Raw genomic sequence first — 56,588 nt, 5'->3', positions numbered from 1 at the left:
TCGTGGGAGAGTAGGTCGCCGCCTTCCTTTAAAACCCTTCATTATTTATAATGAAGGGTTTTTTTATGATTATTGTTTGGGCGTATATAAATCTTTTTTTAGCAGGTTTATAATGAGAAGTTCTCAAGAAAGGCTTTTAATTAATATTAAAGTCCTAATAATGTTAAAAACTAATCTAAATATATGGTTTCTTTAGAATTAAGAAATAACTTTATATTGTTAGATTAGTATTATTTTGATATTAATCAGATTAAAATAAGTTTATGGCATTAAAAGTTACAATTTCTCATAAAACAGTTTACAAGTATGATCGCAATGTAAATCTGTCCCCACATATTTTTAGATTACGTCCGGCTCCACACACGAGAACACCGATAGAATCATATTCTCTTAAGATTAAGCCAGAAAATCATTTTTTAAATTGGCAACAAGATCCTTTTGGTAATTATTTGGCACGTTTAGTTTTTCCGGATAAAACAAAACAGTTATCAATAGCTGTAGAAATTATAGCTGATTTAAAAACCATTAATCCATTTGATTTTTTTATTGAGGAATCTGCTGAAGAGTTTCCGTTTTCATATAATGAAACGATTAAAAAAGAATTACTTCCATATTTAGAAATTACCGATAAAGGGCCTTTATTAAATGATTTTCTTAATACGGTAGATATGACACCTCGTAAAACGATTTATTTTTTGATTGATATGAATCGAAAGATATATGAGTATCTAAACTATCATATAAGAATGGAGCCGGGAGTTCAAACCTGTGAATATACGTTAAGTAAAAAAAGTGGATCTTGTAGAGATTTTGCCTGGTTATTTGTTCAAGTACTTCGACATTTGGGGTTTGGTGCCCGTTTTGTCTCTGGATATCTGGTGCAATTAGCTTCAGATGAAAAATCATTAGATGGACCATCGGGTCCGGATGAAGATTTTACAGATTTACATGCTTGGGCAGAAGTATATCTTCCTGGAGCTGGTTGGATAGGGTTTGATGCAACTTCAGGATTATTGGCAGGAGAAGGGCATATACCATTAGCTTGTACTCCTTCTTTTGAAAGTGCTGCTCCGGTTTCTGGACTAACAGACGTATGTGAAACTGAATTTGAATTTGAAAACGCTGTACATAGAATTTTAGAATCACCAAGAGTTACCAAACCTTATACCGAACAACAATGGAAAGAAATTTATAAATTAGGTTTTAAGGTAGAAAAAGAACTGGAAAAGAATGATGTACGATTGACAATGGGAGGGGAGCCTACATTCGTTTCTATAGATGACATGGAATCTCCTGAATGGAATACTGCGGCAGATGGTCCACTAAAAAGAGAACTTGCAGAAGATCTTTCTAAAAGATTAATGAATGAGTTTGGCAAAGGTGGAGTATTACATCATGCACAAGGAAAATGGTACCCTGGTGAACCATTACCAAGATGGCAAATTGAAATATGCTGGCGTAAGGACGGAAGGAAGATATGGCACGATGCATCTTTGTTATCATCTTTTTCCACAAACACAATAATCCCAGAAAAAACTGATTTATTTTTTTTAAAAAAACTCACAACATATTTAGCAATATCTTCTAATACAATCATGTCAGCTTATGAAGATGCTTTTCATGCTTTATGGGAAGAAGGTAAGCTTCCTGTAGATTTTAATCCAGCCGAAGATGAGGACGGATCATTGGCAGTCAAAAAGTTACAAGAAATATTAGAAAAAGGTACTGCTACACCAGCTGGTTATGTTTTACCAATCAACAACACAGAGAATACATGGTTTACGAGTGAATGGAATTTTAGAAGAAAACATTTATTTCTTACACCAGGAAATTCACCCGTAGGTTTGAGGTTACCTTTAAATTCATTAATGGTTAATCCAGAAAATGAATTTTTTCCGATTTATGAACCAGATTTGTTTTCAAAAAAGAAAAATTTACCTAGCTTCAAAAGGTTAGTATCAAAAAGACACAAGGAGTTTTTGAAAAGAGGGGTGGATTCTAATCAACCAAAATATTTTGTTCGTACTGCACTGTGTTCAGAAATTAGAGAGGGGAAGTTATATCTTTTTTTACCTCCACTAGATACGGCTGAAGCCTTTCTGGATCTTATGGCGGCTATTGAAGCGACTACAAAAGAATTGAATATTCCCGTAATTTTAGAAGGTTATGAGCCGCCAAAAGATAATAGGTTAGAGTCACTGAAAGTAACACCTGACCCTGGAGTGATTGAGGTTAATGTCCATCCGGTTCATAATTGGAAAGATCTAGTTGATAATACTTTCACTATTTATGAACAAGCAAAACAAGCACGTTTAGGAACTGAGAAGTTTATGCTTGATGGAAAGCATACGGGAACTGGAGGTGGTAATCACGTTACATTAGGAGGCACCAAACCTGCTGATAGTCCACTGTTGCGTAAACCAGAATTGTTACGTAGTTTATTGACTTTCTGGCAGCATCATCCTGGTCTTTCTTATCTGTTTTCAGGGGCTTTTGTGGGGCCAACAAGTCAAGCTCCAAGAATTGATGAAGCAAGATTAGAAAATTTGTATGAATTAGAAATTGCATTTAGTCAAATCCCAAAAGATGGTGAAGTTCCTTTTTGGCTTACCGATCGTTTATTTAGACATTTACTTACTGATTTAACTGGTAATACGCACCGTGCAGAATTTTGTATCGATAAATTATATTCTCCAGATTCCTCTTCAGGTAGATTAGGAATTTTAGAGCTAAGAGGGTTTGATATGCCTCCACACCCACAGATGAGTCTTGTTCAAAATTTATTGGTAAGAACCTTGGTTTCTTGGTTTTGGAAAAAACCATATAAACATAATTTAGTGCGTTGGGGGACAGAGTTACACGATAAATTTTTGATAGAGCACTACGTAAGAGAAGATATTAAGGATATTGTTTTACAATTAAATAAAGCTGGCTATAAGTTTAAAGAAAATTGGTTTGACCCGTTTTTTGAATTTAGATTTCCTTTATATGGTATGGTTACTATTAATAATATTCGTATCGAATTACGTTCTGGGATTGAACCTTGGAATGTACTAGGAGAAGAGATGACTGGAGGAGGAACTGCTCGTTATGTAGATTCATCTTTAGAACGTATTCAAATCAAAGTTTTTGATTTTATAGAAGAAAGATATATACTAACTTGCAATGGTGTAAAGGTACAATTGAAAAGTACTTCTACAAAAGGAGAGTTTGTTGCTGGAATTCGATATAAAGCTTGGGATCCGTATTCTGCTTTACATCCCACAATAGGTGTGGATACACCTCTGATTTTTGATATTGTAGATACGTGGAACCGTCGTTCCATAGGCGGTTGTACTTATTTTGTTGCACATCCAGGTGGTAGATCGTATGATACATATCCCGTAAATAGTTATGAAGCAGAATCAAGAAGAATTAATCGTTTTTGGGAGTTTGGGCATACACAAGGCGAGATTGAAACTATAGAGGGGAGTATGCAGGAAGGTGCTTCGGATATGGAAAGAAGTGTTAAAGAAAAAGGAAGTTCCAAAAGATTTAGATACAAAGAGATGCCAATTGACCCAGAATTTCCACATACATTAGATTTACGTAAAAAATGATTTGATAAAGTATATCTTACATGAATTTTAAAACAGAGATATTAACCAAAGACTATTTCAAAGAACATAGTTATGACGAAATGTTTTCATCTACGATGGATATAAAACCAGCTTGGAAAAATATTTCGGACAGTCTAATTGGTATGGGACATAATGAGTTAATATCTAGACAGAAAGATATAGATTGGAGACTTTCTGAAAATGGTGTTACTTATAATGTTTATAATGATCCTAAAGGATTGAACAGGCCTTGGAATCTTAATATTATTCCATTTGTACTAAAGGAATCTGAATGGAAAACGATAGAAAAAGGATTAAAGCAGCGCGTACATCTTCTGGATTTAGTAGTTAAGGATATCTACGGAAAACGAGAACTTATCAAAAAAGGAATTATTCCTTCAGAAATAATCTATGGGCATAGAGGTTTTTTACGACAGTGCGATCATATACAATATAACACACCAAAATATATATCAATATTTGCATCTGACCTTTCCAGAGGTCCAGATGGCAGAATGTGGGTGGTTAATGATCGTACTCAGGCACCTTCTGGGATGGGGTATTCTTTAGAAAATAGATTTACTACAGGAGCGGTTCTTTCTGAAGTTTATAAAAAAAATCGTGTAAAGAAAATAGATCATTTTTTCCAGGATTTTGATCAATTATTGATCAACGCAGCACCTGATAGAAAATCAAACCCTTCTATAGTTATTATTACTCCAGGACCTCATAATGAGACGTATTTTGAGCATGCTTATTTATCTTCATATTTTGGATACCCTCTGGTAAGAGGGAATGATCTGGTGGTAAGAGATGGTTTTCTTTGGATGAAATCTTTAAATGGACTAAAAAAAGTAGATGTTGTACTGCGTAGGGTAGATGATGTTTTTATGGATCCTTTAGAATTGAGGGAAGATTCATACCTCGGTGTTGCTGGTTTATTAGATGTTGTTCGGAGACAGAATGTTACTGTTATTAATCCAATAGGAAGTGGCGTGATAGAAAACTCGGGCCTCATACCTTTTATGCCTGCGATTGCAAACTATTTTTTAGGAGAAGAATTACTGCTCCCACAAATTGCTACATGGTGGTGTGGACAAGAGAAGGAAAGAAAACATGTACTGGATAACCTTTCTAAATTTGTTATTAAACGGATTGATCGTTCTCATAGAGAAGATATTGTTTTTGGAGAATTATTAAGCGAGCAACAACAAATTGATTTGAGGATTAAAATATCCAAGAATCCTTATCTATACGTAGCTCAGGAAAAAATTACTTTTTCTACAGTTCCAAATTTTATAGAAGGTAAACTAGAACCTCGGAATATGGTATGTAGAACCTTTGCTATAGCAAAGGGAGACGATTATCAAGTGATGCCAGGCGGGTTGGTAAGGGTATCACCAGAAAGTAAAACGCTTAGAGTAAGTAATCAACGTGGTGGAACTAGTAAAGACTTTTGTGTATTATCTGAATTTGAAGAAACTAATAGTATTGCCCCTATATGGGAAAATGCTGATAAAATTACAGCTTCAAAATTAGAGGATCTACCAAGTTTGACAGCAGAAAACCTATATTGGGCAGGTAGATATCTCGGTAGAACTTTGGTTACTGGTAGATACCTTCGTATGGTGTTAAAGCAGCTTACTAATATAGAATTAGGTGTCGAAACTACTCATGATGAAAAGTTACAAATTTTATTAAAAGGGGTTACAGAATTAACGAATACTTTTCCTGGTTTTGTTGGTACAGATAAAGAAAGTCCCGTATCAGATATAAGAAAGGAATTATTTGCCGTGGTTCTGGACAAAAACAAGACCGGTAGCTTAGCATATACGCTTTCAATGTTCACCAATTCATACTTCGCTATTCGTAATTTATGGTCAACCGATATGTGGCGGGTTTTTGATGGTATCCAAAAGCTATGTACAACAATGGAAGATAAAAAGGATGACCAGGATACCTCCATTAAAAGTGTATTAAAGGTACTGGATCAGTTGATTACCAAAATTATAGCGATAATGGGATTGATAGAAGAAAGTATATTGGTTGATCAGGGATTGCTTTTGTATTTTATTGGATTAAATTTAGAAGCAAGTATCTTTAATATAAAAAAACTTGACTTATTGATAACTCCTGTGGTTTCTAGTAGTTACACCGAATATGAGTTATTAGAATGTTTGTTAAATAGCCAGGAAAGTTTAAATATTTATAGATATAGTTACCGATCGTATATTACGACAGAAAACACATTGTCATTAGTGTTATTGAATTCAGAATATGGACGATCTCTATTGTTTTTGGTATCTCGCTTAAAAAAAGACCTAAGCAGGTTACCAAAGAATGCTGGTCAAATTAATTTAGCCGAAAAAAATATTTTGGAAGCATATTCAAAACTAAAAGATGTATCGGTAAAAAATTTAATAATGACCGATCAATATCAAACAGGTCTGCGTGAAAATTTGAAGCGATTATTATTAGAACTCGACCTTTTACTAACGGGGGCATCAATAGAAATAACCAATACATATTTTAATCATATATCAAGGCAAAATCAATTATCTTCTCAAAGCTTTCCAATATAAGAAAACATGAAATTTAAGATCATTCATAGTACTCAATATAGTTATGATGCTGATGTAAGTTTTTGTCATAATATAGCTACATTAATTCCTAGGAAAAGTCTTGGGCAAGAATTAGTTGATTTTAATATACAGATAACACCAGCTCCCTCATCTACAGATTTTTCTGAACGTATAGATTTTTTTGGAAACCATATTACCAGATTTTCCTTACAGCAGTTACACCGAAAACTTGAAGTAACTTCGACAAGTATAGTTAAAAGAGATTATACAGCGGTGTTTGATAGCTTTCATTCTGAAAATTGTAAAAAAGTAACACTTTCTGAAGCGCTATTACTATTGAAAGCAAATAGTAAGGAAATATTAGACGCAAAGCAATACATACTAGAGTCTATATTAATCAGGAATATTGAAGATAGTATTAAGAAATACGCACTAGTTTCCTTTAAACCAAATCGTTCTATTTTTGAAGCTACGTATGAATTGATGCAACGGATTTATACTGATTTTGATTTTGTTTCTGGTTTTACAAATGTTTCTACTCCTCTTAAAGATGTGATGGAGGAGAAAAAAGGGGTGTGTCAGGATTTTGCACAAATAGCAATCGCTTGTATTCGTTCTATTGGTTTACCGGCAAGATATATAAGCGGTTATATAGAGACAGTACCACCACCAGGTAAAATTAAATTGGTTGGAACTGATGCATCCCATGCTTGGTTTGCAGTTTTTATACCAGGTTTTGGGTGGGTTGATTTTGATCCCACTAATAATCAAATCCCTAAAAATCAACACGTAGTTGTAGGATGGGGAAGAGACTACTACGATGTACCTCCTTTAAAAGGGGTTGTTTATAGTTCCGGAAAAAGTAAGCTAAAAGTATCCGTAGATATTCGTCCGTTTCAGGAGGTATATCAAAGCCAGCAGAGTCAAACTCAGCAGTAATAAAACGTATGTATTACTGCTGTTGTTGTTGTGATTGTTTTACCTTATCCGTAATCTCTGTTTTTTTAGGTTGATTTATTGCTTCTTCCATACAAGTTACTGCTAATAGTCAAAATATTCTTTTTCCATCTTTTTACTAATGGCAACCAAATCATTTAGTATTTTTTCAATAAATGTCTGAAAATCTACTTCGATTTCTTCAATATATTTGTATTTATATTCGGTGTAAATTTTATTCACTAAAAAAATAGTAGAGTCTTTTGAAGGATTTTTTTCTGTAGATAACACTTGAATATGTTCAGAAACTCCATAAAGGCTGTTAATTACTGATCGGGGACAGTTTGGGTTTAATATCAGGAAATCTAAGGTATTGATGCTATTGGGAATCTTTTTCTGAAAACGATTCATCATATCATACGATTCAACACATTTTAATAAGGTGGACCATTCTAATATACTACCCCTACTGGATTCTTCCTGGCTTCCAATTATGAGAATGTCATTATACTTGGCATTAATAATACGAATTACCTGAGTTGCACGGTCGAGTTTAAGCCCAAGTTTTATGATCGAATATACTTCGTCATATAAAAGAGTAGTTCTTATTTTTGCTTTTAGTATAGCAGTGAATTCCATAATATTGCTTGTAAAATCATAGAGTCCTTTTTTTACATAATCATCTACAGAATAGTTTAAGACAAAATGATAAAACTTATTAATTGCCTCATACAATTCTGTAGAGATAAGATCTCTTGCACTATTGGCATTTTCACGAGCTAATTTGACACAATTGATGATGGAGTACGATTTTTCTGGATTGAGCCCTATATCATACAATACATTCGAGTCATATAATGGTTCTTCTGATTGATGAGGGTCTCCAACCATAAACAGCATCGATTTTAATACAAATTGTCTTGATTGTGAATATTCATTTGGAGCATCTAATGAAGAAAAATAGTTGACACATAGATATCGTGCTACATGTTCTGAACGTTCAATATAACGCCCCATCCAAAATAGATTGTTTGCAACTCTTGCTAGCATATTTTTTTATTTTTTTAAAACCCAGGTATCTTTGGAACCACCTCCCTGAGAAGAGTTTACTATAAGATTTCCTTTTTGAAGAGCTACTCGGGTTAATCCTCCTTTTAATGTGAAATTTTTATCTTTTCCTAATAATGTATACGTTCTCAAATCCACATGACGTGGCTCAAAAGAGTTTTCTCCTTCTATATACGTGGCATGAACGGATAAAGACATAATAGGTTGCGCAATATATTTTCTTGGATTCTCTTTGATTACATCTTTTACCTTTTTAATTTCTTCTGATGTAAGCTTATTCCCAATAGAAATACCATAACCACCTGCTTCGTCTACTGGTTTTATCACTAGTTTATGAATATTTTCTAATACAAATTTAAGATCATCAGGTCTACTACAATGGTAGGTGTGTACATTATTTAAAATAGGCTCTTCATCGAGATAATATTTAATAATCTGAGGCATATAGGTATACACCGCCTTATCATCAGCAACGCCAGTTCCTGGCGCATTTACCAAACATACGTTTCCTTTTAGGTATGATTTAAATAGCCCAGGCACTCCTAAGACAGAGTTTTTATTAAATGATTTTGGATCTATAAAGGCGTCGTCAATTCTCTTATAAATGATATCAACTCTTTTAGGACCATTAATAGTTTTCATGTAAACAAAACCTTTTTCTACAAAAAGGTCTCTTCCTTCTACAAGTTCGACTCCCATTCCTTTTGCTAGGTATGAATGTTCATAATAGGCAGAGTTAAACACACCTGGAGTTAATACAACTGATGTAGGATTATCTACCCCTTTAGGCTTTACAGTTTCAAGTATTTCTAAAAGATTTTGGCTATAATCGGTTACAGATTGTATTTGATATTTGTCAAAAACACCAAATAGAGCTCTTTTTAAAGCAGTTCTATTACATATTACATAGCTAACACCAGATGGACATCTTATGTTATCTTCTAATACATAATATTTACCATCAGAATGTTTAATAAGGTCTGTTCCCGAAATATGATTATAAATTCCTCCTGGAGGATTAAACCCTTGCATTTCTTTGAGATAATTAACAGAGGAATCTATTAGGCCTTCTGGTACAATACCTTGTTTAATGATTTTCCTATCGTGATACAAATCCCACAAAAATAAATTTAAAGCGGTACTACGTTGTAACACTCCTTTTTCTATATGTTCCCATTCTTGAGGATCTATAATCCTTGGAAATAAATCAAAAGGAAAAATTTTTTCTTTTGTTTGATTATTTCCATAGACCTGAAAAGTAATCCCCTGATTAAAAAAGGAAGTTTTTGCTTTTTCATTAAGAATAGAGAAATCATTCACGGAGTGCGATCCATAAATATCAAACAATGTTTGGTAAACAGGCTTCACTTTATTGTCCTCTCCAAAAACTTCGTCAAGCATTTCTTGCTTGAACGAATATGAAGAAAAAATAGGGTGATCTTTGTGTGATCTCATAATTAGTATTTATGTAAGGAATATATTAATCTTTATCATTTTTTTATGTGATAATATTATAATAATTATAGAAAGATGGTGTTTTTTTTTCAAAAAAAAAGATTAATTCATGTGGTTTGTGTAATGATACTTAATAAAAACTAGATTTTTGTTAACGATATATTACCTCTCTTTTTTTGTAAAAATTTGATTTATAATATCTTATGTACTTGGTTGTACTATTATATGAAGTTTATGTTGCCTAAATAAAATCCCTAATTTTTTTATTGTAACAGTTTGTTTATGAGTTTTTTATGTGGGCTATAGTGTACTATTTTATACGATTAGAGGTGTCTAAAATAATTTGATGCTTCATTAATTAGATCAAGTATTATCAGAAACTTAATGAATGCCGAGGATTAAAAAAATAGTTTACATGGGAGAAGCACAATGTTTATTTAAAAGCTTCTTGTTTATAAAAGGAAATCTACACCTTTACCTAAACAATATTTTGGGTTATTATTAAAAGGACTCAGTATCAACATAGACTGATTTAATCAAAGTTACATTTATATTTAAAAAAGTCAGGCTTATATATATCTAGGATCCTGAATATAATCTTGTTTTATGATTTTGATTATTTCGATACTTAAAAAACCAAACTCTTCTACAACTTTACCATACATCCGATATACTCCTTTATGTCTAAGTTTGTATTTTTCTTGTACAGAAGGAAACAAGACAGTATCAAATACATCACCAAATTGGTCAAGAAACGTACCAAATGCCATACGTTCACCTTTTGATGTACTGGTATTTTTCATGGCGATTAGATACCCATAAATATCTATTTTTTTATTTAAATAATTTCTTAATTGACTAGCCCTATTTTGGTTAACAGGTTTAGACGCCATAATTTCATAATATCCACATAAAGGAAACCCAAAAGATTCTATTTGTTCAAAAGCATTTTCGAGTTTAGATGTTTCAAATTTGGGTAATTGATATTCCGTTCGTTTTTCACGAAATAAAAGCGGTTGATTATGGTCTGGCAAAATGCTATTTAACCTAAAGTATGCTTCCCATAATAATTCGTGTTTGTTTTTTCTGGTAAAAGCAAAAGCATCAATTTTAATGAGGATGCTAATTTGTTCTATTCCTATTGATACTCTATCGATAAAATCGTTTAGAGATGCATATATTCCGTGTTGTTCTCGTTCTACTAAAATAAGTTCTGATGTTTTGTGGTCTAGATTGCGTAGTATACTTAATCCAAGAAATATGGTTTTATTTTGTAAAATGTGTTCATATTTGCTGGTGTTTATGCACGGAGTTACAATTTTTGCCCCAAATAATTTTGCTTCATGTAAATAGATTTCTGGCCGATAAAATCCGCCACCATTATTTAATGTAGCGACCAGATATTCTATAGGGAAATAAGCTTTGAGAAATAAACTTTGAAAACTTTCTACCGCATAGGATGCAGAATGTCCTTTTGGAAATGCATATCCGGCAAAGCTTGCTACCTGATCCCATATTTCAAAAATTAATGTTGAGTCATACCCTTCAGCACGACAATTCTGAATAAATTTATTTTGTACGTCTTTAAATTCTTTTCTGGATCTGAATTTACCACTCATTCCTCTGCGCAACACATCTGCTTCATCCAACGTGAGCTTTGCAAATATGTGGGCTACTTTGATGACATCTTCCTGATATACCATAATACCGTAAGTTTCACTCATCAATTCTTGCATGATAGGGTGTGAGTGGCTTTTTCTTTTAGGATCATGCACTCTAAGAATATACTCACGCATCATTCCACTTTTAGCAACTCCAGGTCTTATAATAGAACTTGCAGCGACTAACCCCAAATACGTGTCGGTTTTAAGTTTACTTAATAACATGCGCATAGCAGGGGATTCTACATAGAAGCAGGCAAGACATTTAGCTTCTCTGATTAGTGATTTGATATTGGAATCCTTTTTGAGGGTATCTATATCATGAATATCGAAATTGGCTTGTTCTGGTTGATTGTATTGAATAATTTTTATGGCTTCTTTAATTTTGGCCAAACCACGTTGCCCCAAAATATCAAACTTATATAAACCTAAATCTTCTGCAATGATCATATCAAATTGTACCGTAGGGAAGCCTTTTGGAGGTATATCTGTAGCAGCATAATAATGGAGCGGTTTTTCGCTGATTAATATTCCACTAGCATGAATACTAATGTAATTAGGGATTCCCTGAATGAGCTCACTATAAATCAGCACTAATTTATGGAGGTGATCTAAAGAATTGTAATCATAATTACCTTCACTAAGTGTATCGATTTCAAACTTTGGTAACCCAAACACTTTTCCTAATTCCCTAACAGCACCTTTGTAATGAAAAGTGACGTATGTTCCTAAAAGCGCCACATTATCAAACTCGTCAAAAATAAAGCGTGTCATATCTTGCCGATCCCTCCACGAGAAATCAATATCAAAATCAGGAGGGCTAGTACGATGCGAGTTTATAAACCTTTCAAAATATAAGTCTAATTCGATTGGATCTACATCTGTAATCTTTAATAAGTATGCTACAATACTATTGGCTCCACTACCGCGTCCTACATAATAATACCCTTTCTCCTGAGCATAAGAAATAATCTTCCAATTAATTAAGAAGTAGGATACAAAATTCATTTTAATAATTAGAGCAAGCTCTTTTTCTAATCGATCATATACTTTTTTATCGGGCTTTTTATATCTGTAAGGAAGTCCTTCTTCACATAGTTTTTTCAATAATTTGCTATCCTTTTCAATACAGCCTGTATATGTTTTTTTATTTAAAGAGGGTTTGTTTTTAGAAAAGTCAAAATTGACAGCGCATTCATTTATAATGTTTCTAGTATTCTCAATAATAAAATCAAACACACGAAACTGGTTCATTATTTTATTTTTTGAGGTCATTTGTTCTGAAAAGCAAGCCTGTTGACTTTCTGGCAGTCTACTTAGTAGAATATTATTATCAATAGCACGTAATAAGCGATGTGTATTAAAATCTTTTTTATCCCTAAAGGTAACAGGCTGTAGTATTACAAGTCTGTCTTTTAGCTTTCTGTAAGAAGAAATTTGAAGGTTAGGAATTTCTTTTAAAGAGATGCCTATAAATTCATTGGATGAGAACTCGGTTTTTTGTAGTTTTTGTATTTGTCTGAAGGGGTATATAATAAATGCATTTTTAAATTGTGGAGCATTTTCTGAAAACTTAATTTTATTGTGAGAATGATAGGATAAAAAATCATTCAATTCTTTATATCCTTCATTATTTTTGGCGAGCCCTACGTATAATTGATGGTGATTATTTCTAAAATCGATACCTATAATAGGTTTGATTTGATAATCGTTAGCTTTTCGGATAAAATTGAGACAAGCGGATGTGTTATTAATATCTGTTAGTGCCAGACTATCGAGTTGATTTTTTTTTGCTAGCTCTAATAGGTCTATTTCAGAGAAAGTTCCAAACCGTAAGCTATAGTATGAATGACAATTTAGATACATATTAGGTAATGATGAATTATATAGACTACTTCCAGTTACTTATTGTTTTAAAGCATCAGGGATAGCAACGACATCCTTTTTTATACATCCTGAGCGTAGCCTCGAAGGATGTATAAAAAAGATATAGTGTATAGCCCGCCCGGATGCCATCATTCTTATGTGTATTATTGTTTCCTATGAGCAAGTACAATAGGAGGCTGCCCGTTAAAAGGGTTTTGCATTCTACCAATAGTTTTGGACCCCATCGCTACCGCTCTGATGACACTACGATCTCCGTATCGTTCTCGGATATGATCCAAAGCTTTATATAAATTGAGTTGTTTTTCATTGTCTTCAAAAAGATTAATCTGATAATTTCCACTCACCAGATGACTAAACCTGATGCCGATTAGCCGTACTAATAATCTTTTTTGATATAATTTTTCGAATAGTTCCAAAATTTTGGGGATTAGAATGTGATCAGCACTGGTATATGGGATTTTAAGTTGTTTGGAGTAGGTGTTAAAATCGGAATATCTAATTTTAACAGTAATACAAGCAGAAAGTTTATTCCCTCTGCGTAGTTGATAGGATAGATTTTCTGTCATAGCAACTAGTATGTTGCGAAGTTTGTAAACATCTATAGTATCTTTATCAAATGTTCTTTCTGTAGAGATAGATTTACGTTCAGAAAATGCTATAACAGGTGTGGTATCGATTCCATTAGCTCTTTTCCAAATTGTTAATCCGTTTACTCCCAGCACTCCTTTCATGACGTCTATAGGCATTTCTTGTATGGTTTTTACTTGTCTTATCCCCAAGCTCCGTAGTGTTTGAAAGGTTTTGTCTCCAATCATTGGTATTTTTTTGATGGATAAGGGAGCTAGAAAGGGTTTTTCTGTACCAAAATCAATTTTTAATTGATTATTAGGCTTTGCTTCATTGGTTGCAACTTTTGATACTACTTTGTTTTGAGCAAATCCCAGAGAAATAGGTAATCCGGTTTCGGATATGATGTTTTGTCTGAGTTCTGATGCATACTTATAGGCACCAAAAAACTTATCCATTCCAGAGAGATCAGCATAAAATTCATCAATACTAGACTTTTCGAATAACGGGACCTTTTCTTTAATAATTTCTGTTACTAAATCCGAGTATCTGCTATAGGTTCCGGCATTGCCTTTTATGATAGTAGCTTCTGGGCATAGTTCTTTGGCTATTTTCATAGACATCCCGGAGTGGACACCAAATTTCCTGGTTTCGTAGCTGCATGCTGCAACGACACCACGATCACTTATACCGCCTACCAAAAGAGGTTTGTCTTGCAATGAGCTATCAATAAGACGCTCTACAGATACATAGAATGTATCCAGATCAAGGTGTAATATGGTTCTCAATAGTTATGTATTTTTGGAATAATTCCAAATTTATGGAATTATTCCAAAATATAAATTATTTAACCACACTATTTATTCACAATAAATAAAAAAAACGGCATCTCATATGAGATGCCGTTTCTGAAAAATTTTATTTTGGGGCTACAAAATAAAATTCAATTGTATTAATTTTCTGTATATCCAGCAAACTGTTGCATAGCACTTTTAGTAAGTTCTTTGGCTCTATTTACATAGAAATTTTTTGTATCGTTCAGTGTTTCATTTTGTAAGTCATTTTCACTTCTCAAGTAATCTTTTTGAGATTCGAATATTGAATCATCGTCAAAAACAATACTTAGTTCTTGTAGGGCACTTTCTAATTTCTGTAATGCCTGTTCTGCTTTTACTTTTACTTGTGTCTGTTCTTTTAATTCTGCTGCGCGTTGTGCGTCAAATTCTGCTTGTGCTTTTTTTTGCTCAGCTATTTGCTGCTGTAATTTTTGTTGTTCGATTTCTAATTGACGTTTTTGTTCTTCTAACTCTTTTTGTTTTTGAGCGACTTCTTCTGATGCAATTGCAATTTCTTCTTCTTCAGCACTGGCTACATCTCCAATGTAAGAATCGTTATTGTTTCCATTAACCCGGCAATCTGTCAATTGTTTTAATAATTTAGAACCAAGATCTTTAGCTTGCTTTGCATAATACCTACTACGCTCATATGTATCCTGATCTAAAGAGCTAACCATATTTGTTTTAGCTTGATAAGCAGTCTCATTAGCTTCTGTACAGCCACATTCGTTAGTAAGAGTTTCTACTTTTTCTAAAGCTTCTATGGCTTTATCAGCGTATTCTTGAGTATGAAACACATTATTTGCTCCGTGCGCTTTTTTAGAATGTGAATAAGCATAACTTGCAGCTGTTAGGGCATCTTCATAAATATTTTGGGCATTAGCCTGTATAACAAGACAAAACAAAGTTACGATTGGTGCAATTCTTTTCATTTTAAGGGGGGCTTTTTAATGAACAGTACAAGTATACAATATTTTATAAGTAACATCCAAAAATAAATGTCATTAATCGATGAAATACGCATTTTATCCTAATTTTTATGGCTAAGCCATAAACAAAGTGATCGATGTCCTACTGTTATGTACGGTGGTTCATCATAATGATTTATCGATAACGGAGTTCAATGTTTCGTATTGTATTCTTATTTGTCTAATTATAAATTTAACGTTTGACCAAAGTCGTTATGTAAGTTTATTGTGTATATTACGTCCATATTATCTATGAAAGAACTCATTATATCCTCCATCAACCATAATCTTAATAATGCTATTGCTTTATTAGACGTAATCGATTCGAAAACTTACTGTGACCCTTCTGTAGGGCCATATTATTCTAGCATTGGTTCTCATATCAGACATACATTAGACTTTTTTGATTGTATCATTGACGGTTTAGATACCAATAATATTGATCTGACTGCACGTAAAAGAGATGAAATTTTATCGACTAATATAGAAGCTGCAAAAAGCCACATACAGACACTTCAGGAAACGTTACTTTCTTATATAGATGTAAACACAGATTATTTAATTCACGTGACAGATAATATGGGTCAAGGAAAAGTCACTGTGAATTACACCTTAGAAAGTATTCTGGCACACGCTAATAGCCACGCGATACACCATTATGCAACAATAGGTTATGTACTTAATCAATTGAACATAGAAATAAAAATTCCAGGATTTGGTTATAATCCTACTACACCTGTAAATAAGCGAGAGGGAATCTAATATAAAATACCTTCTATCTAATTTATTTAGATACCATATTTTTTATAAACCCTGTATTTCTTGTGTTATCGTATTTTAAATAGCAATTCAATTGACACTGTTTCTTGTATAAAGTATTCCTATTTATGTATAGTATACGATGTGGTATGTATTCTTTATTTAGGACAGATTTATCCGAATTGAATTTAATGTATATATTTGAGTATATTTTAATTGAAAATATGTTCTCTAAAGCTTGTGAATACGATATTAAAGCTTCTATATATATTGCACAACAATCATTACAAAGTAAGCGTACTAATCTAAAAGCTATAGCGAAGGCGGTCGATTCTCCAGAAGCTTTTACTGCCAAAATACTTCAGAAATTAGTAAAAGATAAGATTTTAGATTCTGTAAGAGGCACTAAAAGAGAGTTTTTAATTGAAAAAACAAAAATAGATCAGATAAAGTTAGGAGATATTGTATATATAATTCACTGAGATGCTGTTTACATAGGTTGTGGGCTAGGGTTGAAAGGATGTAACGCAAATAAACCCTGTCCGGTACACAATAAAATCTTACTTGTTCAAAAGGAATTGAAGGAGCTGCTTTCCGCTACAAATCTATATGAATTGGCTGATGGTTTGGAAACAGGCATGACATATTTGAATAGATAATAGAATATATAAATGTTAAATAACCAATCATGACCATACACAAATCATTATTTATAGTTTTTATCTTTTTCGTGAGTATTAATATTTACTCTCAAAGCGAAAAAGAGTATTGCAAACAGTGGCGTAAAGAAATAGATACTATCTCAAGTTTGAATAAACAATTTGAGTTTGGTAAGAAAATAGTTTCGTCAATAGAGGATCCGTTATGTAAAACGGAAATTTACATTTATCTAGGAGAAACTATTTTTACTATTGAACAAAAAATAGATTCTGCACTTTACTTTTACGATAAAGCAATAATTATTGGTAAAAAAAATAATGCAGAAAACCTTCTCTCAGTCGCATATTCTCAAAAAGCACATTTATTGATTGAGGATAATAGATATAGCGAAGCTTTGGAGTTACTGCAAAAGTCTCGAAATATTTTAGTGAAATTTGCTAAGAGCGAGCATTGGAAATCCTATTATCAAAGTCATGCCAGATTGGCACAGAAAAAATCTGATTTTCAACGAGCATTGCTCTATAAGGACTCCACAATAGCTATATTGAAAATTCACAATGACAGTGTCAATTTGCCTAATATAATAGCAGAAAAAGGTAATTATTATTTACAGCTTTCAGATTATGAGAACGCTACAAATAATTTACTTTTGGCTATCGAGTTAAAAGAAAAACAGGAAAATTCTGAACAACTAGAGTCTTTATATCATGCTTTAGGAGTGAGTTATCTCTGGTGGGGACAATATGAAAAGGCAAAAAAAAATCTAGAAATTAGTATTTCAAAAGCGAACGAAAGCAATTATTATTATGTTTCTATGATTGGTTATTTAAGATTGGCAAAAGCTTATAGGAAATTAAATCAGTTTGAAAAAGGGATTAATGCTATTGATTCTTCGTTAACTATGGCAGAAAACTTTAAGTATAATAGTGTAATTGCCGAGGGGTTAAATGAAAAAGGATTTATATATGTAGATAATTTGAAACAATATAATAAGGCCGAAAATAGTTTTATAAAAGCATATGAAATTCTTAAAAAATCAAATAATAATGGAGCTCTATATTCAAGCCTTCAAGGATTAGTTGTGGTTTATCACGATACAAATAGACGAACTCAAGAAAAACAAACACTTGACGAGCTAAATACAGTAACAGAAAAAATTAATTCTTTACCTTATTCTCAACAATTACATAAGCATTACAGTGAATATTATGAGAAAGTGAATGATTATTCTTCTTCATTAAATCACTTAAAAAAATATTACTCGATAAAAGACTCTATATCCAATAAAGAAATTAAAGCTAAAGTAGCCGATCTAGAAGCAAAATATGATACCAAAAATAAAGAATTAGAGATAGTAAACCTTAACCAAGAAAAGAAAGAACAACAACAAATAGCAAAACAAGCCGAAGCTAAACAATATTTATATTTATTGGTAGCTGGTTTTTTGTTGTTTTTGTTAGGAATAGGAGCTTGGGCTTTTAGAAAATTAAGGAAGCAACAAAAGGAACTCACTTCTACAAATCAGATTAAAAACCACCTTTTTTCTATCATTGCTCATGATCTAAGAGGAATGATTGTTCCGTTTCAGCGATCAGGTAAAATATTGAAATACCATATTGATAAAGGCAATCATGAAAAAACAATAGAACTTTCACAAGCATTGGAGCAAAACTCTGAAAGCCTTTCTAATATGTTAGATAATTTATTGAATTGGTCACTAGAACAAATGAATGGCTACAAAATGAATCCTGAAAAGATATCAGTAGAAGCACAGTTAAGTGAAATCATAACCGGATACAAAGAACAAGCTACTTATAAGAAAACAACGATTACTTTAAAACATAAAGAAGATTTATGCATTGACTTTGATAAAGGAGCTTTTCATGTTATTTTTAGAAATCTAATTGGTAATGCTCTAAAATATACTGAGAAAGGAAGCATCTGTATAGAATTTGCAAGTAAAAATGATTTATTTTTATGTTCTGTAACGGATACAGGCGTTGGAATGTCTCAGGATCAGTTGGAGCATCTTTTTACTTTGGAAGAAAAAGAGTCTGCTGTAGGCACGCAAGGTGAAAAAGGAACAGGGCTTGGGCTTAATCTGGTATATCGATTTATTAAAATGCATCATGGTACAATCGAAGTTTCTTCAGAAAAAAGAATTGGCACGCGTTTTGACCTAAGAATCCCTGTAAAGATTTCACTGACCAAAGATAAAGGAGCAATTTCTAAACCTTTATCAGCGTAAACAAAATACACAAATCATGAATATTTATATAGTAGAAGATGACTTGTTTCATTTAGAAGATATTAAGATCACTCTGGAACAATTAGGATATTCTTATTTAGGCAATTCTGCTAATCCTCTAGAAGCATATGAACAAATAGGAACTTTACGACCAGATGCAGTTATATTGGATATTCATCTTAACGGTAAAGAATCTGGTATTGAATTAGGGGATAGAATTAAGAAGTTATATGGAATACCCGTGTTTTTTGCTACTTCTGATAAAAATAAAGAAACGATAAGTAGAGCAGCAGATATAAGTCCAGCAGCCTATTTAACAAAACCGATCAGTAAAGGTGATTTACAGGCAGCACTAATTCTTGCCGGTAAACAAGAGATCACTTCTGTAGTGGCAACTACAGATGAATCCGGAGACATATTTATCAAAAGCGGTAATAAATTGGTGAAAGTAAATATGAAAACCATACTTTTTGCTCATACTGACTCAAAAAACTATTGTTCTATAGTGACGATGGATAATAAAAAATTATCGGTAAGATATTCGATCTTAAAATTATGTGAGAAACTAAAAGGTTTAGAATTTGTTCAAACACATCGATCATATATCATTAATTGGAACAAAATAGATTCATTGCATGAATATGATCAAACCATAGAAATACAAGGGCATCATATTCCTATTGGTAGGACTTTTAAAGATAGTATATATAAGCGTCTCAAGATAATCTGATGTTTTGGGATTTAATAAATCAGCAGTAATCTACTATTATTATTATAAACAAACTGCAGAAGCACCAACAGGAATAGTTTTCGTTGAAACACCACAATCCCAAGTGGTTTCGCAGACTAGCGATTTGGTAAAACAAACGTACTCATTAGTTTGGTACTCTGTAGTGTCTTGCGATCCTCCCCTAAACCTATCTAGATGATCTATCTTAGCGATCTTAATTTTATCTAAGCTTAATTTTTTTCTTGAACCTTTTTTCATTTTTCAGCTTTTTTTATTATGTACTTTTTATAATTATATCTATACTAGCGGTGTTTTGTACTTTAATACATTTAAAACTGTTATTCAGAATCTCCTGAAGGTAAATTACCACTTCCTATAGGAATTGTTTTTGTAGAAGTTGTTGGTTGATCTGTTATGTTTGATGTACAAGGGTTAATAATATTAGTTTCTGTGTCTATTTCTGCCATCGAGAAAAAACCTCCAGAAATTTCTTTCATATTGTTTAATCTGGCAATCTTAATTTTATCTAGACTTAGCCTCTTTCTGTTATTCTTTTTCATCATAATATATTTCGAATAGTACCATTTACTTAATCTCAAAAACAATTTCCGGTGTTTGCTATTGGAATTGTTTTTGCGGATGTATGTGTATTAGGACAAATTTTAGTCTGGCGGCCAATAGTAAAAAGATCTGTAATGGTTGGATTGTCTGTTGATTTAGGAAGATCAGACCCTCCGATAATTCCTTGCGGATTATTTAATTTGGCTACTTTAATTTTATCCAGGCGTAATTGATGTATACTCTTTTTTTTACTTAATTTTTTTTAATCCGTGTGTACGACGAATCTACAATTTTAGTACTAATTGTGCACGAAAAGATGCTTTAAATTTATAAATTTAAAGAAGTTGAAAGCGTGTTTTTGTTGGTGTATCAAGGCTTTATACGTTTTATAAAATAAGAAGGATGTATGCCTGTTCTTTTTTTGAAAGCAGCAGAAAATGACTGAGCGTTTTTAAAACCTACCTCCTCTGCAATGGCTTGTATTGTATAAGATCTCAGAGATTTGTTAGTACTGAGTTGATCCACAACAAAATTAATTCTTAGATTATTAAGGTAATTCGCAAAATTTACATTTTTGTAAACATTAATAATTTTAGATAAATAAGCACTATTGGTGTTTAGTTCTTTAGCCAGAGAATTAAGTGTATAATGTTTTTTAGCAAATTGATTTTTATCTTCAAAATTGTGAAGCTTTTTTAAGATTGTTTCTATTACATCTACGGGGATATCAATATCAGGTTTTTTTGTTGGATTTTGATTTACATTTTTACTAAGTTCCAATTGATGGGTTTTAGGTCTCTTTTGTTGCTCCAATAATTTTTGAAATCGTATTTGGTTTGCATAATTTTTTCTAAAACTGTAGATTGCAACGAGCACCAAAATAATAGACAATATGATTAACAGGTTAATGGTGTTATCCTTTAAAAATGTATCTTTTTCAAACTGCTTAATCAGCCTTTCCTTTTCGGACTTTAATTCTGCTGCATCGTATTTTTTGGTGATGTTTCTAGTTAAATATACTTGATTGGCGTGGCGAATACTATCCAATTCTAATTGTGTATTAAGGTAATCTAGTTGTAGTTGATAATCATTTTTTGATTCTGCATAAGCTTTTAAATAATCATATACATTTATAATTTCTGGAATTACATCTTTTGTTTTTCTTAGAATAGTATCTGTTTTTTTAAAATATAGTATACTCTTTTCTTCCTCGCCCAGATCTTTATAACTTCGTCCGATGTAAAAATCACAAGTTGCTATTCTTGTTTCTAAAGGATCAAATTTTGCAATCAATTTTTTCCCTTTTTGTAAGCTGTCAATTGCTTTTTCATACTTATTTAGTAAGTATTGATGTATTCCTGAAGTTACCAATATATAAGAATATATCACAGAATCACGTGTCTTTAAGGTCTCTTTAATTCCTTTATCAATCGTTATCTCTGCAAGTTTTAAGTCTTTGATATGAATATAAGAATCGGCAAGTGCAAATAACCCTGGATTGTAATTGCTTTTATTCTTATATTGAGGGTTTTGTTCTAAGAACTCTATATAGTTAGCAAAAATGGTGAGCGCTTCTTCGCGATCACCAGACATATTTTTTAGAAGTCCAATGTTAAATTTAGCAGATAGGTGTATTTTATCATTACCACTTATTTTTGCACTTTCGGATGCTTTAATATAAAATTCGAGAGCTTCTGCGTATTCACCTAATTCAAACTTTATATTACCTTTCTGTAAATATCCAAGGGAAGGAAATTGATAATAATTTTTATTTCTAGTAATAGAAATAATACTATCCGTGTAAGCAATCTTATCCGAAATATTTAGATTAGATAGCATAAAATATGCATTTGCTGCATTCAAAGTGTCATTTTTACCAATAGCACGTTCAAGATGAGTTTGTGCAATTTTTACCTTAACCGAATCTCTTTTTTCTTTTTCTATAAGTCCTCTTAATTCAATATAATTATCCTGTGCAGACAGAGTCTGGTTTATTAATAATAGGATGATTACCAAAATCATGGATAGATACTTCATATCGATCAGCGGGGTACTTTTCTAGATTAGATACTTTTATACGTATGCATAATACGAATGTAAAGATTTAATAGCTTTCTGGAGAAATAATTCAAGGAAATTATAAGGGTTGAAATTTATAAATTTCAACCCTTTATTTATAAATGTAATGAATAACACTTTGTGTCATAGGGCTTTTCTGAATTAGATTTGAGTAGATGAACATCAAAAAAAGCTAAACATGAAGACACGTAAGATTGAATTAGATGATGGGTATTTGGAAGAAATGAAAATAGATGTTAATGATATTAAGAATGCATCCTTAAGTAATTTAGGTAATTCTCTTAAGGTTCAAAAACAAGTAATAAGGCATACAGCAGACGGTATCATTATTGGTTTTTACATTAAATCGAAACAAGCTGGTTTGGGGTTGACAAAAAAACTTAGTTCGCTCTATAAAAACCCAATAAACTTTCCAGGATTTCAGGAAGAAGTTAATTTAGAACAGAAAGTGGATCAGCAATCATCTCATTTATTTGTAAAATGTGGAAACAGGTTGATTAAAGTAACTATGGATTCTATCATCTTTGCTCACACAGATTCAAAAAATTATTGTTCTATCATAACCGATGATGGTAAAAAACTATCAGTGCGACATTCGATCAGCAGTCTTCTCAAAGCACTCAATTGTGATCTTTTCATTCAGACTCACCGATCCTATATTGTCAACTGGCATAAAATAGATTTATTTTATGAACAAGATCAAACCATAATTATCCAAACACATCATATCCCAATTGGTAGAACCTATAAAGAAAAATTATATAAAAAAATTCGTGTGATTTAAAGTTTTATTAAAGATTAAGATTCATCAAACTATTTTATTCGTTTGATGAATCTTTCTAACATACTAACACAAATCTATCGACCTATATGAACTAATTCTTTTTCCGTCAAAGGATACACGAACAATTTCATCATCTATTTCTAGGTCGTCAAATGTCATATCAATTTCTATTGCCGATGAGTATTCACCTTCGATAATCATCGAGGTATATTCATCGAAATCATTTTTTCTTTCAAATTGTTCATCGTGTATCGAAGGGATTCCATTGCTAAAATATAAACGATATGTTTTGCATCCCGTTTTTACAATAGCGCATATGCCTTTTCTGGTTTCAACTTCAACTCTAGGGGTTTTAAGTTTCCCTCTGTAAATTCCCGTTATTTTTGAAGGGAGGTCACTAATTTCAGTAGAGTTACACTGCAGTAGTACCCCAAAGTTATGATCGTGGTGTAGGATACAACTAATGGTACGATCGTTATCCAAAGAATTTATAGATATTCCTGTGTTTCCCGTACCGACATTAATAGTACCATTACCTATTTGAATTCCGTTATTTGCATTGCCAATAGTGATATTGCTATTATTAGTGTGGATGCCAGCATCCTCAGTTCCTATAGTCGTTTGACCACCATCAACATAAATTCCTGTGTTTCCAGTACCGATATGGGTATCAGTATTGCCAGTTTCTAAGGAGGAATTGTCTGAATAGTCATCATTATCCCATCCTTCATTTTCAATACTTCCAGAAAAAGCTAGAGCTCCTGCACCGATAGACCCAATGACCAGATCTCCTTCTTCATCAACTGTAATGGTCAATGTTTTACCTTTATAAACTACCGTCGATGTATATGTATCATTATTTTTAACAAATTTTACACCGGATATCGAAGGTACACCATCACTAAAATAAAATGCATATGTTCTGTACCCTCTGGTTTTGATTATACAAGTCCCCTTGGTATTTACTTTTGTTCTGTTATCAACAGCCGATAGGACTCCTGTATATTCTGTGATCAGTTGCTCTGGTAATGTAATATTTGTTTGTGCATATAAGCTTATTGATAGATTTCCTAATAAAATAAATATTATGATCAGAAGCCTTTTTTTAAGTAATGTAATGCGATATAACGTTTCCATTATTTGATATTTAATTTTGGATAAAACTGAAAATATTAATACTAACTGCTTGTTCGATTGATAATTATGGATGACATAATGTTATTTCATGATTAATTTGAGCCCCAATCCGACATAGGGGGCAAACTCACCAATTTCACTATTGATATGATAAGTTTCATTCAATTTTATATTCAAAGCGATTACAGGAGACATAAAAATATCAGCATCAAGTCCTGCATATACACCAAAAATTGTGTTGTTGGTTTTTAGATTAAGTAATTGATTGGTTGCTATATTCTGATTTCCATCATTTATAATCTCATAACCAATAGTCCCACCGGCTCCCAATGACAATGCAAAAGTTCTAGAATTATTACGGAGCATATCAAAGAATAAACCAGCATTAAAAGAATAGGTGTCCACAGGAATATCAATATTACTTTGTGCTAATGTTGAAAAACCACCTAGGACATTAAATTGGAGGTAATCATATGTATTCACTTTATAATCTCCGGTGATCATCCCACCAAAACCGTCTTGAACAAAACCACCTGTTATTGATATGGCAACTTTATGACTCTGACCTGATAAAGAATCAGTACATAAAAATAGAAATGGTAATGCGAGCCATGTATAAAATAATTTTCTTTTTACTTCTATTAGGCAAATCATTAATGGAGCTTTTAAATTTAAATTAGATTTTTTCTTTTAAAATTTTAAGTATTCTCAATTACGAATTAACTATTTATTATAAAGCAAAATATTGGTTTGAGGATTTTGGTGAGCTTTTTATGGACTAGTGTACTGTATTTTGGGTTTTTCGTTTGTGTCCGACAATTTTATTAATCAATATGTACATCCATTTGTATAAAAAATAAAATAAATGTTGAAGAGGATTAAAATGGAGGCAGAAATTGTATTCATTCATCCACAAAATAGTGTCATTAGACCACTAATTAAAAAAAATGAGGATTTTTTCGGACATATTTGTGAGATAAGTGGAATGTGTAATTAACCCTGCGGACTTATGAAAAAATTGTATCTAATAATAATATTGTTATTAACGAGTTTATTAGTATCCTGTACTAAAGAAATAGATGAAGATTCTATTTCTGTTCTGATTGTAGAGGATGTTGATAATGTGAATCTTGTACTATCAAAGATATTAGATGAAAATCCTAATAATACACTTAATTGGAGCGGAAATATTGATAACCTTTTTAATTGGGAAGGTGTAATCATCGAAAACCATAAACTAATTGGTTTAAACTTAGAAAATAAAGGAATTACAGCATTAACATCGGATATTAACCTCTTAAAGGATCTAACCGTTTTAAACCTCAAAGATAATGACTTATTAAGTATTCCTAATGAGATATTTGATCTGAAAGAGTTACAGGAATTGTCATTGTCAGGAGAAATGGCACTTATTACCATAGATGATTTTTTATGGGGTTTGTATTCTTTAACAAATTTGAAAAGTCTTTATTTGGACTTCTTTCCTCTTGTAGATATAGAAGGGATTGGTAGCTTAAGCTTATTAGAGAAATTGACGCTAAAAAACCTTTCAACGAATAGAATTCCACTAGATTTTTTTAATTTGAGAGAGTTGAAGGAAATAAAGTTGATTGACAATGCTAACCTCATCGTAATACCCGATGGTTTTAATGTGTTTGAGAAATTAACAGCGTTAACTATATCAGGAAGCCCACGTATAGAAGAGTTTGTTTTAACTATTTTTGAGGTCAGTACACTTCAAAAATTAGATCTGTCTGATAATAGTATAGGTCTTTCTTTAGATAGTCAGGGCGCCATCCCGAATGAGATAGGTATGTTATTGCAACTTATGGATTTGAACCTAGAAAACAATAGCCTCACTTTTATAAGCAATGAGGTGGGAGCGTTACGAAATCTGAAAAACCTTAATTTGAGTAATAATGCTATCATTGATATTCCGGCTTCTCTGAGTGCTCTTACTAACTTAGATATTTTAGATATTTCTGGAAACCTGCAACTAAATGAAATTCCGGAGGAGGTTTGTAAATTACAAGATACGGGAACCACTATTATAATCGATGGTATGTGTGAAGAGTTGAGAGTAAGCTCTCGATATGCCAACAATCCATCGATGGTAAGTTCTGGTATTTCTTTTTCCATTGATATAGATATCGATGCCGATATAGATCCTGTATTTATTGATGGCGATGGCCCTTTTGATCTGGATTTTGGAGAAATAGGTTTTGAGATTCATGAGGTAAATAAAACGGATGTCTTAATTAGAGAAGATGTTATAGATCAGGTACTTGTAAGTCGAAGTGACACTCAACAGTTTATTAATGGATTTCGCAACATGACATTCGAACTATTTGCACCTTCTGTGTTAAGCGCAGAACTTCTGGAAGGAAGAACCTACAGAGTACGGTTGTTTAATACAGGTGTTGGTAATGTTAGAACATACTTACCAGCATATGAGTTACTTGTATTATAATAGTAAATAATTTAAAAAAAATCATACCAAAAAAATCCTCATCATATCACAATAGATAGATGAGGATTTTAATTTGTCATTTTTTTATAACAATAACAAGATGTTTTTCTAATTGCAGTCGATGCTTGGACAAAAGAAAGGCATATTTGTGGTAACCCCACAATCACATCCATCATAACCCCCGTTAATGGTTTTTTGGGATTCTTTTTTTAAGACCTTTACTCCTTCTAGATCTAAAATGTTTTTTTTCATTGTATACAATTTAAAGTTAATATGATCTTTAATATATCATATAATACATTGAGAAAAATTTGTTAGTGGTAGTTTGTATTAAAAATGTGGGCAAGTGTAAGAATCAAGGGGACTGAGTTTTTACTTAAAATATTTTTTCATTTATATACTAAAAAAGCTATCATCACCAGAAGGTTTAGATTTTTTCGAGCTACTGCTGTTACTTTTAGGTTTTGGTGGAGTAGGGGTGTTGCTTTGATCTGTTCCCAGTTGTTCTCCCATCACTATGGAAGGTTTGTTTTCTTTTTTAGGTTTTGTAGTTTCTCTTAGACGCAGAAGGTTGGTATGGTTTGTTTTTTTATCTCTAGTTGAATTCGGTTTAGTAACTTCTTTAGCTATTATAGGTTTTGCAGAGACTTTACTTGTTTTAGTTTGTTCTTTTTCTTTTTTTAATTCCTCTGTCGACTCCTTGAACTGTTTGAGAGGAGAATTTTTTTTCTTTTTTTTGTTAGTAACTTTTGAAATTGATTGGGTTCTGGGCTGTTCTTTTGGAACTGATATGTCTCCTAGGATTTTAGAACTTTTTTTCTGAGCAAGATTACTTTTTGTAGGTTTTGATATTTTTAGCTTTTGAGATGGAGTGGGAGCAATGAGATGCAAATCAGGATCTGCTCCTCTAAGCATGAGTTCATCTTCTTTTTTGAACTGAAGCATTTCGTCTAACGTAAAATGACGGATTGGTACATCTATAAAACCTTTTAGATCATCTAGTGAATCACCGTTAAATATGTGTTCTGATAATTGTAAACATTGTTGATGTGTTACATAGCGCTGTTTATGTATTTTGCTATGTTGAATAGGATAGTCTATTTTCCATTTATTACGATCGTGCCAGCTAAAGATAACAATGTATTCTTCCTCTTTTTTCGGATATAATTTTATAATAGTGTCTTTGTGTACAGAAGACTTGTCAATCGAGTTATACAGTTCTCGTTGAGTAATTTTTTGATTACTGATATTGATTTCTTTTGGGATGTCTATAATGGAGGATTTCATGATTTGAAGTAACTTTTTTTGTAATTCATTTTCATAAATAGTTTTTTTTAACTCCAGACTTTTATCCTACTATTGTTTCTCTATGAAATTTCGGATGGAATGTATAAGCTTCTTTTAGCCTTGGATCGTGCCCACCAGCTTTAGTTCCTAATCTAGAAGACCAGTGTAGATATTCATATCTAAACTCTCTTAATTGAAAAGGGGTGAAAGAAGTTAGATCTAACTCACTTCCTGTGAATGCATCCAGTAAGCTACCTAAAAAAGCATCATCATATACTCGATATTTATCAAAAAATCTATTTTCATATTTGTTTCCGTCAAAATTAACTCCATTTTCTATGGCTAATTTTGTCATTATATGAAGTGGAATAAGACTATATGTGTTTTTGATGCTTTTTCTTGTACCTTCTAAAGTAAAAGCACGTGTTAATGCATAAGTACTGGTTCCAATATCTATCTCATTGGTTTCTAATTTGTCATCATTTTTCCCTTTTTCTTTATACCAACCGTGATCCAAAAACCATTGTTTTACATTTTCAATTTCCTGCTTAGCAAAATTTCTAGCATTATCTGTAGTGATTTTATATTTAATCTCGTATAGACTATAATTTTCTTCGGTATTTCCGCTTTTGTACTTCTGTGAATATCCACCGCCAATATCTGAGTGCACACCTGGAAGTTTGATAAGTTTGTGATTAGGAGAACTATCTATTGTTGTTAAAGAAAAGTTTTTTCGGTATTCATCTTCCGCAACTATTTGTACGACATATTCTGCATTAGAGATAGCATTTAATCCTAACTCAAGAACATCATCCTCAAAATCTCCACCATGAGAAGAAACCGTCTCATACAAACCTGCAAATCTCCACTTTATTTCTACTTCAATTTTTCTGTCTTGTTCAAATAGCGCATTTATGTTATATTCAAAATAACTAGAGAATATTTCCTTGTTAGTGAGTTCTGTATATGGATTACCGTTATTAGTTGATTCTGGATATTGTTGGGTATTTATAGATATAAAGTGTCTAGCAGCTGCAGCACCTCGACTAAAACCAAAAACGTCAAAAGTTACCTCAATTTTATGAATGGTGTTGATAAGCTTTCTAACTTTTTCATAGTTCATAAGCGCTTCTGCTGCTTTTTCTGTCCCTAATCGAACCCTTGCTTTTACTCCAGAACGAATATGTATACCTAAAGCTTGTCCAAACAAATCATCATCATAATCTCTATTATTTGTTCCTATTCCTTCTATATAAATATTAAGATTACCTCCGTCATTTTCGTTTAAGTTGATCTTTGTATTATCTTCTACCAATTCGCCATTCAAATACCCTCTGTAATATTTCCAGGCTCTTGCAACATTGGAATAGGAATTGTAGAAGCTACTATCTTCACCAAATTTACTTTTGAATTGATAATCCGTATTTTCTTTATTATTTCCTGTTCCATCAAAAAACATCCCCATAGTCACACTAATCACTCCTCCCTGGCAAGCAGCCATATAACCTTCTGCTTTGTTCAGTTTAGAATTAGGCTTTGGGGTACAAACCACAGTACCTGAATTTCCCGGACTTGTATTAGTAGAATTGTTATCAGACATGTTATAATTTCGATATTATATTAAAAAGTGATCATTAAAAAAGTTCTTCTTCCTCTTCTTCTTCGATGGGTAATCTGGATATAAATTTAATCTTGGTTTTATCCTTTAGTGGTTCTAATTTTCTTTTCCCTGAAGCATCTAATGCATAATTAGGATCACTAACATCATAAGATTCTCCTTTTTCAAAATCAGGGCTATCTCCCTGTAAAGTGATATTTTCAATAATTCTATCCGTATCATCTTGATCTTTTCCTGCTTGTCTATAGTGAAAAGTTCTACCTTGTAAATTAAGGTCTACGATTTCTCCATTAGCTTTGCCATTAGCCAGTATCACCAGATATACAGGTATGTCTGGCGGTATGGATTCGGCGGTAATGATATCATCATTTTTGTAGTCTTCTCCATTTTCAGCATATATAGCGTAGATTCTTAAAATTTTGGGTTCTTTGTTTCTGTCATTAAGCACATCATCAAGACTACCAAATATAGTACCACTGCCATTTCCATTCTCTCCCTCATCTTCTTCCTCTTCAATTTCTCGAGTGACTTTTGTGAAGACTTCTCCTTTGGGGAATCCGTCTGCCACATAGCTTAATCCAGCCATAGAGGTGTTTAAGGTTGTTAGATTATTAGAAAATTTATTTAAGGATTCACTATACTTCACACCGATTATTCCTAAATATTTATTTTGAAGCCCGTCTATAAACCCTCCAAAATTACCCATGGATTTTAATGTTAATGAGGCTTTGTCAATATCTTTCTGCAGATCGTTAGACTCTTCTTTATACTTTTTTAACTTTTCATAATATCCTAGTTCTGTAAGCTCTTCCTCAATAGATGCCTGAACTTTACTGTTGAGCGTATTTCTTTCATTTTGTATGACAACTTTTGCCTTTTCGGTAACTCCGCTTTTCGCATCATTGACTAATATGGCATCCATATTATCCAAAAGCTTTAACGCTTCTTGAGCGTCTTCGTTTTTGCCTAAGCTTACCACTTTGCTCGTTCGGGATAACTGATCCAGGTGTGTATTGGTTGTATAATTTTCGATGTTAGAATTATCATTTTCGGTCAAGGGAGTACTGTTGGTTTCTAAGTTTTCCTGATTTGAAGAATTATTATCATTTTCAAATACAACTTCTCTGGTAATAGTAGTAGGGGTAATGCTAGTATTTATAATTTTTTCATATTCCTGGATCGCCTCTTTAGTAGCCTCATCATATAGTGCTTCATTTCGTTTTTCTTCTTCTGCATTTTGTAAATCAATCTCATCTTTTGTAGTAGTTATCTGTATTTCTGTCTCTTTTTTTTCACCCTTTGGAGGTTTATATTCTTTGCCGGTAAGTCTTGATTCTATCTTTTTTTTGAGTTCTGTAATCTCGTTGTCTAGATCTTCAACCCTAGAGTCAGTTTGCTTTTTTAATTCGTTTAGTTTTTGAACCTGAGTATCTAAAGATGTTGCAAGATTTGCGGCCTGAGTGTTTTCCAATACAGGTTTTAATCCGTCAAATGCTGCGATCATGCTTTTTGTTGCATCTTTTAGCGCTTTGGTAGAATTTTTTACAACACTATTGGCAGCACTATTGATTTTTGCTTGTGCATTATCTACTATATTAGGTTTTTTGTTTGCGGGAGGAACGGTTTTCACCGGATCAAAGTTAAAAGTAATTTTACCTCCTCTTGCCGTACACTCAAATTCGCTGTCTTCTACTAGTGGAACTCTTTTTACGATATTCAAGGTTTTTTCAGCCGGCAGTTTCCAAGTTCCTGTAGGTACGCAAGCTAGACATTGTCCCATATAATTACATCCGGCAAACGGAATAATATGTGTAGATGGTGTAATATCTTGTTCCGTACTCGCTAGGCCTTTACTGACTCCCACACTTTGTATGGGAGTACTCATCACAGAAGGTACTCCGCCAATAGCTTTGGTACATAGAATCTGAACACTTGTGTATGAAATGCGTACTTCTTTTGTCTCTGTTGCCATGGGAATAGTATTACTATATTAGACGGTATTCTTTTTTTTATTGAAAATTGATATCTTAACGGTTTACATCTTTATCTTTTTATACAAAAGGATCTTCTCCTCGTAACATCATTTCTTCTTCCTTTTTAAATTCTAACATTTCATCCAAGGTAAAATCCTGAATGGGTACATCGACAAAACCAGGCACATCGTCAATGTTTCCTTTTTCATATAATTCTCTGATGATAGCGATGCATTGTGCTTTGGTAGCGTAACATTGTTTGTGAACCTCTCTTAATTTCACAGGGTGATCTATTTTCCAATCTTCTGGACCGATAGGCTTAATTAATAGTAAATATTCAGATACTATCGTATTATATATTTTAATTTGAGAATAAATATTGTTTGATAGTATATTAATAACATCGACGATACAAGTTATTCGTTTTTCTTCACCCGAAATATTAATATTATTTATTACATCTTTAATGAGTACCTTCATTTCAAGAAATTATTTTTGAATTGATTATTACAGGTTATGATGATCTAATGAAATTTGTAATTTGTTTTTTTTGCTGCTTTCTCTAAAAAATTACTTGTTGACTGTTCAATGGTTTCAAACATTTCCTGAAACCTTTGAAAATTTTCTATCATTTCATTAAAGGAACCAACTCGCGCATTTAAATATAAACCGTAACTTTTATCTTGTAATGCAGGCGCCAATGCATTAAAATCATTTACTTGATTTTGAATTTCAGTATGTTTATTATTAAACTCAGTACTTCCTGGAAGCATACCCATCTCTCTTTCTAACCAGTTCTCAAACATTTTTTTTCTTTCAAGTTTGGTTCGCTTAAGATAACGAATTGCTATTCCATATTCCGCTTTAAAAAACACATGCCTGTACTTGCTGTCTTTCCAACTTTTATATAATAAATTAGCGAAGTCTTGCAAACGACTTACTGCAAAACCATGTAAACTTCTTTCTTTGATAATATCTTTTACATCGGAAATAGCAGACATAATTTCTTCAATCTCTTTTAGATATGCTTTAAATTCATTTTTGGTAACGAGATTGTCGTAGAAAAGGTCTGGTATTAATTCTTTTTCCCTTAAAAAAAACAAAATCTCTTCTCCGCCTTTGAGATGATCCCTTTTAAATGTTTTTAATTCCTCCTTATCAGCTTTGAAATTTTTTCTCTGCATCGTATAATCAGTATCTAAAAGCTCTGGGAGAATACCCACTTCACAAAAGTATTTTAGAAAATAATTAATTTCTATTGGTTCACTTTCTGCGACTATGAATCTTTCTGTCTTTTTTCTTGACCTTCTAGATTCCTCGAATACCTCTTTATATTTATTCAATTTTTGACCATAAAATGAAGCCTGAGATGTTCTCTTTAATTTAAATTTGAATTTAGAATGATAACTAACATTAGAACCATTCCTCAAATACTCAGCATAAATTCTAACTTTTTGTTTTTCTGATTCTTTATATTCTTCTCCCCAATACAGATTAATTGTAATATCACTTTTTTTAATAATCAGAGTATGATCATTAGATTTGATTCTAGTACCTTTTACTTCTACATCGAAAGCAGCTTTAATCTCATCTTCGTCTTCTTCGAACCAAGAAAGCTTTGGAGATATTGGCTGAATTGATTTTAATTCGGTTACATTTTTATCTAAAGAATGTCCGTTATAATTTTTTTCTCCTTGGATTATAATTTCTCTTTGATTATCAATTTTTTTATTAATAAAGTCTGTCCTATAAATATAAAAAGTACACGTTTCTGTTTTGAAGTTTATTAAGTCACAATGAAGAAAGGCAAGCTTACCAACTTCTAAATGGGTTGGGCTTGGATACTTTATAATATTTTGAATGTTTAGCATAAATTGAAATAAAGTTTGAATACATTGTTATATAGTTTTAGGAGTACCCCAATAAGCTCTTAAAATGGGTTTTTTCTCCTCTTCTTCTCCTGTTTCTCCAACTGCACCAGCAGTTCCATTTTTTCCATCTTTACTTTCATTTTCTCCATCTTCTTCATTACTTTTCTCTTTTTCTTTCTTTGGTTTCACGTTAGTTACTACATCGCCAGGAGGTAAACCATCGGCAATAAAACTCATACCATCCATAGATACGTTAAGTAGCCCCAAATTTTGTCCGGATTTTGCGATAGCAGTATCATATCTACCAGTGATTTTACCTATATATTTTTCTTTTAGCCCATCTATATATCCACCAAAATTATCCATTCTTCCCAGATATTTTTCTGCTTTGTCCATGTCTTTTTGTAACTCTGCTGATTCTGCCTGGGCTTTGTCGATTTTCTTTTGCGCTTTATCGTATCCTAGCTCTTTTAATTTTTCATCAAACTCACTCTGAATTTTTGTATTTATTGTCGCCTTAGAGCGGGTGATATTTTTGTCAATAGCACCTTGGGCTTTGTCTTTAGCCTTGTTTGTCAGTATTTTAGATACTTCACCTTTATCAGGAATAGGAGTAGGTCCTGATTGGGATGGAATATAAAGGCTATACAATAAGGATAAAGCTTTCTTACTGTCTTCTCCATTATCAAAACTAGCATCTTTGTTTATGGTAGTCACCTGTTCCGTTATACGATCATATTCTACAGTTGCTATTTTTTCCAGGTTTTCTTGTTCGATTTTCTTTTGATCCAGCCAGTTTTCAAGCGGACCTTTGTCGGATAACATAGGAACACTCATTCCGCCTCTGGCATTCTCATCCAGATTGATAAGACTAGCTGTATTAATTTTTGTATTAAAATGGCCTTCTAACGTATTAATTGAATCTTGAATTCCTTGTCTTATAAAAGCTTGTTCTGATGATTCCATACTGGCATCAGCCATATCAAAAACACCAGTATCTTCTAAACTGGGAACCTTAATTCCGTTAATTGTTTGGGAAATTTGAGATTTAAGTTCAGGGACCTTCTGTTCTAAAGACACCAGTTGCTGGTCAATCTGTTCTTTCGATAGGTTTGTTTGATTAAGAACTCCCGTCGCCCCTTTAATCATATTTTGCATTGCTGGAGTATCAAATATCTGGCCAATAGGTTTTAGATTATCTAATGCAGTTCCGACTCCTGTCGTAACACCTTCTGTTGCATTTTTTGCCATGTTGGCTGCTTTGTTCGCTACTCCATTTATTTTTGCCTTTGCCTGATCCACTATGTTGGGTTTTTTAGGACCCATAATTTCAGATTTAGCAGGTTCTGGCTCAAAGCCTACAAAACCCCCTCCTGCGGTACAAATAAGTTCACTTTGCTCTACTAAAGGAATAAATTTTTCAGAATTAATAGTGGATTCTGCTACGTCAACCCAATCTGTAAGTGCTGGAGTACAGATTTTTGTAAGCGTGCCAGAGCATTTAGAAAAAACAGGAATATTAGCACCTGTAATTTTATCCATTTTCGTTACGATTGGTTTTCTACCAATAGTAACTGTCTTGGTAGTGGATTTCATGGAAAGAAATTCCCCAGGACACTTATCACATCGTATTTTAAAACCTTCGTCAGATATTCTTTTCTCAATCATTGTTGGTTCGGTGTTTTTTCTATATCTGGAACTGATGATTCTTGTAACATACCTAACTAATTTTCAATTTACTAATTTGTCTGTAGTTATAAATACCGGGCACTTCAACATTTAATAACATAGTAGCTTCTTCTATGATATCATCATTATTTAAATCCAATGTTTCTAGATAGTTACTTTCTATTTTTATATTGTATTTATGGACATCGAAAAGGTTACTTATCAATGTAGATGCACTTTCTTCATCAAATCTGGGGTTGTCTATGTCTCCTGATCGGATAATTTGATACCCCATAGTCTGCTTATTCCTTGCTACAATCCTGGTATCTATACAAAAGGGTAATGCAGTGGTGTCAAAAAAATCATGCATAACTTTTTGCTGTTTAACCGATCTCTGAGACAATAAACTTTGCTGATATATTGGAGGAAATAGTAAAGTAGAAACCTCTGATTTCTTTACAAAATTTAAAAATTCTTCGTGGTTATTAATGATAGCGTTTACACCTTCAATGAATGTATCTATGTTCTCTAAGTCATCTTTGTATGCATTTTTAAAAGTATTTTTTTGGTCATCCCACTCTTCATAAATTTCTCCACGGTTGACAATAGAAATGATATCTCCGTGTTGGTCAGTGTAGAGCACCAATTTTTTTTGTAAACCCGCAAGTTGGTTTTCTATATCTAGAACACCCTCTTTATTACTTTGGGTTCTGGTAAGGATTTCAACAGAAAAAAGATAACCAATAGGGTCTTTTCTGATAAATGATTTTTTGACTTTGCACCTAATTCTATTTTCGACAGGTGCTTCGGTAGACTTTATATACCTAAACGTATCTAATTCATATACTACAGAATATTCATCTTTACGAAAGTCAATATCTTGCTTTTGATTTATATTCATATTAATTAATATTAACTTTGCCTCCTAAAACTTTTATCTTAGCCCCATTTAGCAAACTGGTTGCGGCTCCTGTTAAATTTAATACACCAGCGGTAATAACGGTTAGAATAGCACCACTTTGTATATTGGTCATTACGGCTCCAGTAATAGATATTCGTTTACCAAAAACAGAAACACTTTTGGATCCATTTATAGATATTTTAGATCCAGCTTTAGCCTTTAAATCAGCACCTGTATTCATGCTTAAATTAGTTCCTGCAGTAGAACTTATATCTTTTGCTGCAGTAGAAGTGATATTGTTTCCGGCATTAACAGTGAGATCATTACTTGCTTCGATAACAATATCGGTAGAGGAAAAGGTGATTTTGTTAGGAGCATTAATTGTAATTTCTCCATTACCACCCATAACTATGGTATTTCCACTTGGGTCGGCTATAGTTACGCTACCATCCGCATCATTGAGCGTTACTTGATTTCCACTACGTGTTTTGATTGCTTTCAGGTGATTATTGCCACTTTTAAAACTTTCGGGAACAGAAGACGCATTGGTCACGCTTCCTTTAACAATTGGAGATTCTGCATTGCCTCCTTCATGATCAACAATAACTTCATCTCCTTTTTCTGGAACGAAATACATTCCTTGTCCTGGTCCACCGGCAAGACTGGCCTGTCTTATCCAAGGAGAGGTTTCTCCGGTTTCTTTTTGCCAGGCATATTGTATTTTTACACGTCCCATTCCTTCGGGATCTACATTATCTACAACCACAGCAGTCTGAGATTTACCTTTTGGAAATGCTTTGATAGAAGTTTTCGGATAGGCATCCGTTTCTGCTGTTACAGCTTCAAAAATATTTTCGTATCTGCCATTTTCTGTACACCTATGATTTATTTTGGTAATTCTATAGCCTCCGTAGGATGAGGCTTCTCCGTCTATAAGTATCGTACTGCCAACAGTAATACTTGGATTACTACTTTTTCCTGTTACCTTAATCTGATTAACTTCATTAGCTTGTTTTTGATGTAATATCTGATCATCAATTCTGGATTTCATTTGAGCATCATCATGAGCACTTACAAAAACCTGTGTTTCTTTCCTAAAGAGTTTATCACTTTTTTTATTGATGGTAGCTATAAATCCTTTTGTGTTAGAATTTAATTCTTTGGTTTTAACTTCGTGAAAAGCATCACTGAGATAATCATTGGTAACATATTTAAAGTTATTAGGAATCGCTTCTAATTTCATAGATAGTTCAAGAAGGTCATATCCATATCGTAGTTTTACAGGATCTTTACTTTCTGGTTTTCCAAAGACTAATTCAGTACCATTATAATAAAACCATTCTCCATATTGTGCAGCTAATCTGCTAGCATATTGAAATGCGCTTTCTTCTTGTTGCACGCTGTAGTGAATAGGGGTTGCTTTTTTTGGAGAAATGTTATATTTCAAAATTCCCTTATCATATCCCACAAATGTTTTTTCTAAAATTTCTGATATCCCAATATCTTGATGAGAAGTATAATGAGGACCATCATCTGCAATGATACTACAACTTTTACCGATAATATATATGAGATCTCCGGTTTTTTGGTAGAACCCTTTAACTGTATTGATAGTCGTTACAATACCTTTAAATTCTAATGTTTCATCATCCGAAAAACCATTAACGGATTGTATTTTTAATAAAAAGACAGCCCCTAAAAAATTAATGCTTTCTCCAGAAATATTATCAGTTATTGTTTCTAGTACATCTTTTCTACAGATCAATTCAAAATTGTGATGTGCATCAATTTCCTGATGCAGCGATAAACTTTGGAATGCCGGAATTGGTTCACCGTCTATAAAGATTTGTACTTGTGTATCTGTAGCCATAATAATTGAGTTGATGTAGGAAATACTCTATTTACAGAAGTAAATTAATGGTAAGAATTATCTAAAATTCAAAAATGAGGACGAATGGTTGGTATATAAGGATGTTTGTAGTGTATTTTGTGGTCTTTTAAGTAAAATAAAGGTATAATTGACTAGTATAGAATAAGTAGGGTTGGTTCTTTTTATAATGTTTTTGCGGTTAGGATCTAAAAATTAATATAGAAAGCACTACTCCTTTGAAATTAACCGTTGGTCAACAAAATCTTTACAAAAATCCACACATGCATTTTGTTTGAGACTTAGTCAGTTAAGTTTGTTTCTGATTGAACAATTCATTTTAAATTTTAAAAGTAATGAGAAGACCAAACAATTTTTTGAAACACTTAGGAAAAGCCGCTTTAGTAGTATCTGTTTTATTTATTTCATCCTGTGGTAGTGACGATGCTCAGGATGCGATAGATAGTGTGGCTTGTGAAAACCAAACACTTGCTTCTAGACTAAATGTTGAAGCAGCAATTACTGCGTATAATTCGAACCAGAATCAAGGTACTTGTGAATCTCTTAGACAACTTATTGAAGTGTATAGAGATTTCGAATGTATAGCTGATGATGTGTTTGCAAGAGAGTATAATGCATTACCAGGTGATTGTGCAGATGCAGGTAATTAATAAATAAGTATAGCAAGAACAGCTAAAAGTGCTTATTTTATAATAAATGGCACTTACGTTTTAAATTTCTACAGGAAAGAATGGTTTTAGACAAAATCACTCTTTTACTGTTTTTATCTAACGTTGTATTAAAAATAAATTTATTTCTTACCAAAAATAGAATCCATAATAGTTTTTAACCCTCGAAAAGCCATAAATATAGCGAAAGAGGCTCCAATCAATCCCAAAATTAGGATAGGAACATAATATGGGTGATCTTGGTTTTTGAAGGCCGAGTGTATAATAACTGGGCTAATAAACATAAAAATTAGTGCAATTGCCATTCGCTGAACTCCTTTTCCTAGTAATTCTTTATCTGTTCTTTTAGGCTCCATAATTGTTTATTGCGTTACGAACACTACCATTTTTTTCTAATAATTTGGATGCCGCTTCTCTTTTGATGTTCAATTCTTCCATGATCATTCGTATACCCCGATCAACCAATTTGTTATTGCTTAATTGCATATCGACCATTTTATTACCTTTTATCCGTCCTAATTGGATCATCGTAGCAGTTGATATCATATTCAATACCAATTTTTGCGCAGTACCGGCTTTCATGCGAGAACTACCTGTAACAAATTCTGGCCCAACAGTAACTACTATTGGATATTGTGCGGTTGTTTCCAATGGACTTCCTTCATTACAAGTGATGCAGCCGGTGATGATATTGGATTCATTACATTTTTTCAACGCTCCAATAACATAAGGTGTTGTTCCAGAAGCTGCAATACCGATAACAACATCCTTTTCTGAAATTTGATAGGTTGTAAGATCTTTCCAACCTTGCTCTGTGCTATCTTCTGCAAACTCTACAGCTTTTCTAATGGCAGGATCTCCACCAGCAATTAAACCGATAACTAAATCATATGACACTCCAAAAGTAGGAGGGCACTCACTTGCATCTACAACGCCCAGTCGACCGCTGGTTCCTGCACCCATATAGAAAATTCGACCACCATTTTTTAATTTTTCAACAATTTTGGATACTAAAACTTCAATTTGAGGAATTGATTTTTCTACAGCATCCGGTACCGTTTTATCCTCCTTATTTATATTGGATAATAATTCAGAAATACTCATCTTTTCCAGATGATTATAGTTTGAAGCTTGTTCTGTTATCTTAGTAAACGCCATGGTTCAAAAATACTGATTTTCCTGATCATTCTTCAATAGTAAATTGAAAACGATTTGCTTCGGAAAGGTTAAAATATCCTAGCGCATAATTGTCGGGGTTGGTAGTATTAATAATATTTCCCCGTATCTGTGCAGGAGGTGTCTGAAAAGGGTTTCCTCCGTCCTGTTCACTTTGCTCTATTAAAATATTCGAGTAGTTGTAATATCTTTTATCGATACCTAAGATTTTAATCGTTACTTGTTCGCCCCCAACCATATCTTCATAAAAATAGGAGAAATTGAATGCTTCTCCTTGATAGAATCGGTCCTCGCTGGGGAGGTATAGGTTAAAATCAAAATCAAATAAATAGAAGTCATCTCTAGTGCCATCATCAGTAAAGAAAACGATAATTTCTGTTTCATCGCCTTCAAATAAAGTTCCGTCTCCTTGTTGAACATTATTAATAGGAACTGTAGGAATAAGCTGCGCAGTGGCCTGATACGTTTCTTCGTTATAAATTACGGTAAGTTCGTAATCAATATCAAATTCTGGAGTAATATTAGGATCTTCTGGAATGAATAATCCAGGCTCCTGGGATTCTACAAAATTAATCACGGAGTTATTAGAAAGATTTGTAACAAATACAGTCGCATCACTTACGGTAGGAACATTGTCATCAAAGAAAGGAGCTGATAATGTTAGTCGAACTCCACCCAGCGCATCTACAGGGTCTTCATCTAAATAAACCTCAAATGAAGCATCGATTACTAATCTGGGTTTTCCAATTGGAACCTCTACATCAATAACATCTTCACAGCTTGTAAATAAAGTAAGCGTGATAAAAATATATAGTAACTTTCTCATGGTTTTAAAATTTAAAATTATAAGTAATGGCTGGTACAATTCCAAAAATAGAAGTTCTTACGGCTTCATTAACAAACGTATCTGTGTTTTGACTGAAGGTTATGGAGGCAGCATTTCTGCGATTGTACAAATTATAAATACTAAAAACCCATTCTCCTTGCCATTTTCTGTTTTTGTTTTTTTTTGGTGTTAATGTTGCCGAAACGTCCATACGATGGTAAGCTGGTAAACGCTGTTCGTTTCGTAACCCATCATAAATAGGCACAACTAGTCCCTGGTATTCAAATTGGCCGGATGGATAATTGGTCGGTTGTCCTGTTTGGAATAAGAAATTAGCATTAAACTTCCATTTTTTATTCAATTCATAACTTCCAATGAAAGAAATATCGTGTGTTTTATCATAAGGGGTATTATACCATTTTCCGTTATTAATACCAGTTTCTATTGGTGTTCTTCCGGATGTGCGCTGTTCTGATTTCGATAAGGTATAGGCTAACCACCCTCTAAATTTACCTTGGTTTTTTCGTACTAATAGTTCCAGTCCATAGGCTCTGGCTTCCCCATTTAGGATTTCTTGTTCGATGGCATCATTTGCTATAAGTTCAGCCCCATCGATATAGTCGATACGGTTTTCGATGTCTTTATAAAAGATTTCTGCTTCTAAGGAATATGCATCATCATTAATGCTTTTAAAGTATCCTAAAGCGTATTGATTTAATAATTGAGGTTTAACATATTTTCCGCTTGGTGTCCAGACATCTAATGGAGTAGGAGAACTTGTATTGGATAATAGATGTAGGTATTGCGCCATTCTGTTATAGCTTGCTTTTATGGATGTATTGTCGTTAAAAGCATACGCTAAAGCCACTCTAGGCTCTAGATTAGTGAAATTTTCTATTTGATCACTTCTACTAATTCTCTCAGTTCCGATTGGATCTGCGGCTTCATAAATCTGTAACTCCTCATTAAATAAAAGTGGATTATCATTTTCGTAGATATTCAATTCATCCTGACCTAATCTTATAAAATTACTAAGTCTTATTCCATATTGTAGCGATAACTTGTTGGATATTTTATGTTCTGCATCAAGGTATATACCTAATTCATTCGCGTATTTGTCAATAAGTTTATCTCTAATTATCCCAGAATCCTCTCGATTAGGTTTGATCTCTCCTGGATTGAAACGATAATAAATATCATTTATACCATAATTTAGTTGAAAGTTATCACTGATGTAATGTTTTAGGTCATATTTTACATTAAAATTTCGAATACCTGAGTCCCATTCAAAACCGACAAAATCTAGTTCTAATCCATAAAAATAATCTGAATAGATCAAGGATAAATTAGAGAATAGCTTGTCTGAGAATAGGTGATTCCATCTCAGGTTTAAAACTGTATTACCGTAGGTATTTCTAAAACTTTCACTAATCGAAAACACATCTCGCCCAAAATAACCGGATAGAAATATATTATTGTTCTCGTTGATCTTATAATTTAACTTTGTATTAAGGTCATAAAAATAAGCGATGTTTTCATTTCCATCATCAACTATAGGAAGGAAAAGGTGCGCATAAGAGGCTCGACCACCCACTAGAAAAGCTCCTTTGTTCTTTACAATAGGTCCTTCTGCTAAGAGTCTACTGGATACAAGTCCAAGTCCTCCACTAAGATGGTACTCTTTACTATTCCCTTCTTTTTGATAGATATCCAAAACGGATGATATCCGACCTCCATAACGTGCAGGAATCCCTCCTTTGTAGAGTTTGATATCTTTGATAGCATCTGGATTGAAAACCGAAAAGAATCCAAAAAGATGTGAGGAATTGAAGATGGTAGCTTCATCCAGTAGAATCAGGTTTTGATCTGCCGCACCACCTCTAACATTAAACCCAGAAGCACCCTCACCGCCGCTGGTCACACCTGGTAATAGAACGATGGATTTGATAACATCTGCTTCTCCAAGAACGACAGGAATCTGTTTGATAGTCCCAGCGGTAAGTTTGTTTAGGCTCATTTGAGGATTCTTAATATCAACTTTTTCTACATTTTCTGTGATCACTATCTCTTCTAACATCTCAGAAGATTCAGCTAATTGAAAATTCAGTTTCTTATCTTCATCAAGTATAATTTCCCGTATAATATCTTTAAAACCTAAGTAACTAACTTGTAACTTGTAAGTTCCTTCTGGTAATGTGATGGAATAAAATCCGTATTCATTCGTAACAACTCCTTTTCCGATTTCAGGAAAAAGGACATTTACTCCGATTAAAGTTTCGTTACTGGATTTTTCTGAAATAGTTCCGTTTATTGTAAATTTTTCCTGAGCGGATATTGATAAGTGAAATAGTGAAAACAATACGATCAGGATTATACTAGAATGGTTGTGATTGCTCAAAAGAAAATATTTTATATGTCAGTACTAGAATAAAGTCTAATTTATAGACGTTCTACAACAAAATAAGTTACAAACTCTATTATTAAACAAATACTAACGAGAGGTTAAAAAAACTTTTAGGTTATAATTGTGAAATATTAATTAAGGTTTCCAGCAAAAATTAATAGGGAGCCATTCTTCAGAGTATAACGAAATGCTATTTGCGGGTTTAGCACTTGATTTGCATTTTAGGTATACTTGGTTGTTTTCTGAAAACACATAGTTTGTATCTATTTTTTTGGTTTCTACAACAACTTTGGTTTTCGTTTGAAATTTCTGTAACATTTTTCTAAAATTTTATAATATCAGTTTTATGTCTAAGGATATCTGAGAATAGTTTATTGGTCATTGAAAACATCGGTTTTTGTCAATAATGTCTCGAAAATGAATTAGCTAGTCTTATTTGAGCTAATTTTTAGGAGCCTTTTTCTTATATCTATTTCTACCAAGGTTAAAAACACCAACTTTTATACCCAAACCTGCAGAAAAACCATTAATTCTATTAATACCACTTGGATGGATATTAAATTTACTGGAGAATCTATATTTTATACCTGCTTCTAGTTGTACAAATCTGGAAACATTAAATAGTAAATTTACTCCAGGTTCTATAACAAAAACAGCATCCCAATCGTAATCATCTTCGTTAAAATCTTCATTGTCATCAAATTGACCGTCTACATAGCCAACAGCACCAAACCCAATTAGCATTGGAAATGATAGGTTTATTCTTGATTTACTGAATAGTATGGGTTCTAAGTGCATTCCTGCATATCCTCCAACCAGGTCTTCATCATTAGAAATGGATATACCAGGTAAGTTTTGCTGAGAGTAAAAGCCTTTCATACCAAACCCAATTTCAAATTGTCTGTTGGCCACATATGCTAGTTTAAGCCCAATTAATCCCGTATCTTCTCCATCAATTTCGCCATAACTTGTACTAAACCCAAGATAGACTCCGTGTACCATGTTTTTCCGATCGTTAAATTCGATATAGTCACTTTCATTGGATTCTTGAGAATGAATTTGTGATGCACTCATTATAAATAAAGTGATGAGTAGTTTGAATGTTTTTTTCATGAGTATTGATTTGTTTTATTGATTTGATAAATAATTTTGGTTATGATTGTTTTTATTCTTCTTTTAATATAATTACTCCTTTTTTACCGGTGATATGAAAAGTTCCTCTGTTAGAGGCTATTCCATACATAGCTTTGATGTCCCTCAACCTTCTTTTTTCATCAATAACTTTATTTTCGATGTTTCTGAAGGTTTTAGGTATTCTCAATAATCCATGTTCCAGCGAGGCACTGAAATCAAAATTAAGTTTAGATATATTAATATTTAGTTCAGAAGATTTTTGATCTATAGCAATAGTAGCATCTGGTTCTGTAATTCTTTTTACTCTAAAATCGGCTATATCCAGTGTGAGATTAATATCTTTTTTAACATTCTCCAGAATGATATTTGAAAATTCAAGTTCTCCTTTGATTTCATCGACCTTTCCTATGGAGATTTTGTCTTTACTAGAGTAAATTTCCAGATGAGTAACTTGTTCAATTATGATAGTTGAACCGCTACTTAGTACTCTGAGATTCTTAGAAGTTTCGTGATTAAATTCACTGTTTTTTAGTTCGATTTTTCCGTACGTAATTGATTTGGTTTGTAGTTTTCCAAACTTCATTTCAATATTAGCGTTAACAATATTGCTGTTAACCCACATATCTCCATGTTGTAAATTTGTTTTTAGTTTTCCATTCCAATTACTAATAATAATATCTCCAAATTTATTATTGATTTGAATTTCTGCATTTGTCGGAAGACTAATTTTATAATCTATTTGTATATTTCCTTTATCAAAATCAAATGGATTTACGCGATTAAATATTTTAGAAAAGAAACTATCACTTTTCTCTTCAATATTAGAAACTATAGTTACAAAATCGTCAGTAGCATTGATGAAAGGTCTTATTCTTGATAATAGATCCTTGGCATCCTCTTTATCTTTTTTATTGACTGTGATATCAATAGCGATCTGTATTTTATTCTGGTTCCATCCAGTGATTATGATATTACCATATTTATTTTCTAATTGTAATTCTCCGGCATTGGTAAAATTATATGCCTTTTTAATAGATTTAGATAGTTCCTCCTGTGCATTTGTATGATGTACGGTGAAGATTATCAATACCATCAGTATTAATTTTTTATAAAACATATCCTTCATGATCATTGGATTTTTTGGAGTCTTTTATTTGTTCTAAAAGATTTTCTATTAACTCAATTCTTTTTTTATAGTTCTGAACAATAGCTTCTAGGATGTATTCATTATTTAGATTAGTAGCCATTTCTGTTTTTAACAAGATGTACTCCTTATCTAAATCATCTATAAACGAGAGGAATTCCTCTTTGTGCTCTTCGGATAATTTGGAATTATTTTTGACTAATTCTACCTGAAAAGAAACAAGGTTTTTATAATAGTTGTCAATATCTTGTAACTCTTGATTAACTTCTATATGCTGGCTGGTCATTCCATTTTCTGATCCTATGTGGAGTTTAGTTATAGAAAACACTCCTAATAGTATTAGAAAACTAGCAGCTATCTTTACAAAAGGGGACTTCCAAAGCCTTATAGTTTTTACTTTTTTGATTTCAGAAGTTGCGTCAAGTTCTGACGCGATACGTTCCCAAAGTTTTGTTTTATCTGCTTTGTGTTCATCAAACAAAAGTTTGTTCTCTTTTATATATTTTTCAAAATCACTCATCTTATTCTAGTGTATTTATAATCTGAATTAGTTTTTTCTTTGCTCTGTGGTATTGTGATTTAGAGGTTGAACTGGAAATTTCTAATATCTCTGAAATCTCAATATGATCATAACCCTCAATTAAATAGAGGTTAATAATTTGTCGATATCCATTTGGAAGCAATCGAATACCTCTTTTTATTTTATGGATATCTATTGATTTTTTGGATTCATAAGCCTCTTCACTAATGTGATATTCATGATCATCAAGTGGTGTAATTGGTATTTTTTTAAGTTTTAGGTGATTGATACTTGTATTGATTACGATTCTTTTTAGCCAAGAACCAAATGTACTTTCATATTTAAAGGAGGTTAAGTTTTTGAACGCATTTACAAAACTATCCTGAATAACATCTTCTGCATCTTCTTTGACACCCACTATTCTCATACTTACATTATACATAGCATCTATATAAAGCTCATATAACTTGTATTGTGAATTTCTGTCACCAGATTTGCTTTTTTCTACAAGATCTTTATGTGTATCAAGAATATTCTTTTCCAATTAATTGTGGTTGAATGTAAGTTGCTTTAAAATTACTTTTCTTTTCTATTTATTACTATTGACAATACAAAAAGTAAAGGGTTGCATCCAGTTTGTGTTTTTTTATTTCAAAAAACTAAAAAAGCCTGAAAACATTATGTTTTCAGGCGGATACAATATGCTAATTTTTTTTGATTTACTGATAGCTGAAGTATTGCATCTTTCCTGCATTACATATAGCTATAATTAATGTTTTATCTCCTTTTTGAATAGAAGTGACACCTCAAGCATCTCTGATCACCGAGAAACCGCTTTCGGTTACAGGTAGTGATTCAAAATTTCCTGTACCATTACCCAATAATACGGTACCGATACTAGCATCACTACGTCCGGTCTCAACATCTGTATGATAATTATTTCCAGTAAGGATTAAATCTAAATTCCCGTCATTATTAAAATCAGCGATATCAGATCCCATTGAATTTCTGCTCATATGAAAAAACATACTATCTATAGAATCGATAAATGTTCCATCTCCTTTGTTGATGTAAAAATGATCTTTGTCCAGATAGTCGTTAGCGATGTAAAGATCAGTCCATCCATCTTTATTAATATCCGCAAGGGTAACACTCAACCCAAACGCTCTATTAAGCAACCCTGCTTTTTTGGTAACATCGATAAAGGTGCTATTTCCATTATTACGATACAATCTGTCACATACATCTTTGTAATTAGTATCTTTATATAATTCTATTTTACCATCTTTTCCTTGTACTGTTTTTAGGTTTAAAGCATTGGTGAAATCTACTCTGTGATTGAGCAGGTACATGTCTATATCCCCATCATTATCATAATCAAAAAAAGAAGCTTGGTTAGAAAAGCCTTGGTCATTTAATCCATAATCTAAAGCTTTGTTAGTAAAAGTTAGGTACTGATTATTGATTAGTAAAATATTCTTTCGTTGCTCGGGTTCGCCTGCCAATGATCGACAGATATAGATATCCTGGTAACCATCACCGTTAATATCTACCATAGCAGTACCCGTACTGAAACCTGATTGAAAAACACCTGCTGTTTTGGAAATATCTTCGAATTGGAGGTTTCCCTTGTCTAAAAATAACCTTCCACCAATTAAATTTCCTGAAAGAAAAATATCAGGTAATCCATCGTTATTAATGTCTCCAACAGCGACACCAGCCCCACCATAAATATATTCATAAGTAATTATGTTAAAAGTTTCATTTTCCTCGAGTCTGTTGACAAATCGTAAACCCGTTTCCTCAGGATTGGTTAAGGTAAACAATGGCTCTTCTTCCTTGAAACCCGCCTGTGTATCAATTTCATGATCTACTTCTTTTTATTTACAAGACGTCACAAAAATTAATGATATTGTACTGATAACATTGAATAAAGTAAAACGGCTTAATTTTATTGGTTTTTGTTAGATAAAAGTTTCCGTATGTTTTTAGATTTAATGATCTTTCTTCCGTAAAACTACATAATTTTTATTTTAACAATTTTAAATTTAAAATTTGTTTGAGATAAGGAGGGTGAAATTTCACTAATCGATTACATACTAAAGAAAAATGCCATATAAAAAAGTTTATATGGCATTTTTTTAAGTATTATCTTAAATGAACTATTCTATAATTCCATTTAATGTTTCACTTGGACGCATCGCGTGAGCAACTTTAGTTGTATTAGGCCAGTAATAACCACCCATATCTATAGGGCTTCCCTGAGCATCATTTAGTTCTTGAAGAATTTTTGTTTCATTATCTGCTAATTTCTGAGCGACGCTTTTAAACTCTTCTTGTAAATCTTTATCTTTTGATTGTGCTGCCAGTGCTTGAGCCCAATACAACGCTAGATAAAAGTGACTACCTCTATTGTCTAGTTCGTTTACTTTTCTTGATGGAGATTTTTTATTTTCTAAAAACTTTTCAGTTGCTTTATCTAAGGCTTCGGCTATTATTATAGCTTTTGAATTATTATTGCTTTCTCCTAAGTGTTCTAAAGAAACAGCTAATGCTAAGAATTCGCCAAGAGAATCCCAACGTAAATGACCTTCTTTGTTAAATTGCTGTACGTGTTTAGGAGCTGACCCACCAGCACCAGTTTCAAATAAACCACCACCATTCATTAAAGGAACGATAGAAAGCATTTTTGCACTGGTTCCTAGTTCTAGGATAGGAAATAGGTCTGTATTATAATCACGTAATACATTTCCTGTTACAGAAATCGTGTCTTCACCATCTTTGATTCTTTCCAAAGAGAATCTTGTGGCTTCTACTGGTGACATAATTCTAATATCCAATCCTGTAGTGTCGTGTTCTGGTAAATATTTATGTATTTTTTCGATCAAACTGGCATCGTGGGCTCTGTTCTTGTCTAGCCAGAATATTGCTGGAGTATTCGTAGCGCTAGCTCTGCTTACAGCAAGTTTTACCCAATCCTTTATAGGAGCATCTTTGGTTTGACACATTCTCCAGATATCTCCTTCTTCTACGTCGTGTGTTATCAAAATATTGTCAGAAGCATCTACTACACGAACCGACCCATTACCTTTAATCTCAAAAGTTTTATCGTGAGAACCATATTCCTCTGCTTTCTGAGCCATTAATCCAACATTAGGAACGGTTCCCATAGTGGTTGGGTCAAAAGCCCCGTGTTTTTTACAAAAGTCGATCGTTTCTTGGTAAATCCCCGCATAACTACTGTCAGGAATAACCGCTTTGGTATCTTGGGTGTTACCCTCAGCATCCCACATCTGTCCAGAATTACGAATCATAGCAGGCATTGATGCATCGATAATGATGTCACTAGGAACATGAAGGTTGGTAATTCCTTGATCAGAATTTACCATGGCCAATTCGGGTCCATTTTTATAACACGCTTTGATATCAGCTTCAATCTCCGCTCTTTTAGTAGCGTCTTTTATTTTCTTTAATTTATTTACAAGATCTCCAAACCCGTTATTTATCTCAACACCAATTTCTTCAAGTATCTCACCATGTTTCTCGAAAACATCTTTGAAGAAAACCTCTACTGCATGACCAAAGATTATAGGATCTGAAACTTTCATCATGGTTGCTTTCATATGTAATGAAAACAGTACATTTTTATTCTTGGCATCTGCAATTTGTTCTTCCAAAAATGAAATCAATGCTTTTTTATTCATTACGGTAGCATCGATTATTTCTCCTTCTAATAACGCTGTTTTTTCTTTTAATATAGTAGTGTTTCCATTAGTGTCGACAAATTCAATTTTTACATCTACAGCTTTTGTTATGGTAACAGACTTTTCATTAGAGCGAAAATCTCCACTGTTCATAGTAGCTACATGCGTTTTAGAATCACTGCTCCAGGCTCCCATGGAATGTGGGTTTTTTCTAGCGTATTGTTTTACAGGCTTAGGTGCTCTTCGATCAGAATTACCTTCTCTAAGTACAGGATTTACTGCGCTTCCTTTTATTTTATCGTATCTGGTTTTAATTTCCTTTTCATTAGCATCCTTAGGTTCTTCGGGATAATTAGGAATGTTGAAACCTTGTAATTGTAATTCTGCAATAGCAGCTTTTAATTGAGGAATTGAAGCACTAATATTAGGAAGTTTAATAATGTTGGCTTCTGGCTTCAGTGCTAACTGGCCAAGTTCTGCTAATGCATCTGGTTGCTTTTGCTTATCCGAAAGACTCTCTGGGAAAATTGCAAGAATTCTTGCTGCTAGCGATATATCTTTTGTTTCTATTTCTATATAGGCAGCTTTTGTGAATTTTTTGACAATTGGTAAAAAAGAATAAGTAGCTAATGCAGGTGCTTCATCAGTTTTTGTGTAAACAATTTTTGAGGATTCAATTCCCATATTTTTTTCATTTTTAATAAGACACTTTTCAGCTTTGTAAGCGAGACATCTTATATATTATACTATATGTTAAGGAAATATTTAGTCGTTCAACGTCTTTTTCACAAACAATATCAACCTTTCTTTTCAATGTCGGTTAAACACATTAGGGTATATAATATTATTCGATGTAAGATTTTCCGAGCGCGAAGATACAAATATAGGGGGCTAAATGCAACCAGTATGTTGTTAGTTTTGCGTTAAAGCAATTGAATTAGAAATCTTTAAAAAGGAAGGGATAAAAAGAAGTTCTCGTAAACAAAAGGAACTTAACTTATGGATAGTTATAAAAAAATAAAAAGCCATATCATCATACGAATACCTTGATATGGCTTTTGTGCAGAAATAATAATTTTGTTAGCTGTTTTACCCGCTATGAAATAATAACTTTCGTTAATTTATACCAAAATGGTCATCTCTGTTTTGAGCAGGTTTAAGTTTTATAGAAAGTCTATTATCAACCTAAATCCTACTCAGGAAACTATTGCGAACGCTCGTGTTTCTAAATTACCATTGTAATTTTTCAGTTTTTCATCCGAATAGTCTAATTCCACTTAAAATTAAAAAGGTGTCAAAACTTAATTTTTTCTTTTGAATTTCATTTTGAAATGATTTTAGAGAGAACCCTTAAAGTGATTTCAATGATGTATTCAAAAAAATAACTTTCGTTTTATATTTATTCTAACCTTAAGATGGTTTATGTAAATGTTCAAAGAACGTATTTAGAAAAAATATAAATTTTAGAATCCTTTTGTCATCTCTATTAGTACGTTATATTCTTTCTACTCATAAAGATAACGAAAAAAAACTATCAATTAGTTTTTTATATCATTTTAGTTATCAACCTGTTATGAACCGTAGTTGTGAACTTTTGTTCATAAAAAAAGACTACTAAACAGTAGTCTTTTTTTATAAAATGAAAAAGAAAACTAGTTTCTTTTTTCTGTAATACGTGCTTTTTTACCAGTAAGTTCTCTGAAGTAGAATATACGTGCTCTACGAACTTTACCTCTTTTGTTTACTTCAATTTTTTGAAGTGCAGGTAAATTTATTGGAAAAATACGTTCTACACCTACTGTTCCAGACATTTTTCTAATTGTAAAAGTCTCGCTAGAACCAGAACCTCTTCTTTGGATAACAACTCCTCTAAAGAACTGAGTACGTGTTTTGCTTCCTTCTTTAATTTCGTAATATACAGTGATGGTGTCACCTGCTGAAAATTCAGGTAGTTCTTTTTTTGTAACAAACTCGTTTTGTACAAATTTTACTAAATCTTCCATTTTTGAAATAGTTTACTTTTGTTTTGTTAAAGCAACATTCACGATTTTCGCCAGAGGTTGTTTCAATCAGGCTGCAAAAATAAGTATTATTTAATGATTTGCAACTATTTTTATGATTATTGTCTTCTTAGTTGTTTTGTTACTTAGAAGCCAGAATTACGGATAATACTTTTTATATCGTTTGGGCGTAACCCTTATAAGGTTTTCTATTTTTTATCCAGCAAATCAGGTCTGCGCTCTTTGGTTCTTTGGTACGCCTGCTCTTCTCTCCAAGCTTCTATTTTTGGGAAATTTCCAGAGGTAAGTACATCAGGAACTTTCCAGCCTTTGTAGTTTGCAGGTCTTGTGTAGATTGGAGGCGCCAATAGGTCATCCTGAAAAGAGTCTGTTAACGCAGAGGTCTCGTTACCCAATACACCTGGGATTAATCTAATAATAGCATCACACAGAATCAAAGCGCCCAATTCTCCACCCGAAAGTACATAGTCACCTACTGAAATTTCTTTAGTAATAAAATGATCCCTAACACGTTGATCAACACCTTTATAGTGTCCGCACAAGATAATTAAATTATCCCTTAATGATAGTTGATTTGCAATACCTTGATTTAATTTTTCACCGTCCGGAGTCATATAGATAATCTCATCATAAGATCTTTCAGATTTTAATCGGGAAATACATTTATCAATTGGCTCCACCATCATTACCATACCTGCACCGCCACCAAATTGATAATCATCTACTTGTTTGTAATTATCTGTAGTGTAGTTTCTAAGATTATGGATGTGTACTTCTACTAATCCTTTTTCTATGGATCGCTTCATGATGGAAGCTTCAAAAGGGCTTTTTAGAATATCTGGTACAACAGTAATTATATCTATTCGCATCTCTATAAATTAAAGGTTTGCAAAGATGCAAAAGAATACATTAAAAATCCAGAAAATTACTATTACTTAGCTCCGGTTTTACGCTGTTTGTTGATTTCATCCTGAAGCTTACGCATTACTTTCTGCTCTCTTTCTAAGGCTCTTCGTCTGTGATCTTCAAATTCTGCTTCTGTTTCTGCTAAAGCTTTTCTGGCCTGTATGGTCACAGAATTACTGTTTTTGAATTTAAAAACAAAAAACGCAAGTAGCGCAATAAGGGCCCCAACGATAGTCCACATCATAGTTTTGTAACTACCCTTAGTAAATGACATTCCTAAAAAAGTCATATTGTCTTTTTCTTCAGTAACAGTAGTGAGATCTTCGTTGGTTTTGGCCAAGGATGCTTGTAGGTTGGATATGGAAGTAAGTTGTTCTGTGATTTTCTGGTTAGCACTACTTAATTTAGATTCAGTTGTTTGAAGAGAATCTATCGTATTTCTTTTTAATTTATCTAACCAAACACGTTTTACTACTTTGTATTCTTGATATCTTCCGGATTTTTTAATGACAACATCGAATTGCGTTTCAATATTTTCTTGTTGTAACGCACTTTCTGCTGTGAGGTTCTCTTCTTGTGCCTGTGCCTGGATGGTTTCAAAGATGGGGAATAGAGCTATTAAAACTAATAGGTACTTTGATAATTTCATGTGTGAGTTTTAATTGTTTTTAATGGTTGATTAAAACCTTTGGATTAAATGAGATAAACTTCGCTATACTTGCCTGATGAAGTTATTCATTCATCAAAATGTTTCATTTTTGTTTTGCGTTAGTCTTTAATTGATTTTAACGATAATAAAGATACGATATTGTGGGCAATTTAAAGATTTAATACCGTAAGGATTTCGTAGGGATTCTCTTTATTTTAAATTTAAATATGAGAAACAGTTCGTTTTGTATAAACAATTGATGACGGTATAGTTGCATTCTTGTTTCAGTATCTTCTTTTTTTTAGTTTATGAAAGATAAGAATAAAGTGTTTTGCTGTTTTATAGATGTCCAAATAAAAAAAAAGTCGTTATATGAAAATAACGACTTTCGAAACATATCTTGATATACGGTTCCCTTAATAATAAGTATAACGTCTAACCTTAGCGATGTATTTAGATAACCTGATTACTTGATGGCTGTATCCATATTCATTATCATACCATACATATAATATTGCATTAGTGCCTTTGCTATCTACGATCGTAGCATTACTGTCATATATCGAAGGAGCTGAAGATCCAACAATGTCACTAGAAACCAGTTCATTGTCTAGAGAGTACTTTATTTGTTCAACAAGATTGCCTTCTAAAGCATACTTTTTGATAATAGCATTCATACTTTCTTTAGATGCTTTTTTGTTTAAATTAAGGTTAAGAATTGCTAAAGAACCATTCGGCACAGGTACTCTTATAGCATTTGAAGTTAGTTTCCCTTCGAAACTAGGAAGTGCTTTGGAAACTGCTTTTCCTGCTCCGGTTTCAGTGATAACCATATTTAAAGCTGCGGCACGACCTCTTCTGTATTTGTTATGCATATTATCAACCAGGTTCTGGTCATTAGTATAGGCATGTATTGTTTCTAAGTGCCCATTAATAACCCCAAAACTTTCATCTACTGCCTGTAAGATAGGTGTGATTGCGTTGGTAGTACACGATGCAGCAGAAAATATGTTCACTTTATCAGGGTTATATTCTTTATGATTAACACCATGTACAATATTAGGAATTCCTTTTCCAGGAGCTGTAAGTAAGACTTTGTTTATTCCTTTTGCGATTAAATGTCTACTAAGCGCTTCTTTGTCTCTAAAAGCTCCTGTATTATCTATCAATAAAGCATTGTCAATTCCATAAAAATTATAATCTATATCTTCGGGATTGTTAGCGCTAATTACTCTTACGGTAGTTCCGTTAATGATAAGGGAACTATTCGCAATATCAGTCTCTACTAAACCGGAAAACTCTCCGTGAACAGAGTCATTTCTTAATAGGGAGGCTCTTTTTTCTAAGACGTCTTCTGTGATAGATCCTCTGGTTACAATCGCCCGTAGTCTTAGTTGGCTTCCTTTTCCGGTAATGGTCATAAGTTCTCTCGCTACTAATCGTCCGATACGTCCAAAACCATACAATACTACATCTTTAGGAGAGATGTCTTTAAATTTCTTAGCTTCCTTTAGTTTGTTCATTACAAAACTGGTTGCTGAATCAAATTCATTGCTCGTTAAGTGATATTCATAGGTAAGTTTACCAATATCTAATTTGGCAGGAGGCAATTCCATTAATTTAATGGCTTGAGCGATCTCTACAGAGTCAAAGATTGAAATTGGTTTTTGAACAAATTCACCAGCGTACTCATGCAAATTTAGGATTTCACTTACATTTTTATCAATCAACTGGTTACGAAACAATACTAATTCGATAGAATTATCGTACCATAAATCGCTTACAGTTTTAATAAATGCCACCGTGGCACGGCGTCTGTCTGCCTGAAAGGCAAGTTCTTTCTCATAAACTTCGTTAGAACTCATAATGTGTTGTGTTTTACAATCTTGAAATTTCGCGCAAAAGTATAAATTTCAAACGTTTTCGTAAAGTTTTTTGATAAAAAAAATCCCATTGTTTTTTTGAACAATGGGATGATTGATATGACACGGTGTTACTGCTAGTTTTGGAAAACAAATTCGCGCTTTTCACCATCTCTGTCTATTAGGCTGATAGTAATGTCGTCTTTAGGATATTTACTTTCAATAATTTGTTTTACTTGTAAAACATTTTTTACTTTTTTTCCATCAACTTCACTTATAATTAGTCCTTCTAGATTATAACGTTGCATTCTAGGACTTAGCGCTCTGCTAATTACTACACCATGATCCAAATTGAATTTTTCCAACATCTCTTTAGCAGGATTTGCTACTTCTACACCAACATCTTCTATATTGTAACGTTGTATGATATATTTGGTCAACGTAACGGGTAGGTTTAACTCTCTTTCATTTCTTAAGATCTTTACATTGATTATGTCATTAGGGCTTTTACTATTGACATATCCTGTTAAGTCCGCAAATTTACGTATCGGTAACCCATCGATTTCTCTGATTACATCTCCTTCTTTAAGACCCGCCTTTTTAGCGCCACTATCATCTTCTACACTAGCTATCAAAACACCTTGGGATACAGAAATCCCATATTCTGTCATCGCTTTTGGATTTATGGTTCCACCTCTTATGCCTAGTATACCCTTTTGAACATCTCCAAACTCTAAAATATCCTCTACTATTTTACGAGCATTGTTTGATGGAACTGCAAAGGCATATCCTACATAACTGCCTGTTTGAGATGTGATTGCAGTATTGATGCCTATAAGCTCACCGTTTATATTAACCAGTGCTCCTCCGCTGTTTCCTGGATTGATAGCCGCATCTGTTTGAATAAAAGATTGGATATTTCCATCATATTCATTAAGATCCCTAGATTTTGCACTAATGATTCCGGCTGTTACCGTAGAAGTTAAGTTGAATGGATTACCTACAGCTAATACCCATTCTCCAATTTTGGAAGTGTTTGAATCGCCAAAAGGAATGTAGGTGAGTTTTTCATCAGTATCAATCTTAATAAGAGCGATATCTGATTGTGGGGCAGTACCGACTACTTCTGCTTTATAGGATTTATTATTGTTTAAGGTAACTTCTAAATCCGTAGCACCATCGATTACATGATTATTAGTTACAATATAACCATCTTCTGTAATGATTACGCCAGATCCGGCACCTTGTATTCTTCTTTCTGTTGCTCCACCATTCCTAAAATACTCCATTAAGTTTCTAGGAGTCTTTGTAATTCCGTATTGCTTCACGTGTACTACAGCATTTACAGTTTTTTCTGCTGCAACAGTAAAATCAGCATTAG

General features: G+C 32.8%; 44 protein-coding genes (1 of these 44 cut by a window edge). 10 read left to right on the top strand and 34 right to left on the bottom strand.

Features of this window, described 5'->3' with window-relative positions:
- Window positions 1–263 precede the first annotated feature (263 nt).
- From ACWGOQ_RS17600 to ACWGOQ_RS17590, 3 genes are read left to right on the top strand one after another with little or no spacing between them, the layout of a single operon-like run.
- On the top strand, window positions 264–3,599 hold the full coding sequence (locus ACWGOQ_RS17600; RefSeq protein ID WP_452059468.1) for a transglutaminase family protein: 3,336 nt from the start codon (window positions 264–266) through the stop codon (window positions 3,597–3,599).
- A gap of 20 nt (window positions 3,600–3,619) precedes the next feature.
- Window positions 3,620–6,181: a circularly permuted type 2 ATP-grasp protein gene (locus ACWGOQ_RS17595; RefSeq protein WP_452059467.1), complete on the top strand. Its 2,562-nt coding sequence runs from the start codon at window positions 3,620–3,622 to the stop codon at window positions 6,179–6,181.
- A 6-nt stretch (window positions 6,182–6,187) separates the two neighbouring features.
- Complete coding sequence (locus tag ACWGOQ_RS17590) at window positions 6,188–7,120, top strand: transglutaminase family protein (RefSeq protein ID WP_452059466.1); 933 nt, start codon at window positions 6,188–6,190, stop codon at window positions 7,118–7,120.
- 102 nt (window positions 7,121–7,222) lie between these two features.
- Here the strand turns inward: ACWGOQ_RS17590 and ACWGOQ_RS17585 are convergent, their stop codons facing one another.
- The 5 genes from ACWGOQ_RS17585 to ACWGOQ_RS17565 all read right to left on the bottom strand — a co-directional run bounded on the left by ACWGOQ_RS17585 (window position 7,223) and on the right by ACWGOQ_RS17565 (window position 15,523).
- Window positions 7,223–8,167, bottom strand: coding sequence for an alpha-E domain-containing protein (locus ACWGOQ_RS17585; protein ID WP_452059465.1), 945 nt, complete (start codon window positions 8,165–8,167; stop codon window positions 7,223–7,225).
- A gap of 6 nt (window positions 8,168–8,173) precedes the next feature.
- Window positions 8,174–9,640: a circularly permuted type 2 ATP-grasp protein gene (locus ACWGOQ_RS17580; protein ID WP_452059464.1), complete on the bottom strand. Its 1,467-nt coding sequence runs from the start codon at window positions 9,638–9,640 to the stop codon at window positions 8,174–8,176.
- Window positions 9,641–10,209: 569 nt separating this feature from the next.
- Window positions 10,210–13,167 (bottom strand): DNA polymerase III subunit alpha, encoded by a 2,958-nt coding sequence (locus ACWGOQ_RS17575; protein ID WP_452059463.1) that lies wholly within the window; start codon window positions 13,165–13,167, stop codon window positions 10,210–10,212.
- 164 nt (window positions 13,168–13,331) lie between these two features.
- Window positions 13,332–14,543 (bottom strand): DNA polymerase IV, encoded by a 1,212-nt coding sequence (gene dinB, locus ACWGOQ_RS17570; protein WP_452059462.1) that lies wholly within the window; start codon window positions 14,541–14,543, stop codon window positions 13,332–13,334.
- Between the two features lie 164 nt (window positions 14,544–14,707).
- Window positions 14,708–15,523 carry a hypothetical protein gene (locus ACWGOQ_RS17565; RefSeq protein ID WP_452059461.1) on the bottom strand — a complete coding sequence of 272 codons (816 nt, stop codon included), beginning with the start codon at window positions 15,521–15,523 and terminating at the stop codon, window positions 14,708–14,710.
- Between the two features lie 288 nt (window positions 15,524–15,811).
- On the opposite strand from ACWGOQ_RS17565, the gene ACWGOQ_RS17560 reads away from it, so the two are divergent.
- From ACWGOQ_RS17560 to ACWGOQ_RS17545, 4 genes are all read left to right on the top strand, one after another.
- A complete protein-coding gene (locus tag ACWGOQ_RS17560; RefSeq protein ID WP_452059460.1) occupies window positions 15,812–16,321 on the top strand; it encodes a DinB family protein in 510 nt (169 codons plus the stop codon).
- A 125-nt stretch (window positions 16,322–16,446) separates the two neighbouring features.
- Window positions 16,447–16,800, top strand: a complete 354-nt coding sequence (locus ACWGOQ_RS17555) for an Rrf2 family transcriptional regulator (protein WP_452059459.1) — start codon at window positions 16,447–16,449, stop codon at window positions 16,798–16,800.
- A gap of 206 nt (window positions 16,801–17,006) precedes the next feature.
- Window positions 17,007–19,226 (top strand): ATP-binding protein, encoded by a 2,220-nt coding sequence (locus ACWGOQ_RS17550; protein ID WP_452059458.1) that lies wholly within the window; start codon window positions 17,007–17,009, stop codon window positions 19,224–19,226.
- Window positions 19,227–19,242: 16 nt separating this feature from the next.
- Window positions 19,243–19,956, top strand: a complete 714-nt coding sequence (locus ACWGOQ_RS17545) for a LytR/AlgR family response regulator transcription factor (RefSeq protein ID WP_452059457.1) — start codon at window positions 19,243–19,245, stop codon at window positions 19,954–19,956.
- Window positions 19,957–19,998: 42 nt separating this feature from the next.
- On the opposite strand, the gene ACWGOQ_RS17540 is transcribed toward ACWGOQ_RS17545, so the two are convergent.
- The 3 genes from ACWGOQ_RS17540 to ACWGOQ_RS17530 form a co-directional block, all read right to left on the bottom strand.
- Window positions 19,999–20,214, bottom strand: a complete 216-nt coding sequence (locus tag ACWGOQ_RS17540) for a hypothetical protein (protein ID WP_452059456.1) — start codon at window positions 20,212–20,214, stop codon at window positions 19,999–20,001.
- Between the two features lie 80 nt (window positions 20,215–20,294).
- Window positions 20,295–20,516 carry a hypothetical protein gene (locus ACWGOQ_RS17535; RefSeq protein ID WP_452059455.1) on the bottom strand — a complete coding sequence of 74 codons (222 nt, stop codon included), beginning with the start codon at window positions 20,514–20,516 and terminating at the stop codon, window positions 20,295–20,297.
- 370 nt (window positions 20,517–20,886) lie between these two features.
- On the bottom strand, window positions 20,887–22,554 hold the full coding sequence (locus tag ACWGOQ_RS17530; RefSeq protein WP_452059454.1) for a helix-turn-helix domain-containing protein: 1,668 nt from the start codon (window positions 22,552–22,554) through the stop codon (window positions 20,887–20,889).
- Window positions 22,555–22,774: 220 nt separating this feature from the next.
- Here ACWGOQ_RS17530 and ACWGOQ_RS17525 point away from each other — a divergent pair, with 220 nt between their 5' ends.
- Entirely contained in the window at window positions 22,775–23,380 is a 606-nt protein-coding gene (locus ACWGOQ_RS17525) for a LytR/AlgR family response regulator transcription factor (RefSeq protein WP_452059453.1), read from the top strand.
- A 63-nt stretch (window positions 23,381–23,443) separates the two neighbouring features.
- Here the strand turns inward: ACWGOQ_RS17525 and ACWGOQ_RS17520 are convergent, their stop codons facing one another.
- Both ACWGOQ_RS17520 and ACWGOQ_RS17515 read right to left on the bottom strand, forming a co-directional pair.
- Window positions 23,444–24,517 (bottom strand): hypothetical protein, encoded by a 1,074-nt coding sequence (locus ACWGOQ_RS17520; protein ID WP_452059452.1) that lies wholly within the window; start codon window positions 24,515–24,517, stop codon window positions 23,444–23,446.
- A gap of 81 nt (window positions 24,518–24,598) precedes the next feature.
- Window positions 24,599–25,171, bottom strand: coding sequence for a conjugal transfer protein TraO (locus ACWGOQ_RS17515; protein WP_452059451.1), 573 nt, complete (start codon window positions 25,169–25,171; stop codon window positions 24,599–24,601).
- 355 nt (window positions 25,172–25,526) lie between these two features.
- Between ACWGOQ_RS17515 and ACWGOQ_RS17510 the strand changes: the two genes are divergently transcribed.
- On the top strand, window positions 25,527–26,987 hold the full coding sequence (locus ACWGOQ_RS17510; RefSeq protein WP_452059450.1) for a leucine-rich repeat domain-containing protein: 1,461 nt from the start codon (window positions 25,527–25,529) through the stop codon (window positions 26,985–26,987).
- Window positions 26,988–27,095: 108 nt separating this feature from the next.
- Here ACWGOQ_RS17510 and ACWGOQ_RS17505 read toward each other — a convergent pair whose 3' ends face one another.
- The 9 genes from ACWGOQ_RS17505 to ACWGOQ_RS17465 form a co-directional block, all read right to left on the bottom strand.
- Window positions 27,096–27,239, bottom strand: a complete 144-nt coding sequence (locus ACWGOQ_RS17505) for a hypothetical protein (RefSeq protein ID WP_452059449.1) — start codon at window positions 27,237–27,239, stop codon at window positions 27,096–27,098.
- Window positions 27,240–27,380: 141 nt separating this feature from the next.
- On the bottom strand, window positions 27,381–28,274 hold the full coding sequence (locus ACWGOQ_RS17500) for a hypothetical protein (RefSeq protein WP_452059448.1): 894 nt from the start codon (window positions 28,272–28,274) through the stop codon (window positions 27,381–27,383).
- 61 nt (window positions 28,275–28,335) lie between these two features.
- Window positions 28,336–29,874: a T6SS phospholipase effector Tle1-like catalytic domain-containing protein gene (locus ACWGOQ_RS17495; protein ID WP_452059447.1), complete on the bottom strand. Its 1,539-nt coding sequence runs from the start codon at window positions 29,872–29,874 to the stop codon at window positions 28,336–28,338.
- A 34-nt stretch (window positions 29,875–29,908) separates the two neighbouring features.
- On the bottom strand, window positions 29,909–31,864 hold the full coding sequence (locus ACWGOQ_RS17490) for a PAAR-like protein (protein WP_452059446.1): 1,956 nt from the start codon (window positions 31,862–31,864) through the stop codon (window positions 29,909–29,911).
- Window positions 31,865–31,943: 79 nt separating this feature from the next.
- Complete coding sequence (locus ACWGOQ_RS17485) at window positions 31,944–32,345, bottom strand: hypothetical protein (protein WP_452059445.1); 402 nt, start codon at window positions 32,343–32,345, stop codon at window positions 31,944–31,946.
- A 44-nt stretch (window positions 32,346–32,389) separates the two neighbouring features.
- The gene (locus ACWGOQ_RS17480) at window positions 32,390–33,736 is read right to left on the bottom strand and encodes a hypothetical protein (RefSeq protein ID WP_452059444.1); all 1,347 of its coding nucleotides are present in this window, start codon (window positions 33,734–33,736) and stop codon (window positions 32,390–32,392) included.
- A gap of 27 nt (window positions 33,737–33,763) precedes the next feature.
- Window positions 33,764–35,404, bottom strand: coding sequence for a PAAR-like protein (locus ACWGOQ_RS17475; protein WP_452059443.1), 1,641 nt, complete (start codon window positions 35,402–35,404; stop codon window positions 33,764–33,766).
- A gap of 52 nt (window positions 35,405–35,456) precedes the next feature.
- Window positions 35,457–36,305, bottom strand: a complete 849-nt coding sequence (locus tag ACWGOQ_RS17470; protein ID WP_452059442.1) for a hypothetical protein — start codon at window positions 36,303–36,305, stop codon at window positions 35,457–35,459.
- Between the two features lies 1 nt (window position 36,306).
- Window positions 36,307–38,175: a type VI secretion system Vgr family protein gene (locus tag ACWGOQ_RS17465; protein WP_452059441.1), complete on the bottom strand. Its 1,869-nt coding sequence runs from the start codon at window positions 38,173–38,175 to the stop codon at window positions 36,307–36,309.
- A gap of 353 nt (window positions 38,176–38,528) precedes the next feature.
- Between ACWGOQ_RS17465 and ACWGOQ_RS17460 the strand changes: the two genes are divergently transcribed.
- Complete coding sequence (locus tag ACWGOQ_RS17460; RefSeq protein ID WP_452059440.1) at window positions 38,529–38,843, top strand: hypothetical protein; 315 nt, start codon at window positions 38,529–38,531, stop codon at window positions 38,841–38,843.
- Between the two features lie 140 nt (window positions 38,844–38,983).
- Here the strand turns inward: ACWGOQ_RS17460 and ACWGOQ_RS17455 are convergent, their stop codons facing one another.
- The 15 genes from ACWGOQ_RS17455 to ACWGOQ_RS17385 form a co-directional block, all read right to left on the bottom strand.
- On the bottom strand, window positions 38,984–39,217 hold the full coding sequence (locus tag ACWGOQ_RS17455; protein ID WP_452059439.1) for a DUF6095 family protein: 234 nt from the start codon (window positions 39,215–39,217) through the stop codon (window positions 38,984–38,986).
- Window positions 39,207–40,019 (bottom strand): N-acetylmuramic acid 6-phosphate etherase, encoded by an 813-nt coding sequence (gene murQ, locus ACWGOQ_RS17450; protein WP_452059438.1) that lies wholly within the window; start codon window positions 40,017–40,019, stop codon window positions 39,207–39,209. The genes ACWGOQ_RS17455 and murQ overlap by 11 nt, the downstream gene beginning before the upstream one ends.
- 25 nt (window positions 40,020–40,044) lie before the next feature.
- Window positions 40,045–40,863 carry a DUF4249 family protein gene (locus ACWGOQ_RS17445; RefSeq protein ID WP_452059437.1) on the bottom strand — a complete coding sequence of 273 codons (819 nt, stop codon included), beginning with the start codon at window positions 40,861–40,863 and terminating at the stop codon, window positions 40,045–40,047.
- A 4-nt stretch (window positions 40,864–40,867) separates the two neighbouring features.
- Window positions 40,868–43,261 carry a TonB-dependent receptor gene (locus ACWGOQ_RS17440; protein ID WP_452059436.1) on the bottom strand — a complete coding sequence of 798 codons (2,394 nt, stop codon included), beginning with the start codon at window positions 43,259–43,261 and terminating at the stop codon, window positions 40,868–40,870.
- 447 nt (window positions 43,262–43,708) lie between these two features.
- A complete protein-coding gene (locus ACWGOQ_RS17435; protein ID WP_452059435.1) occupies window positions 43,709–44,380 on the bottom strand; it encodes a hypothetical protein in 672 nt (223 codons plus the stop codon).
- A 52-nt stretch (window positions 44,381–44,432) separates the two neighbouring features.
- On the bottom strand, window positions 44,433–45,494 hold the full coding sequence (locus ACWGOQ_RS17430; protein WP_452059434.1) for a hypothetical protein: 1,062 nt from the start codon (window positions 45,492–45,494) through the stop codon (window positions 44,433–44,435).
- Window positions 45,495–45,507: 13 nt separating this feature from the next.
- Window positions 45,508–46,065: a hypothetical protein gene (locus tag ACWGOQ_RS17425; RefSeq protein WP_452059433.1), complete on the bottom strand. Its 558-nt coding sequence runs from the start codon at window positions 46,063–46,065 to the stop codon at window positions 45,508–45,510.
- Window position 46,066: 1 nt separating this feature from the next.
- Entirely contained in the window at window positions 46,067–46,609 is a 543-nt protein-coding gene (locus ACWGOQ_RS17420; protein ID WP_452059432.1) for an RNA polymerase sigma factor, read from the bottom strand.
- A 262-nt stretch (window positions 46,610–46,871) separates the two neighbouring features.
- On the bottom strand, window positions 46,872–47,891 hold the full coding sequence (locus tag ACWGOQ_RS17415) for an FG-GAP repeat domain-containing protein (RefSeq protein ID WP_452059431.1): 1,020 nt from the start codon (window positions 47,889–47,891) through the stop codon (window positions 46,872–46,874).
- A 336-nt stretch (window positions 47,892–48,227) separates the two neighbouring features.
- Window positions 48,228–50,453 carry an NADP-dependent isocitrate dehydrogenase gene (locus ACWGOQ_RS17410; protein ID WP_452059430.1) on the bottom strand — a complete coding sequence of 742 codons (2,226 nt, stop codon included), beginning with the start codon at window positions 50,451–50,453 and terminating at the stop codon, window positions 48,228–48,230.
- Between the two features lie 968 nt (window positions 50,454–51,421).
- Window positions 51,422–51,772 carry a 50S ribosomal protein L19 gene (gene rplS, locus ACWGOQ_RS17405; protein ID WP_452059429.1) on the bottom strand — a complete coding sequence of 117 codons (351 nt, stop codon included), beginning with the start codon at window positions 51,770–51,772 and terminating at the stop codon, window positions 51,422–51,424.
- A gap of 206 nt (window positions 51,773–51,978) precedes the next feature.
- A complete protein-coding gene (gene trmD / locus ACWGOQ_RS17400) occupies window positions 51,979–52,659 on the bottom strand; it encodes a tRNA (guanosine(37)-N1)-methyltransferase TrmD (RefSeq protein WP_452059428.1) in 681 nt (226 codons plus the stop codon).
- Between the two features lie 62 nt (window positions 52,660–52,721).
- Entirely contained in the window at window positions 52,722–53,345 is a 624-nt protein-coding gene (locus ACWGOQ_RS17395) for a tRNA (guanine-N1)-methyltransferase (protein WP_452059427.1), read from the bottom strand.
- Window positions 53,346–53,761: 416 nt separating this feature from the next.
- On the bottom strand, window positions 53,762–55,210 hold the full coding sequence (locus tag ACWGOQ_RS17390) for a glyceraldehyde-3-phosphate dehydrogenase (RefSeq protein ID WP_452059426.1): 1,449 nt from the start codon (window positions 55,208–55,210) through the stop codon (window positions 53,762–53,764).
- Between the two features lie 134 nt (window positions 55,211–55,344).
- A protein-coding gene (locus tag ACWGOQ_RS17385; protein ID WP_452059425.1) for a trypsin-like peptidase domain-containing protein crosses the window boundary here: on the bottom strand, window positions 55,345–56,588 show its 3' portion. Its footprint extends 175 nt past the window's final position; the window shows 1,244 of its 1,419 coding nt (coding positions 176–1,419); the start codon falls outside the window, past its right edge — the gene reads right to left on this strand; it ends in the stop codon at window positions 55,345–55,347.

The organism is Aquimarina ulvae, from assembly GCF_053613295.3.
This window is presented reverse-complemented; position numbering and strand designations above follow the sequence as displayed.

Bases quoted from the DNA above. Each gene is read 5' to 3' on its own strand.
- ACWGOQ_RS17600 (WP_452059468.1), top strand. From the start codon at position 264: ATGGCATTAAAAGTTACAATTTCTCATAAAACAGTTTACAAGTATGAT.
- ACWGOQ_RS17595 (WP_452059467.1), top strand. From the start codon at position 3,620: ATGAATTTTAAAACAGAGATATTAACCAAAGACTATTTCAAAGAACAT.
- ACWGOQ_RS17590 (WP_452059466.1), top strand. From the start codon at position 6,188: ATGAAATTTAAGATCATTCATAGTACTCAATATAGTTATGATGCTGAT.
- ACWGOQ_RS17585 (WP_452059465.1), bottom strand. From the start codon at position 8,167: ATGCTAGCAAGAGTTGCAAACAATCTATTTTGGATGGGGCGTTATATT.
- ACWGOQ_RS17580 (WP_452059464.1), bottom strand. From the start codon at position 9,640: ATGAGATCACACAAAGATCACCCTATTTTTTCTTCATATTCGTTCAAG.
- ACWGOQ_RS17575 (WP_452059463.1), bottom strand. From the start codon at position 13,167: ATGTATCTAAATTGTCATTCATACTATAGCTTACGGTTTGGAACTTTC.
- ACWGOQ_RS17565 (WP_452059461.1), bottom strand. From the start codon at position 15,523: ATGAAAAGAATTGCACCAATCGTAACTTTGTTTTGTCTTGTTATACAG.
- ACWGOQ_RS17560 (WP_452059460.1), top strand. From the start codon at position 15,812: ATGAAAGAACTCATTATATCCTCCATCAACCATAATCTTAATAATGCT.
- ACWGOQ_RS17555 (WP_452059459.1), top strand. From the start codon at position 16,447: ATGTATAGTATACGATGTGGTATGTATTCTTTATTTAGGACAGATTTA.
- ACWGOQ_RS17550 (WP_452059458.1), top strand. From the start codon at position 17,007: ATGACCATACACAAATCATTATTTATAGTTTTTATCTTTTTCGTGAGT.
- ACWGOQ_RS17545 (WP_452059457.1), top strand. From the start codon at position 19,243: ATGAATATTTATATAGTAGAAGATGACTTGTTTCATTTAGAAGATATT.
- ACWGOQ_RS17540 (WP_452059456.1), bottom strand. From the start codon at position 20,214: ATGAAAAAAGGTTCAAGAAAAAAATTAAGCTTAGATAAAATTAAGATC.
- ACWGOQ_RS17535 (WP_452059455.1), bottom strand. From the start codon at position 20,516: ATGAAAAAGAATAACAGAAAGAGGCTAAGTCTAGATAAAATTAAGATT.
- ACWGOQ_RS17530 (WP_452059454.1), bottom strand. From the start codon at position 22,554: ATGAAGTATCTATCCATGATTTTGGTAATCATCCTATTATTAATAAAC.
- ACWGOQ_RS17525 (WP_452059453.1), top strand. From the start codon at position 22,775: ATGAAGACACGTAAGATTGAATTAGATGATGGGTATTTGGAAGAAATG.
- ACWGOQ_RS17520 (WP_452059452.1), bottom strand. From the start codon at position 24,517: ATGGAAACGTTATATCGCATTACATTACTTAAAAAAAGGCTTCTGATC.
- ACWGOQ_RS17515 (WP_452059451.1), bottom strand. From the start codon at position 25,171: ATGATTTGCCTAATAGAAGTAAAAAGAAAATTATTTTATACATGGCTC.
- ACWGOQ_RS17510 (WP_452059450.1), top strand. From the start codon at position 25,527: ATGAAAAAATTGTATCTAATAATAATATTGTTATTAACGAGTTTATTA.
- ACWGOQ_RS17505 (WP_452059449.1), bottom strand. From the start codon at position 27,239: ATGAAAAAAAACATTTTAGATCTAGAAGGAGTAAAGGTCTTAAAAAAA.
- ACWGOQ_RS17500 (WP_452059448.1), bottom strand. From the start codon at position 28,274: ATGAAATCCTCCATTATAGACATCCCAAAAGAAATCAATATCAGTAAT.
- ACWGOQ_RS17495 (WP_452059447.1), bottom strand. From the start codon at position 29,874: ATGTCTGATAACAATTCTACTAATACAAGTCCGGGAAATTCAGGTACT.
- ACWGOQ_RS17490 (WP_452059446.1), bottom strand. From the start codon at position 31,864: ATGGCAACAGAGACAAAAGAAGTACGCATTTCATACACAAGTGTTCAG.
- ACWGOQ_RS17485 (WP_452059445.1), bottom strand. From the start codon at position 32,345: ATGAAGGTACTCATTAAAGATGTAATAAATAATATTAATATTTCGGGT.
- ACWGOQ_RS17480 (WP_452059444.1), bottom strand. From the start codon at position 33,736: ATGCTAAACATTCAAAATATTATAAAGTATCCAAGCCCAACCCATTTA.
- ACWGOQ_RS17475 (WP_452059443.1), bottom strand. From the start codon at position 35,404: ATGATTGAGAAAAGAATATCTGACGAAGGTTTTAAAATACGATGTGAT.
- ACWGOQ_RS17470 (WP_452059442.1), bottom strand. From the start codon at position 36,305: ATGAATATAAATCAAAAGCAAGATATTGACTTTCGTAAAGATGAATAT.
- ACWGOQ_RS17465 (WP_452059441.1), bottom strand. From the start codon at position 38,175: ATGGCTACAGATACACAAGTACAAATCTTTATAGACGGTGAACCAATT.
- ACWGOQ_RS17460 (WP_452059440.1), top strand. From the start codon at position 38,529: ATGAGAAGACCAAACAATTTTTTGAAACACTTAGGAAAAGCCGCTTTA.
- ACWGOQ_RS17455 (WP_452059439.1), bottom strand. From the start codon at position 39,217: ATGGAGCCTAAAAGAACAGATAAAGAATTACTAGGAAAAGGAGTTCAG.
- murQ (WP_452059438.1), bottom strand. From the start codon at position 40,019: ATGGCGTTTACTAAGATAACAGAACAAGCTTCAAACTATAATCATCTG.
- ACWGOQ_RS17445 (WP_452059437.1), bottom strand. From the start codon at position 40,863: ATGAGAAAGTTACTATATATTTTTATCACGCTTACTTTATTTACAAGC.
- ACWGOQ_RS17435 (WP_452059435.1), bottom strand. From the start codon at position 44,380: ATGAAAAAAACATTCAAACTACTCATCACTTTATTTATAATGAGTGCA.
- ACWGOQ_RS17430 (WP_452059434.1), bottom strand. From the start codon at position 45,494: ATGGTATTGATAATCTTCACCGTACATCATACAAATGCACAGGAGGAA.
- ACWGOQ_RS17425 (WP_452059433.1), bottom strand. From the start codon at position 46,065: ATGAGTGATTTTGAAAAATATATAAAAGAGAACAAACTTTTGTTTGAT.
- ACWGOQ_RS17410 (WP_452059430.1), bottom strand. From the start codon at position 50,453: ATGGGAATTGAATCCTCAAAAATTGTTTACACAAAAACTGATGAAGCA.
- rplS (WP_452059429.1), bottom strand. From the start codon at position 51,772: ATGGAAGATTTAGTAAAATTTGTACAAAACGAGTTTGTTACAAAAAAA.
- trmD (WP_452059428.1), bottom strand. From the start codon at position 52,659: ATGCGAATAGATATAATTACTGTTGTACCAGATATTCTAAAAAGCCCT.
- ACWGOQ_RS17395 (WP_452059427.1), bottom strand. From the start codon at position 53,345: ATGAAATTATCAAAGTACCTATTAGTTTTAATAGCTCTATTCCCCATC.
- ACWGOQ_RS17390 (WP_452059426.1), bottom strand. From the start codon at position 55,210: ATGAGTTCTAACGAAGTTTATGAGAAAGAACTTGCCTTTCAGGCAGAC.